Source organism: Streptomyces malaysiensis subsp. samsunensis (genome assembly GCF_024519315.1).
GTDB lineage: Bacteria > Actinomycetota > Actinomycetes > Streptomycetales > Streptomycetaceae > Streptomyces > Streptomyces malaysiensis.
In genome coordinates this window covers 1-54,253 of record NZ_JANIIC010000053.1, presented here as the reverse complement: position 1 = coordinate 54,253, position 54,253 = coordinate 1, and the positions used below count along the sequence as shown (strand labels likewise).

General features: G+C 72.2%; 59 protein-coding genes (1 of these 59 cut by a window edge). 25 read left to right on the top strand and 34 right to left on the bottom strand.

Annotated features, from left to right (window positions below; translation table 11 throughout):
• Positions 1-1,179, bottom strand: partial view of an ROK family protein gene (locus tag NQU54_RS35330; protein WP_257634585.1) — the 5' portion only. Its footprint begins 42 nt before the window's first position; only the first 1,179 of its 1,221 coding nucleotides appear in the window; the start codon lies at positions 1,177-1,179; its stop codon lies beyond the left edge, outside the window.
• Positions 1,180-1,328: 149 nt separating this feature from the next.
• Between NQU54_RS35330 and NQU54_RS35325 the strand changes: the two genes are divergently transcribed.
• Positions 1,329-1,769: a hypothetical protein gene (locus tag NQU54_RS35325; RefSeq protein ID WP_257634584.1), complete on the top strand. Its 441-nt coding sequence runs from the start codon at positions 1,329-1,331 to the stop codon at positions 1,767-1,769.
• 115 nt (positions 1,770-1,884) lie between these two features.
• Positions 1,885-2,418: a DEAD/DEAH box helicase family protein gene (locus tag NQU54_RS35320; RefSeq protein WP_257634583.1), complete on the top strand. Its 534-nt coding sequence runs from the start codon at positions 1,885-1,887 to the stop codon at positions 2,416-2,418.
• Positions 2,419-2,471: 53 nt separating this feature from the next.
• Here NQU54_RS35320 and mug read toward each other — a convergent pair whose 3' ends face one another.
• The 3 genes from mug to NQU54_RS35305 all read right to left on the bottom strand — a co-directional run bounded on the left by mug (position 2,472) and on the right by NQU54_RS35305 (position 5,335).
• On the bottom strand, positions 2,472-3,014 hold the full coding sequence (gene mug / locus NQU54_RS35315; RefSeq protein ID WP_257634582.1) for a G/U mismatch-specific DNA glycosylase: 543 nt from the start codon (positions 3,012-3,014) through the stop codon (positions 2,472-2,474).
• 8 nt (positions 3,015-3,022) lie between these two features.
• On the bottom strand, positions 3,023-4,456 hold the full coding sequence (gene purB, locus NQU54_RS35310) for an adenylosuccinate lyase (RefSeq protein ID WP_257634581.1): 1,434 nt from the start codon (positions 4,454-4,456) through the stop codon (positions 3,023-3,025).
• A 108-nt stretch (positions 4,457-4,564) separates the two neighbouring features.
• Positions 4,565-5,335: an SGNH/GDSL hydrolase family protein gene (locus tag NQU54_RS35305; protein ID WP_069867345.1), complete on the bottom strand. Its 771-nt coding sequence runs from the start codon at positions 5,333-5,335 to the stop codon at positions 4,565-4,567.
• 66 nt (positions 5,336-5,401) lie between these two features.
• On the opposite strand from NQU54_RS35305, the gene NQU54_RS35300 reads away from it, so the two are divergent.
• Both NQU54_RS35300 and NQU54_RS35295 read left to right on the top strand, forming a co-directional pair.
• Positions 5,402-5,620 carry a hypothetical protein gene (locus NQU54_RS35300; protein ID WP_257634580.1) on the top strand — a complete coding sequence of 73 codons (219 nt, stop codon included), beginning with the start codon at positions 5,402-5,404 and terminating at the stop codon, positions 5,618-5,620.
• A 118-nt stretch (positions 5,621-5,738) separates the two neighbouring features.
• Positions 5,739-5,993: a hypothetical protein gene (locus NQU54_RS35295; RefSeq protein ID WP_372506150.1), complete on the top strand. Its 255-nt coding sequence runs from the start codon at positions 5,739-5,741 to the stop codon at positions 5,991-5,993.
• A 20-nt stretch (positions 5,994-6,013) separates the two neighbouring features.
• On the opposite strand, the gene NQU54_RS35290 is transcribed toward NQU54_RS35295, so the two are convergent.
• The 9 genes from NQU54_RS35290 to bioB form a co-directional block, all read right to left on the bottom strand.
• A complete protein-coding gene (locus tag NQU54_RS35290) occupies positions 6,014-7,018 on the bottom strand; it encodes a hemolysin family protein (protein WP_069867343.1) in 1,005 nt (334 codons plus the stop codon).
• On the bottom strand, positions 7,015-8,388 hold the full coding sequence (locus NQU54_RS35285) for a hemolysin family protein (protein ID WP_257634579.1): 1,374 nt from the start codon (positions 8,386-8,388) through the stop codon (positions 7,015-7,017). Before NQU54_RS35285 ends, NQU54_RS35290 begins: the two co-directional genes overlap by 4 nt.
• A gap of 126 nt (positions 8,389-8,514) precedes the next feature.
• Positions 8,515-8,940 (bottom strand): GNAT family N-acetyltransferase, encoded by a 426-nt coding sequence (locus NQU54_RS35280; protein ID WP_257634578.1) that lies wholly within the window; start codon positions 8,938-8,940, stop codon positions 8,515-8,517.
• Between the two features lie 51 nt (positions 8,941-8,991).
• Positions 8,992-9,909 (bottom strand): LLM class F420-dependent oxidoreductase, encoded by a 918-nt coding sequence (locus NQU54_RS35275; RefSeq protein ID WP_257634577.1) that lies wholly within the window; start codon positions 9,907-9,909, stop codon positions 8,992-8,994.
• A gap of 105 nt (positions 9,910-10,014) precedes the next feature.
• A complete protein-coding gene (locus NQU54_RS35270; RefSeq protein WP_257634576.1) occupies positions 10,015-10,833 on the bottom strand; it encodes an ABC transporter ATP-binding protein in 819 nt (272 codons plus the stop codon).
• 105 nt (positions 10,834-10,938) lie between these two features.
• Entirely contained in the window at positions 10,939-11,622 is a 684-nt protein-coding gene (locus NQU54_RS35265; RefSeq protein ID WP_257634575.1) for a class I SAM-dependent methyltransferase, read from the bottom strand.
• A 70-nt stretch (positions 11,623-11,692) separates the two neighbouring features.
• Positions 11,693-12,397, bottom strand: a complete 705-nt coding sequence (bioD, locus tag NQU54_RS35260; RefSeq protein ID WP_079259826.1) for a dethiobiotin synthase — start codon at positions 12,395-12,397, stop codon at positions 11,693-11,695.
• Positions 12,398-12,568: 171 nt separating this feature from the next.
• On the bottom strand, positions 12,569-13,885 hold the full coding sequence (locus NQU54_RS35255; RefSeq protein ID WP_257634574.1) for an adenosylmethionine--8-amino-7-oxononanoate transaminase: 1,317 nt from the start codon (positions 13,883-13,885) through the stop codon (positions 12,569-12,571).
• Positions 13,878-15,098 (bottom strand): biotin synthase BioB, encoded by a 1,221-nt coding sequence (bioB, locus tag NQU54_RS35250; RefSeq protein WP_099015721.1) that lies wholly within the window; start codon positions 15,096-15,098, stop codon positions 13,878-13,880. Before bioB ends, NQU54_RS35255 begins: the two co-directional genes overlap by 8 nt.
• Before the next feature lie 169 nt (positions 15,099-15,267).
• On the opposite strand from bioB, the gene NQU54_RS35245 reads away from it, so the two are divergent.
• The gene (locus tag NQU54_RS35245) at positions 15,268-16,473 is read left to right on the top strand and encodes an 8-amino-7-oxononanoate synthase (protein WP_257634573.1); all 1,206 of its coding nucleotides are present in this window, start codon (positions 15,268-15,270) and stop codon (positions 16,471-16,473) included.
• A gap of 66 nt (positions 16,474-16,539) precedes the next feature.
• On the opposite strand, the gene NQU54_RS35240 is transcribed toward NQU54_RS35245, so the two are convergent.
• Together NQU54_RS35240 and NQU54_RS35235 are read right to left on the bottom strand one after the other, a co-directional pair.
• A complete protein-coding gene (locus NQU54_RS35240) occupies positions 16,540-16,767 on the bottom strand; it encodes a DUF397 domain-containing protein (RefSeq protein WP_372506149.1) in 228 nt (75 codons plus the stop codon).
• Between the two features lie 18 nt (positions 16,768-16,785).
• Positions 16,786-17,655, bottom strand: a complete 870-nt coding sequence (locus NQU54_RS35235) for a helix-turn-helix domain-containing protein (protein WP_257634571.1) — start codon at positions 17,653-17,655, stop codon at positions 16,786-16,788.
• Positions 17,656-17,930: 275 nt separating this feature from the next.
• On the opposite strand from NQU54_RS35235, the gene NQU54_RS35230 reads away from it, so the two are divergent.
• Entirely contained in the window at positions 17,931-18,359 is a 429-nt protein-coding gene (locus NQU54_RS35230; RefSeq protein ID WP_257634570.1) for an ATP-binding protein, read from the top strand.
• 64 nt (positions 18,360-18,423) lie between these two features.
• Here the strand turns inward: NQU54_RS35230 and NQU54_RS35225 are convergent, their stop codons facing one another.
• The 5 genes from NQU54_RS35225 to NQU54_RS35205 form a co-directional block, all read right to left on the bottom strand.
• The gene (locus tag NQU54_RS35225; RefSeq protein ID WP_257634569.1) at positions 18,424-19,644 is read right to left on the bottom strand and encodes a nucleotidyl cyclase domain-containing protein; all 1,221 of its coding nucleotides are present in this window, start codon (positions 19,642-19,644) and stop codon (positions 18,424-18,426) included.
• On the bottom strand, positions 19,641-20,039 hold the full coding sequence (locus NQU54_RS35220) for a VOC family protein (RefSeq protein WP_257634568.1): 399 nt from the start codon (positions 20,037-20,039) through the stop codon (positions 19,641-19,643). The genes NQU54_RS35225 and NQU54_RS35220 overlap by 4 nt, the downstream gene beginning before the upstream one ends.
• Before the next feature lie 87 nt (positions 20,040-20,126).
• Positions 20,127-20,600 (bottom strand): C40 family peptidase, encoded by a 474-nt coding sequence (locus tag NQU54_RS35215; RefSeq protein WP_069867329.1) that lies wholly within the window; start codon positions 20,598-20,600, stop codon positions 20,127-20,129.
• Positions 20,601-20,919: 319 nt separating this feature from the next.
• Positions 20,920-21,228, bottom strand: a complete 309-nt coding sequence (locus tag NQU54_RS35210; RefSeq protein WP_069867549.1) for a hypothetical protein — start codon at positions 21,226-21,228, stop codon at positions 20,920-20,922.
• 5 nt (positions 21,229-21,233) lie between these two features.
• Positions 21,234-21,869 carry an ATP-dependent Clp protease proteolytic subunit gene (locus NQU54_RS35205; protein ID WP_257634567.1) on the bottom strand — a complete coding sequence of 212 codons (636 nt, stop codon included), beginning with the start codon at positions 21,867-21,869 and terminating at the stop codon, positions 21,234-21,236.
• Between the two features lie 88 nt (positions 21,870-21,957).
• On the opposite strand from NQU54_RS35205, the gene NQU54_RS35200 reads away from it, so the two are divergent.
• Positions 21,958-22,260 (top strand): type II toxin-antitoxin system Phd/YefM family antitoxin, encoded by a 303-nt coding sequence (locus NQU54_RS35200; protein WP_069867327.1) that lies wholly within the window; start codon positions 21,958-21,960, stop codon positions 22,258-22,260.
• A gap of 48 nt (positions 22,261-22,308) precedes the next feature.
• Here the strand turns inward: NQU54_RS35200 and NQU54_RS35195 are convergent, their stop codons facing one another.
• Positions 22,309-23,262, bottom strand: a complete 954-nt coding sequence (locus NQU54_RS35195) for a M28 family metallopeptidase (RefSeq protein ID WP_257634566.1) — start codon at positions 23,260-23,262, stop codon at positions 22,309-22,311.
• A gap of 345 nt (positions 23,263-23,607) precedes the next feature.
• On the opposite strand from NQU54_RS35195, the gene NQU54_RS35190 reads away from it, so the two are divergent.
• The 7 genes from NQU54_RS35190 to NQU54_RS35160 all read left to right on the top strand — a co-directional run bounded on the left by NQU54_RS35190 (position 23,608) and on the right by NQU54_RS35160 (position 31,407).
• Positions 23,608-23,910: an urease subunit gamma gene (locus tag NQU54_RS35190; protein ID WP_069867325.1), complete on the top strand. Its 303-nt coding sequence runs from the start codon at positions 23,608-23,610 to the stop codon at positions 23,908-23,910.
• Positions 23,911-23,926: 16 nt separating this feature from the next.
• Positions 23,927-24,232 carry an urease subunit beta gene (locus NQU54_RS35185; protein ID WP_167505134.1) on the top strand — a complete coding sequence of 102 codons (306 nt, stop codon included), beginning with the start codon at positions 23,927-23,929 and terminating at the stop codon, positions 24,230-24,232.
• Between the two features lie 177 nt (positions 24,233-24,409).
• Positions 24,410-26,134 (top strand): urease subunit alpha, encoded by a 1,725-nt coding sequence (locus NQU54_RS35180; RefSeq protein WP_257634565.1) that lies wholly within the window; start codon positions 24,410-24,412, stop codon positions 26,132-26,134.
• A gap of 634 nt (positions 26,135-26,768) precedes the next feature.
• Positions 26,769-27,428, top strand: a complete 660-nt coding sequence (locus NQU54_RS35175) for an urease accessory protein UreF (RefSeq protein WP_257634564.1) — start codon at positions 26,769-26,771, stop codon at positions 27,426-27,428.
• Between the two features lie 55 nt (positions 27,429-27,483).
• A complete protein-coding gene (ureG, locus tag NQU54_RS35170; RefSeq protein WP_257634563.1) occupies positions 27,484-28,179 on the top strand; it encodes an urease accessory protein UreG in 696 nt (231 codons plus the stop codon).
• Positions 28,180-28,682: 503 nt separating this feature from the next.
• Entirely contained in the window at positions 28,683-29,633 is a 951-nt protein-coding gene (locus NQU54_RS35165) for an urease accessory protein UreD (protein WP_372506151.1), read from the top strand.
• 127 nt (positions 29,634-29,760) lie between these two features.
• Entirely contained in the window at positions 29,761-31,407 is a 1,647-nt protein-coding gene (locus NQU54_RS35160; RefSeq protein ID WP_257634562.1) for an alpha/beta hydrolase, read from the top strand.
• A 147-nt stretch (positions 31,408-31,554) separates the two neighbouring features.
• Here NQU54_RS35160 and NQU54_RS35155 read toward each other — a convergent pair whose 3' ends face one another.
• A complete protein-coding gene (locus NQU54_RS35155) occupies positions 31,555-32,616 on the bottom strand; it encodes an NAD-dependent epimerase/dehydratase family protein (RefSeq protein ID WP_257634561.1) in 1,062 nt (353 codons plus the stop codon).
• A 267-nt stretch (positions 32,617-32,883) separates the two neighbouring features.
• On the opposite strand from NQU54_RS35155, the gene NQU54_RS35150 reads away from it, so the two are divergent.
• From NQU54_RS35150 to NQU54_RS35130, 5 genes are read left to right on the top strand one after another with little or no spacing between them, the layout of a single operon-like run.
• Positions 32,884-34,476 carry a sensor histidine kinase gene (locus tag NQU54_RS35150; RefSeq protein ID WP_257634560.1) on the top strand — a complete coding sequence of 531 codons (1,593 nt, stop codon included), beginning with the start codon at positions 32,884-32,886 and terminating at the stop codon, positions 34,474-34,476.
• The gene (locus NQU54_RS35145) at positions 34,469-34,888 is read left to right on the top strand and encodes a roadblock/LC7 domain-containing protein (RefSeq protein ID WP_069867319.1); all 420 of its coding nucleotides are present in this window, start codon (positions 34,469-34,471) and stop codon (positions 34,886-34,888) included. Before NQU54_RS35150 ends, NQU54_RS35145 begins: the two co-directional genes overlap by 8 nt.
• Positions 34,885-35,241 (top strand): DUF742 domain-containing protein, encoded by a 357-nt coding sequence (locus tag NQU54_RS35140; protein WP_167505142.1) that lies wholly within the window; start codon positions 34,885-34,887, stop codon positions 35,239-35,241. Before NQU54_RS35145 ends, NQU54_RS35140 begins: the two co-directional genes overlap by 4 nt.
• Positions 35,222-35,845: a GTP-binding protein gene (locus NQU54_RS35135; RefSeq protein WP_257634559.1), complete on the top strand. Its 624-nt coding sequence runs from the start codon at positions 35,222-35,224 to the stop codon at positions 35,843-35,845. Before NQU54_RS35140 ends, NQU54_RS35135 begins: the two co-directional genes overlap by 20 nt.
• Positions 35,842-37,344 carry a cytochrome P450 gene (locus NQU54_RS35130; protein WP_372506146.1) on the top strand — a complete coding sequence of 501 codons (1,503 nt, stop codon included), beginning with the start codon at positions 35,842-35,844 and terminating at the stop codon, positions 37,342-37,344. The genes NQU54_RS35135 and NQU54_RS35130 overlap by 4 nt, the downstream gene beginning before the upstream one ends.
• Positions 37,345-37,441: 97 nt before the next feature.
• On the opposite strand, the gene NQU54_RS35125 is transcribed toward NQU54_RS35130, so the two are convergent.
• From NQU54_RS35125 to NQU54_RS35105, 5 genes are all read right to left on the bottom strand, one after another.
• The gene (locus NQU54_RS35125; RefSeq protein WP_167459964.1) at positions 37,442-37,597 is read right to left on the bottom strand and encodes a hypothetical protein; all 156 of its coding nucleotides are present in this window, start codon (positions 37,595-37,597) and stop codon (positions 37,442-37,444) included.
• A 169-nt stretch (positions 37,598-37,766) separates the two neighbouring features.
• A complete protein-coding gene (locus tag NQU54_RS35120; RefSeq protein ID WP_257634558.1) occupies positions 37,767-38,717 on the bottom strand; it encodes a cytochrome c oxidase assembly protein in 951 nt (316 codons plus the stop codon).
• Between the two features lie 128 nt (positions 38,718-38,845).
• The gene (locus NQU54_RS35115) at positions 38,846-39,871 is read right to left on the bottom strand and encodes a 6-phosphofructokinase (protein WP_257634557.1); all 1,026 of its coding nucleotides are present in this window, start codon (positions 39,869-39,871) and stop codon (positions 38,846-38,848) included.
• A 166-nt stretch (positions 39,872-40,037) separates the two neighbouring features.
• Complete coding sequence (locus NQU54_RS35110) at positions 40,038-40,775, bottom strand: type 1 glutamine amidotransferase (protein WP_257634556.1); 738 nt, start codon at positions 40,773-40,775, stop codon at positions 40,038-40,040.
• A gap of 22 nt (positions 40,776-40,797) precedes the next feature.
• Complete coding sequence (locus tag NQU54_RS35105; RefSeq protein WP_167505146.1) at positions 40,798-42,036, bottom strand: Mur ligase family protein; 1,239 nt, start codon at positions 42,034-42,036, stop codon at positions 40,798-40,800.
• A gap of 188 nt (positions 42,037-42,224) precedes the next feature.
• On the opposite strand from NQU54_RS35105, the gene def reads away from it, so the two are divergent.
• A complete protein-coding gene (def, locus tag NQU54_RS35100; RefSeq protein WP_257634555.1) occupies positions 42,225-42,791 on the top strand; it encodes a peptide deformylase in 567 nt (188 codons plus the stop codon).
• Positions 42,792-42,878: 87 nt separating this feature from the next.
• Here def and NQU54_RS35095 read toward each other — a convergent pair whose 3' ends face one another.
• The gene (locus tag NQU54_RS35095; RefSeq protein ID WP_069867310.1) at positions 42,879-43,535 is read right to left on the bottom strand and encodes a TetR/AcrR family transcriptional regulator; all 657 of its coding nucleotides are present in this window, start codon (positions 43,533-43,535) and stop codon (positions 42,879-42,881) included.
• Between the two features lie 192 nt (positions 43,536-43,727).
• On the opposite strand from NQU54_RS35095, the gene NQU54_RS35090 reads away from it, so the two are divergent.
• Positions 43,728-44,954: an acyl-CoA dehydrogenase family protein gene (locus NQU54_RS35090; RefSeq protein ID WP_257634554.1), complete on the top strand. Its 1,227-nt coding sequence runs from the start codon at positions 43,728-43,730 to the stop codon at positions 44,952-44,954.
• 166 nt (positions 44,955-45,120) lie between these two features.
• Here the strand turns inward: NQU54_RS35090 and uppS are convergent, their stop codons facing one another.
• From uppS to NQU54_RS35065, 5 genes are all read right to left on the bottom strand, one after another.
• A complete protein-coding gene (uppS, locus tag NQU54_RS35085) occupies positions 45,121-45,939 on the bottom strand; it encodes a polyprenyl diphosphate synthase (protein WP_257634553.1) in 819 nt (272 codons plus the stop codon).
• Between the two features lie 104 nt (positions 45,940-46,043).
• Positions 46,044-46,856 (bottom strand): SAM-dependent methyltransferase, encoded by an 813-nt coding sequence (locus tag NQU54_RS35080; protein WP_257634552.1) that lies wholly within the window; start codon positions 46,854-46,856, stop codon positions 46,044-46,046.
• A 66-nt stretch (positions 46,857-46,922) separates the two neighbouring features.
• A complete protein-coding gene (locus NQU54_RS35075; RefSeq protein WP_257634551.1) occupies positions 46,923-47,528 on the bottom strand; it encodes a DEAD/DEAH box helicase family protein in 606 nt (201 codons plus the stop codon).
• 165 nt (positions 47,529-47,693) lie between these two features.
• Positions 47,694-47,933, bottom strand: coding sequence for a DUF397 domain-containing protein (locus NQU54_RS35070; protein ID WP_257634550.1), 240 nt, complete (start codon positions 47,931-47,933; stop codon positions 47,694-47,696).
• A 1-nt stretch (position 47,934) separates the two neighbouring features.
• The gene (locus NQU54_RS35065) at positions 47,935-48,801 is read right to left on the bottom strand and encodes a Sco1979 family transcriptional regulator (protein ID WP_257634549.1); all 867 of its coding nucleotides are present in this window, start codon (positions 48,799-48,801) and stop codon (positions 47,935-47,937) included.
• Positions 48,802-49,079: 278 nt separating this feature from the next.
• Here NQU54_RS35065 and NQU54_RS35060 point away from each other — a divergent pair, with 278 nt between their 5' ends.
• A complete protein-coding gene (locus tag NQU54_RS35060; protein WP_257634548.1) occupies positions 49,080-50,483 on the top strand; it encodes an NsdA family TPR-like regulatory protein in 1,404 nt (467 codons plus the stop codon).
• A 348-nt stretch (positions 50,484-50,831) separates the two neighbouring features.
• Here the strand turns inward: NQU54_RS35060 and NQU54_RS35055 are convergent, their stop codons facing one another.
• Positions 50,832-51,647, bottom strand: a complete 816-nt coding sequence (locus tag NQU54_RS35055) for an SDR family NAD(P)-dependent oxidoreductase (protein ID WP_257634606.1) — start codon at positions 51,645-51,647, stop codon at positions 50,832-50,834.
• 574 nt (positions 51,648-52,221) lie between these two features.
• Here NQU54_RS35055 and NQU54_RS35050 point away from each other — a divergent pair.
• The 3 genes from NQU54_RS35050 (at position 52,222) to NQU54_RS35040 (ending at position 54,109) form a co-directional block, all read left to right on the top strand.
• Positions 52,222-52,647 carry an ATP-binding protein gene (locus NQU54_RS35050; RefSeq protein WP_231981185.1) on the top strand — a complete coding sequence of 142 codons (426 nt, stop codon included), beginning with the start codon at positions 52,222-52,224 and terminating at the stop codon, positions 52,645-52,647.
• Positions 52,644-53,156, top strand: a complete 513-nt coding sequence (locus NQU54_RS35045; RefSeq protein WP_257634547.1) for a hypothetical protein — start codon at positions 52,644-52,646, stop codon at positions 53,154-53,156. Before NQU54_RS35050 ends, NQU54_RS35045 begins: the two co-directional genes overlap by 4 nt.
• A gap of 341 nt (positions 53,157-53,497) precedes the next feature.
• On the top strand, positions 53,498-54,109 hold the full coding sequence (locus NQU54_RS35040; RefSeq protein WP_257634546.1) for a TetR/AcrR family transcriptional regulator: 612 nt from the start codon (positions 53,498-53,500) through the stop codon (positions 54,107-54,109).
• The last annotated feature ends 144 nt before the right edge of the window (positions 54,110-54,253 follow it).

The window sequence follows — 54,253 nt, the reverse complement described above, 5'->3', positions numbered from 1 at the left end:
GAACAGCTCCTGTTCCACATGGTCGAGGGCCAGCCGCAGCGCCCCCGTGGTCACCGCCGCCTCGCCGAGCAGCGAGAGCGTGACCTGCGGGGGCCGCAGACAGTAGCGCGCCAGCTCATCGCGCAGCGGGGCCAGCACCCCGTCAAGCCCGGCGGCCCAGCCGCCGACCACGACGACCTCGGGGTCCAGCGCCAGCACCAGGGCCGCCGTGTCGTGCACCAGCCTGCGGACGAAGCGGTCCACGGCCGCCCGCGCCCGTGCGTCGCCGTCGCGGGCCAGCGAGAAGACATGCGCCACCTGCGCCTCGTCCAGCGGGTTCAGCGGCTCCCCGGTCGTGGAGAGCACTTCCTCCGGGGCGGCCTCCTGCCCCAGCAGATGCAGCGCCCCGATCTCCCCGGCGGCGCCGCCGAAGCCCCGGTGCAGCCGCCCGCCGATCAACGACCCCGCCCCCGGGCTCAACCCGGCCAGGACGAAGACCACATCGTCCGAACCGGCCGCCGCGCCCTTCCAGTGCTCGGCCACCGCGGCCGTGTTCGCGTCGTTCTCCACCAGCACCGGACAGCGGAAGGACCGCCGCAGTCGCTCGCCCAGGGGCAGCCCGGTCCAGCCGGGGAGCGCGGTGCACAGATGCACGGTGCCGTCCGCCTCGACGACCCCGGGGCTGCCCACCCCGACCGCACGCAGCGAGAACCGGGCCACCCCCGCGCGCCGCAGCAGATCCGCGACGCTGCTGCGCAGCCGCTCCAGCCGCTCGTCCGCGGACGCCTTCTCCGACACCTCGCGCACGATCGAGCCGAGCACGTTTCCATCGAGGTCCGACAGGATCGCGGCGACCCGGTGCGCCCCTATCTCGATGCCCAGCAGATGCCCGGCCTCGGCCCGGAACCGGAAGCGGCGCGCGGGGCGGCCCTGGCGGCGCACACCGCCCTCCTCGGCGGGCACCTCGACCACCAGACCGCTGTCGGCCAGCCCGTCGATCACGCCCTCGACGGTGGGCCGGGACAGCCCGGTCACCCGGGTGAGATCGGTGAGGCTCGCGCTCCCGGCGCAGCCGCCCCCGTCGTCCGGGCCACCCCCGGTGGCCGTGCCGGACGCGCCCGCCGCGCGCAGCGCGTGCAGGACCACGGCGGAGTTGATCCGTCGCAGCAGAGACGGATCCCCGCCGGTGAGCCGCCCCAACGTCGGTCTCCCTCCAGGTGCGTATCTGCCGGATCGTATCCGCTGGAAGCGGAGGCGGCGAGTGCCTCCTCCCACCCCGGTCCGGCCGACTGCCACCAACATCATCTGACGGGCGGCCAGATGTCCGACCTACGCGGTTTACTGACCCCATGACCAGTACGGCGGACCATGTGGCCACGATCGATCAGCTGCGCGCGCGGGACTTCCCCGCACAGCGGACCGCCGACGGATGGGTGGCGAGCGGCCCCGGCTTCCATGTCGCCGACCTCCGCGTCAGCGAGGACTTCTGGGACGCCGATCTGAGCCGGGTCGAGGAGGTGCTGGAGGAGTTCGAGGCCGAGCTGGGCGCCCTGGTCCAGGTGCTGACCTTACGGTGGGGCGCCCCCGACGTCCTCGATCTCACCAACTCCCTGGAGCGCTCGGCGATGGGCGAGCCGGTCCCGCCCCCGCTGGACACCCTGTGCGGTTACGTGCCCGAGCTGCGCGTCTGGCGCCTCGACGGCCGCTGGGTCGGTCTGGGCGTGGGCCAGGGCGACCGCGAGCTGCCGTTCCAGCTGCTGGTGGCGATAGGGGAGTTGGGCGCGATATGACGCCCCTCCTCCCATCACTCCCGGCGTGCCTGCCTAGTACTCCAGCCGTAGAGCGCGATCTTGGCTGATCGATATTCGATCGCACGAGACGGAGATGAGCTGCCAGGCTGCTGCCATGGACGATGCCGAGGTGCTGCTCATCGGAGGACGGGCCGGGGTCGGCAAGACCAGTGTGGGGTGGGAGGTTTCGGCGTTGCTGCGGGGCGCGGCGGTTCCTCACGCGGTCATCGACGGTGACTTCATGGGGCAGGTGCATCCGGCTCCGGAGGGAGATCCGCACCGTGCGGAGATCACTGAGAGCAATGTGACCGCGGTGTGGGCGAACTACGCCCGGCGCGGTTACCGGCGTTTGATCTACACGAACACGCTGAGCGTGGTGCCCGAGGCGACCGGGATGTTCGAGCGGGCCATGGGCGGCCGGGTGCGGATCGTGAGGGTTCTGCTCACGGCCACCGACGCCACTACCCGTGCACGGCTGGAGCGCCGGGAACTCGGCTCGGAGCTGGAGAAGGAGTGGGAGAGCAGCACGCGCAAGGCGCGGTTGCTGGATCAGCGGACCCCTGCGGACGCGTTGAGGGTCGCTACGGACGGGCGGGCTGTCGTGGATATCGCGCATGAGGTGGTGGCCGCCACCGGCTGGATCGGGTAAACCCCCTGCCGCCGCGAGCGGCTGCGCACGCCGGATGAGTCCCCGGCGTGCGGCTAGCCGTCCGCCTCGGCGGCGGTGCGCAGGCGGGCGTACTCCTGCGCCATCGTCGTCAGTGTCCAGTGCGCGTTGAGGCCGCTCGGATTGGGCAGGGCCCAGATTCGGGTGTCGCCTATGGTCCTCGTCTGCGGCCCGATCTTCGCCTTCTTGTCGCCGAACGCGACCCGGTAGGCGGTGACCCCCGCCACCGCCAGCCAGCGCGGCCGCAGCCGGAGCACCTTCTCCTCCAGGATCCGGCCGCCCTCCCGGTACTCCTCGTCGCTCAGCTCATCGGCGCGGGCGCTGGCGCGTGCCACCACGTTGGTGATGCCCAGCCCGTAGCGCACCAGCTCCGACTGTTCGGACGGGTGCAGCTGCCGCGGGGTGAAGCCCGAGGCGTGGAGGGTGGGCCAGAAGCGGTTGCCGGGGCGGGCGAAGTGGTGGCCGGTGGCGGCGGTCATCAGGCCGGGGTTGATACCGCAGAAGAGGACCCGCAGACCGTCCGCGACCACATCGGGGACGAGGCGGTCGCGGGCGGCCTCGAGTTCGGCGGGGGTCATCGCCGGCGTCAGAGGATCGAGCCGGGGGTGTAGGCGGCGGCCTCGGGACGCTCTTTGACGATCTCCTCGATCCGGGAGACCACCGCGTTCACCTGGGCCGCGGCCGCGCCCGTGAAGGAGAGCTTGTCGCCCATCAGCGCGTCAAGACCGGCCCGGTCCAGCGGGATCCGCTCATCGGCGGCGAGCGAGTCGAGCAGTTCGTTGCGCTCGGCGCCGCGCTCGCGCATGGCCAGTGCCGCGGCCACCGCGTTCTCCTTGATCGCCTCATGGGCGACCTCGCGGCCCACCCCGGCGCGCACTGCGCCCATGAGCACCTTCGTCGTGGCGAGGAAGGGCAGATAGCGGTCCAGCTCACGGGCGATGACGGCGGGGAACGCGCCGAACTCGTCGAGCACGGTCAGGAAGGTCTCCAACAGCCCGTCGAAGGCGAAGAACGCGTCCGGCAGCGCGACCCGGCGCACCACCGAGCAGGAGACATCGCCCTCGTTCCACTGGTCGCCCGCCAGCTCGCCGGTCATCGAGGCATAGCCGCGCAGGATCACCGCGAGGCCGTTCACACGCTCGCACGAGCGGGTGTTCATCTTGTGCGGCATCGCGGAGGAGCCGACCTGGCCGGGCTTGAAGCCCTCGGTCACCAGCTCGTGTCCGGCCATCAGCCGGATGGTCTTGGCCAGCGAGGACGGGGCCGCGGCCAGCTGCACCAGGGTGGTGACCACGTCGTAGTCGAGCGAGCGCGGATAGACCTGGCCGACGGAGGTGAACTCCCGCGCGAAACCGAGATGGGTGGCGATCCGCCGCTCCAGCTCGGCCAGCTTCTCCGCATCTCCACCGAGCAGATCCAGCATGTCCTGCGCCGTGCCGACGGGGCCCTTGATGCCCCGCAGCGGATAGCGGCCCAGCAGGTTCTCCAGCCGTCCGTACGCCACCAGCAGCTCGTCCGCCGCGGTGGCGAACCGCTTGCCGAGCGTGGTGGCCTGCGCCGCGACATTGTGCGAGCGACCGGCCATCACCAGCTCGGCGTGCTCGGCGGCCAGCTTGCCGAGCCGGGCCAGCACCGCGACCGTACGGTCCCGCACCAGCTCAAGGGAGAGCCGGATCTGGAGCTGCTCCACGTTCTCGGTGAGATCGCGGGAGGTCATGCCCTTGTGGACGTGCTCATGGCCGGCGAGGGCGTTGAACTCCTCGATGCGGGCCTTCACATCGTGCCGGGTGACCTTCTCGCGCTCGGCGATCGAGGCCAGGTCGACGATCTCCAGGACCCGCTCGTAGTCGGCGAGGGCGGCGTCCGGCACCTCGATTCCGAGGTCCTTCTGGGCGCGGAGCACGGCGAGCCACAGCCGCCGCTCCAGCGTCACCTTGTACTCGGGAGACCACAGGACGGCCAGCTCCGTGGAGGCGTAGCGGTTGGCCAGGACGTTCGGAATGCGCGGCTTACCAGTCACGTGCACAGAGTCTACTGGCCGTCCGCGCAGGCCAGACCGGTGGCCGAGGGACCCGGGGAACGGCAAGGCGGACCGTGCGGAAAGGTCCGGGGCGCGGGGCCTTGCGGATCAGCCCTCGTACGGCAGCAGCTCGGCGCGCTTGGGCGGGCGGCCGTCGCCCGAGGAGCGGCCGGTCAGCCGCCTGCCGATCCACGGCCCGAGGTGCTGGCGGGCGAACCGCACATCCGAGGTGCGGCGGGACAGCCACCCGACGGGCACCGCGGGCGGCAGGGGCGCGTTCCAGTCCTCCTCCGGCTCGTACCCCAGCGCCTGCCAGACGGCCTCGGCGACCCGCCGGTGTCCCTCGGCGTTCAGATGCAGCCGGTCCTCGGCCCACATACGGGGGTCCCCGACGGGCTCGGAGGCGTACACGTCCACGACGGTCGCGTCATGCCGCGCGCCCAGCTCGTCGATGAACGAGAACAGCTGCTCTATCCGTGGCAGGAATCGCTCGAACACCGGTCCGCGACGCCCCGGGCTGCGCATCAGCACCAGCCGCTTGCAGGTGGGCGCCAGCCGCTCGGCGGCCTCGCCCAGCAGTTCGCACACCCGGCCCACATCGCACTTCGGCCGCAGTACATCGTTCAGCCCGCCGACCAGGGTCACCAGATCGGCGCCCATGGCCGCCGCCGGGCCCGTCTGCTCCTCGACGATCTGTCCGATGAGCTTGCCGCGGACCGCGAGGTTGGCGTAGCGGAAGCCGGGGTCGCGGGCCGCGAGCCGGCCGGCGAGGAGATCCGCCCAGCCCCGGTAGGTGCCGTCGGGAAGCTCGTCCGACATGCCCTCGGTGAAGGAGTCGCCGATCGCGACAAAGCTGCTGTAGGTGATGTTCGTCTGCATGGCTTGGGCGATCTTATCCCGGTGTGCGGGCTGCGTGGACCGCCCAGCACGAGCATGATGAGCCGCATGGCGATGACCCACATCTACTTCGAGGGCGGAGCGCGGAACGGGACGACCGCCAGCTGGAATGTGGAGCCCGGCGCGGACATCTTCGACGACAACATCTTCCGGCCACCGGAGCTGTACCGGCGGACGAACCGCACCAAGGTCATCGGACGGGTGGAACACGTGGTCTTCCGCTACGACCCCATGGCCGCCCCGCCCGGCCCCGGTCCCCGCCGCTGAGTCCCGCCCGCTGGGCTCGCGCCGACGGGGATCGCCCGGCCGTCCGGCCGGGGCCCCGGTTCGACCGCTTGGACCGCAGCGGGTTCCACGCGGGGCGCGGCGGGGCAGTCTGGTCGGCGTGGATGCCTTCGAATGCGACCGTACGACCATGGCCATCGTCGCCGCCGCGCTCGCCGACGACGGGGAGGGCGCCGCCGCCCTCCTGGAGCCGCTGGAGACGCGCGATGTGTGCCGGGTCGCGGTGCGGCTCGCCGCGATGGCCGCCCATGCGCTGGTGGCGGTGGCGGAGGAGGGTGGCGGCGGACGGGATGAGGCGCTGGCCCACTGGCAGGCGTGCATCATCGCCCATGAGTCCAGACGCACCGAGGAGTGACCGGGCGCGGGCGGGAGCGGTCAGGCGACCAGCTCGCGCAGTACGTCCTCCATGGTCACCAGCCCCTCCAGCCGGCCGTCCGCGGCGATGACGGCCGCGAGGTGGGTGCGGCTGTCGCGCATCGCGCTGAGCACGTCGTCCAGCGGCGTATGGGACCGCACCCGGGGGATCGGCCGCAGCTGATCGGGGCGGAACGGCACATCCCGGGGCCGGGCGTCCAGCGCGTCCTTCACATGCAGATAGCCCATGATCCGCCCGGAGTCGTCGACCACCGGGAACCGTGAGAAGCCGGTCCGCGCCGCCAGCCGCTCCAGCTCATCCGGGGTCACCCCGAGCCGCGCCCTGACCACCCGGTCCATGGGCAGCACCACATCCCGCACCCGCCGTCGGCCCAGCTCCAGGGCGTCCCGTAGCCGCTCGGTGGCGCGGTCGTCCAGCAGTCCGGCCTCGCTGGAGTCCGAGACGATCCGGGCCAGCTCGGCATCGGAGAAGGTCGCCGCGACCTCGCCCTTGGGCTCCACGCGCAACAGCTTCAGCAACCCGTTCGCCAGGGCGTTCACGCCGAAGATCACCGGGCGCAGGGCGCGGGCGAGGGCGACCAGGGGCGGGCCGATCAGCAGCACGGTGCGCACCGGCTCGGCCAGCGCCACGTTCTTCGGCACCATCTCGCCGAAGAGCATGTGCAGATACGTGGCCAGGGACAGCGCGATCACGAACGAGATCGGGTGCACAAGACCCAGCGGCAGGCCCACCAGATGGAAGAAGGGCTCCAGCAGATGCGCGATGGCCGGTTCCGCGACGGCGCCCAGCACCAGCGTGCACAGCGTGATCCCGAGCTGGGCCGCGGCCAGCAGCGCGGAGAGGTGCTCCAGAGCCCACAGCACGGACCGCGCCCGCCGGTCGCCCTGCTGGGCACGCGGTTCGATCTGGCTGCGGCGGACCGAGATCAGGGCGAACTCCGCCCCCACGAAGAAGGCGTTGAGGACCAGCGTCAGCAGGCCGATCAGCAGCTGGAGAACGGTCATCGGCCCGCCGCCCCCTCGGCGCCGTGCACCCCGCCGTCACCGTCGCCCCCTTCGCCGCCCGCACCGGGCAGCGGCGCCCGCAGCCGTACCCGGGCCGCCCGGTGGCTGATCACCTTCCGCACCTCCACGGACCAGCCCGCCGGCTCGACGGTGTCGCCGACGGTCGGGATCCGGCCCAGCTCGGCGGCGATCAGCCCGGCCAGGGTCTCGTACGGGCCCGGGGGCACCCGCAGCCCGATGCGCTTCAGCTGATCGATACGGGCCGCGCCGTCCGCGTCGTACAGCGTATGGCCCTCGGCGTCCCGGCCCATCGGGATCAGATGGGGGGTCTCCTGCGGATCGTGCTCGTCGCGGACCTCGCCGACCACCTCCTCGACGATGTCCTCCAGGGTGACCACCCCGGCCGTGCCGCCGTACTCGTCGATGACCACGGCCATGCTGCGCTGGGCCGAGATCCGGTCCAGCAGCCGGTCCACGGTGAGCGGCTCCGGGACGAACACCGCTTCGCGCATCACATCGGACACCGGGCGGCGGGGCCGCTCCTCGGCGGGGACCGCCAGGACGTCCTTGATGTGGACGAGGCCGGCGACGCTGTCCAAGCTGCCCTCGTAGACGGGGAAGCGGGACAGCCCGGTGGCGCGGGTCGCGTTGGCGACGTCCTCGGCGGTGGCCCGTACGTCCAGCGCCACCACCCGCACCCTCGGGGTCATCACGTTCTGCGCGGTGAGCTCGGCGAGGTTGAGGGTGCGGACGAACAGTTCGGCGGTGTCCTTCGCCAGCGCGCCCTCCTTGGCGGAGTGGCGGGCGAGGGCGATCAGCTCCTGCGGACCGCGCGCGGAGGCCAGCTCCTCGGCGGGCTCCAGGCCCATCCGGCGCACGGTGCGGTTGGCGGTGTTGTTGAGATGGCTGATCAGCGGGCGGAAGACGGAGCTGAAGACGCGCTGCGGGGTGGCGACGGCCTTGGCGACCGGCAGCGGCCGGGAGATCGCCCAGTTCTTGGGCACCAGCTCGCCGACGACCATCAGCACGACCGTCGACAGGAAGGTGCCGAGCACCAGCGCGGCCGAATGGACGGCCGAGGGGGGTACGCCGATGGCGGTGAGCGGCCCGGCCAGCAGGGCCGCGACGGACGGCTCGGCGAGCATGCCCACGACCAGGTTGGTGACGGTGATGCCGAGCTGGGCGCCGGAGAGCTGGTAGGTGAGGCTCCGTACGGCCTTCAGCGCCCCGGCCGCACCGCGCTCCCCGCGCCCGGCCGCCAGCTCCAGCTCGCTGCGCTCGACCGTGGTCAGCGAGAACTCCGCGGCGACGAAGGCGCCACAGGCCACCGCCAGCAGGAGCGCCACGGCCAGGAGGAGGACTTCGATCATCGGTTCACCTCCGTCCCATGCTAAAAGGCCCCGCGCGGCCGCGCCCGGGACGGCCGCGGACGTCAGGAGCGCGGCCCGGGGACGGCTGCGTGCGTCGGGGGCGCGGCCCCGGGACCCTCGCGGGCGTCAGGGTCGCAGCGGCTTGACCCAGCGGCTCCACTGCGGCTGGCGCGCATAGCCCGCCGCGCCCCACGCACGGTGGGCGGGCTCGTTCTCGTTGAGTACCATCGCGTCCCCGCGCCGTCCGCCCAGGGCCGTGAACCGCTCCTCGGCCGCCGCCAGAAGGGCCGTCGCCACGCCCCGGCGGCGGTGTCCGGGGTGGACGGCCAGCCGGTACAGATGGCAGCGCCAGCCGTCGAAACCGGCGATCACGGTTCCGGCCAGTTCCCCGTCCCGCTCGGCCAGCAGCAGCGACTCCGGGTCGCGGTCGAGCAGCCGGGCCACCCCGTCCTGGTCGTCGCTGATGCTGGTGCCCTCCGCCGCCTCCTCCCAGAAGGCGAGCACGGTGTCGAGGTCGGCGGGGGCCGCGGTCCGTATCCGAAGGTCGTCCATTGCCGCATCCCATCATCGGGCGGACCGCGGCGTCGATGGAATTCCGCCGGGTCAGCTGCCGTGCAGCTCCTCGATCACCGGGCCGAGCGCCGCCATGTTGTGCTCCAGCACGGTGATGTACGAGAAGCCGAACCGCTCGCGGTGGGCCCGCAGCTGCTCCGCCATCTCCTTGGCGTCGCCCAGCAGCAGCGCGGGGTGCTCCAGCAGCTCGTCCTCGGTGAGGTCCGGTGCGTAGGCGGCCAGCTCACGCACCTTGGCGCGCCGGTCGTCGGTGGGCCCGACCATCTGGATGAGGTAGTTCAGCTCGATGGCCTCCCCGGCCCCATCGGCCGCCTGCGCCTTCCCCGCTTCGGCGGCGAAGCCGCGGAAGGCGGCGGTCCGGCCCTCCAGCGCCTCGGGGCTGATCAGCTGGAGGGCGCCCTGCGGTTTGCCCGGAGCCTGCACCGCCCCGGTGAAGGCCGCGATGTCGGCGTGGCGCGCGGCCAGCCGCAGCATCCGGTCGCCGTTGCCGCCGAGCAGCAGCGGTGGGCGCGGCGACTGAACGGGCCGCGGCCGGTGCTCGGAATCGGTCAGCAGACGCTCCAACTCGGTCACGGTATGTGTCAGATGGTCCACCCGCTCCCGTGGTGAACCGAAGGGCAGCCCGGCGCTGTCATGCTCGGCCTTGACATAGCCGGCGCCCAGGCCGAGCTCCAGCCGGCCGTCGGTGAGCGCGTCGCAGGTGGCCACCTCCCGGGCGAGCAGTGCGGGGTTCCAGAAGCCGGCGTTGAGCACGAAGGTGCCCAGCCGGGGGCGCTCGGTCACCTCGGCGGCGGTGACCAGCGCCGGGAACGGCGCGGGGTTGCCGAGGTGGTCGGGGACCAGCAGTACGTCATAGCCGAGCTGCTCGGCGTGGCGGCACTTCTCGCGCCATGCCCCGGCCGATTCAAGGGTGAGCAGATTGACTCCGAAACGGAACGGCCTTGCCATGAGCCCTCCTTGATCGCGGATACCGCGAACGTATCGGAGTTCGGCCCCGTTCGGGGCCGTTCAGCGCTCCGCCGGAAGGGCACCAAGCTGTCGTAGGGCTCCGGCTCAGTTCAGCGGCTCGGGGGCCGGGTCGGTCCCCGGCGGCGTGGCGGCGGCCGCGAAGATATGCATCCGCTCCAGCACCGCCTCGGCCGTGGGCCGCTCCATCCGGTCCACGATCCGGCCGTCGGCGAGGAAGAGCACCAGATCGGAGTGGGCTGCGGCGCTCGGGTCGTGGGTGACCATGACGACCGTCTGGCCCAGTTCGTCGACGGCCTCCCGCAGGAAGCGCAGCACCTCCAGGCCCGCGCGGGAGTCCAGGTTGCCGGTGGGCTCGTCCGCGAAGATCAGCTCGGGGCGGGAGACGAGCGCCCGGGCACACGCCACCCGCTGCTGCTGCCCGCCGGACAGCTGGGCGGGCCGGTGCCGCAGCCGGTCCCGCAGCCCGAGGGTGTCGATGACCCGGTCCAGCCACTCCGGATCGGGCCTATGGCCCGCGATGTCCATGGGCAGGGTGATGTTCTCGGCCGCGTTGAGCGTGGGCAGCAGATTGAACGACTGGAACATAAAGCCGATCCGGTCACGGCGGATCCGGGTCAGCTCCTTGTCGCCCAGACCGGTGATCTCGGTGTCGCCCAGCCAGGCCCGGCCCGACGAGACCGTGTCGAGGCCCGCCAGACAGTGCATCAGAGTGGACTTGCCGGATCCGGACGGGCCCATCACGGCGGTGAACCTGCCCCGTTCGATCTCCACGTCCACCGCGTCCAGCGCGAGCACGGCGGTCTCACCGCTGCCGTACGCCTTGGTCAGGGACCGGGCCCGGGCCGCCGCACGGGCGCCGCCGTCCGCGAATCCGTCCGTCTTCGTCGCCGTCGGTGTGGACACGATGCCTCCCCGTATCGGAACGTCGTGCCCTCGATGGTAGGGACCCGGCCGCCGGAGCGCCCTCCCACGGACGCGGGCGGATGGGAACCCGATGCCGGAATCCGGTTACGGACCGGACGGCGATGACGGGCGGCGGGCCGCGCCCAGCACACAGGGGGACGTCGGCAGCGTCAGGCCCCGGTCGGGGACGCGCAGCCGGCGGTGGCCGAGCGGCTCGAAGCCCGCGGCCGCGATCTCCGCGCGCACGTCGCGCGCCGTATGGCAGCCGCCGAACAACAGCGGCCACACCGTGCGGTCCAGCGCCCGCTGGGTCGTCGCCAGGACCCGGCCCTCGGCGCGGCCGTGCTCGAGGAAGCGCAGCTCACCGCCGGGCCGCAGCACCCGCAGCAGCTCGGCGAGCGCGCGCCGCACATCGCGCACCGAGCACAGCACCAGACAGGCCACCGCCGCGTCGAACCCCTCGCTCTTGACCGGCAGCGCCTCGGCGACGCCCGGCACCACGTCCACCGGCACCCCGGCGCGCAGCCCCGCCCGGGTGGCCAGCCGCCGCAGATGGCGCTCGGGTTCGATGGCGACGACCTCGGAGACGGTTTCGGGGTAGTGGGGGAAGTTCAGCCCGCTGCCCGCGCCGATCTCGAGGACCCGGCCGGAGAGCCCGGCCAGCAGCTCACCGCGGAGCTCGCCCACCCCGGCCCGCTCATCGGCGAGCGGGCCCATTCTGGCGTAACAGCGGGCGAAGAGCGGGTGGTGGACGGCGTCACGCGGCGCCGTGCGACGGCGTACGGGCATGGGAACTCCCCCTTGTCCCGGATACGGACGATGGACCGGTACCGGGATTCTGCCCAGACGGGGGGTGCCGCTACGCGGCCTGCCGCGCCGCCTCCCAGGTGCCGTCCAGCCGGGGCGCCAGCCAATCGGGTGCCTGGGCGCGGAAGTCGGCCGGCGGAAGGGCCGGGGCGCCCTCGGGGACGGCGCCCAGCAGCGGGACGCCGGACGATTCCGGCAGATCGGCCACATTGCAGCGGGAGGCGAGATCCGCGGCGGCGGGCCAGCTGCCGATGACGACGCCGGGGCACTCCAGCCCGCGGGCGCGCAGCGCCTCGGTGGTCAGCGTGGTCACGTTGAGCGTGCCGAGGCCCGCGTGGGCCACGACCAGGACGGGCGCGCCGAGCAGCCGGGCCGCGTCGGCGAGCGTCGCCCCCGTCTCGTCGAACCGTACGAGCAGCCCGCCCGCGCCCTCGACCAGCACCAGATCGTGCTCGGTGGCCAGCTTCTCGGCCGCCTCCGCCACCTCGTGCGGCCGCACCGGCGGCCGTCCGGCGCGGCGGGCGGCCGTGGCGGGGGCCAGCGGTTCGGGGTAGCGGGCGAGTTCGAGCAGGGTCACCGACCCGGCGAGCCGGGCCACCTCCGCGGCGTCACCCGGTTCGCCCTCCGCGACACCGGTCTGGGCGGGTTTGAGCATCGCCACCGAGCGGCCGCGTGCGAGCGCCGCGGCGGCGACGGCCGCCGTGCTGACGGTCTTTCCGATTTCGGTGCCCGTACCGGTGACGACCAGTATTGCCATCTTCGTTTCCGTTGCCTTTCGCTTTCGTTCGTGCCCCCGGGCTGCTCCGGACCGGCCTCGGACTGCCCCGGTCCGCCCTCGAACGGCCCCGGATCGTCCCGGTCCGCCCCGGTCTCGCCCCGGCGTGCGGTCGGTCCGAGGGAAGGACCGACCGCGAGCGGGGCGGGCGGGTCAGACGGCCGCGGCCGCGGCCGCCCGTACCGCCGCGCAGATCCGGGCCAGATCGTGGTCGCCGGTGATGTACGGCGGCATGGTGTACAGCAGATCGCGGAACGGGCGCAGCCACACGCCCTCGCGCACCGCGGCCCGTGTCGCCGCCGCCATCGCCGCGTCGTCCAGCGGACGCTCCAGCTGGACGACGCCGATCGCGCCGAGCACCCGTACCTCCCGGACGCCCGGCATGGTGGCCGCCTCCGCGAGACCGTCCCGCAGCCCGGTCTCGATCCGCTTGACCTCCTGCCGCCAGTCGTAGGAGAGCAGCAGATCGATCGAGGCGCCCGCGACGGCCGTCGCCAGCGGATTGCCCATGAAGGTCGGGCCGTGGGCGAGCACCGGCACCTCGCCGCGCGAGATGCCCTCCGCCACCCGCGGGGTGCACAGCGTGGCGGCCAGCGTCAGATAACCCCCGGTCAGCGCCTTGCCCAGACACATCACATCGGGGCACACCCCCGCGTGCTCGGCCGCGAAGAGCGTGCCCGAGCGGCCGAAGCCGGTGGCGATCTCGTCGAACACCAGCAGCACATCGTGCTCGTCGCACGCCTCGCGCAGCACCCGCAGCAGCGCGGGGGAGTGGAAGCGCATCCCGCCCGCGCCCTGGACCACCGGTTCCACGATCACCGCGGCCAGCTCATGGGCGTGACGGCCCACCAGCTCACGGACATGCGCCTCGTACGCCGGGTCGGGCGCCGCGTCGAAACCGGGCGGCGGCGCGTCGGCGAAGATCTGCTCGGGCAGCACACCGGACCACAGCCGGTGCATTCCGCCGTCCGGGTCGCACACCGCCATCGGCTGCCAGGTGTCGCCGTGGTAGCCGCCGCGCCAGGTCAGCAACCGCCGCTTGGCGGGGCGGCCGAGGGAGCGCCAGTACTGGAGGCACATCTTGACCGCGACCTCGACCGACACCGAACCGGAGTCGGCCAGGAACACATGGCGCAGCGGCTCCGGAGTGATCTCCACCAGACGGGTGGCCAGCCGGACGGCGGGCTCATGGGTGAGCCCGCCGAACATCACATGGCTCATCCGGTCCAGCTGACCGCGCGCGGCGTCGTTGAGCGCCGGGTGGTTGTAGCCGTGGATGGCGGACCACCACGACGACATCCCGTCCACCAGCTCGCGGACGCCCTCCACCGGCTCGGCCAGCCGCAGCCGGACCCCGGCCGCCGACTCCACGACCAGCGGGTCCTGGCGGCCGGGCATCGGGCCGTACGGATGCCAGACGTGCTGCCGGTCCAGCGCCCGCAGCTCGGCCGGGGTCAGCGGCTCAGGCATTGGGCGGCAGATCCGTGCCCGCGCCGCGGCGGCGCACCGCGACCAGGTCCGCGTGGGACCGCTCCGACGCCACCGGGCCGGCGCCCGGTGCGGCGGCCGTGGCCTGGGCGGGTACGGCGTCGGCGGGCGCCGCGTCACCGCACGGGCCGCAGCCACCGCCCTCCCCGCCGTGGCCGCCGCAGCCGGCCCCCGCGGCGGCAGCTGCGTCCGCGCGGTGCGCGGGCAGCGTCGTGGTGTCGGCGCCCTCCACCTCGAAGCCCGCGTCGGCGATCATCGCCAGATCGTCCTTGCCCGCCTGGCCCTCGGTGGTCAGATAGTCGCCGAGGAAGATCGAGTTCGCCAGGTGCAGGGCGAGCGGCTGGAGCGAGCGCAGATGGATCTCGCGGCCGCCCGCGAGCCGCACCTCGACGTCCGGGCAGACGAACCGCACCATGGCCAGGATCCGCAGACAGCGCTGCGGGGTGAGGTTCCAGTCCCCGGCCAGCGGGGTGCCCTCGATCGGGATGAGGAAGTTGACCGGCACCGAGTCCGGGTCCAGCTCGCGCAGCGAGAAGACCACGTCCACCAGGTCCGCGTCCGATTCGCCCATGCCCGCGATCAGCCCGGAGCAGGCGGACATCCCCGCCGCCTGGGCCTGCTGCACGGTCGAGACCCGGTCGGCGTAGGTGTGGGTGGTGGTGATGTCGCCGTACGTCGCCTCGGAGGTGTTGAGGTTGTGGTTGTACGCGTTCGCGCCCGCGTCCTTCAGCCGCTCCGCCTGGCCCTGGGACAGCAGCCCCAGACAGGCGCAGATCTCGACGTCCTGGTGCTCCTCCTTGATGGCGGCGATGGTCTGGGAGACCCGCTCCACATCCCGGTCGGTGGGGCCGCGTCCGCTGGCCACCAGGCACACCCGCTTGGCGCCGCCCGCGACCCCGGCGCCCGCCGCGGCCGCCGCCTGCTCCGGCTTGAGCCAGGTGTACTTGAGGATCTCGGACTTCGAGCCCAGCCGCTGCGAGCAGTAGGAGCAGTCCTCGGGGCACAGCCCCGATTTGAGGTTCACCAGATAGTTGAGCTTCACCCGCCGCCCGAACCAGGCGCGGCGCACCTTGCCGGCCGCGGCCACCACATCGAGCACCTCGTCATCGGAGGTCGCCAGGACGGCGAGCGCCTCTTCGCGGGTCGGCGTCTCGCGCCGCAACCCCTTCTCCACCAGCGTGTTCAGCAGGTCCATGGCGACGATCCTTTCCTACCCCACCGCCCGCGGCCAAGGAGAGACCGTACAAGACGCGCTGATCGGGGTGTGTGTATTGCCACACCATGACCGGGCATGGAGGGGGCTACGTTCTATCCGGACCCGACAGTCGGTGCCCAGGACGAGGCCACGGAAGGCGAGGCAGCCGATGCCCCAGGACCGCCCGGACGACGCGTTCGCATGGATCGACGCACAGCGGGAGCGGCGCGACCGGGACGGGCTGGTGCGCCGGCTCAGCCCCCGGCCCGCCGACTCCCCGCTGCTCGATCTGGCGAGCAATGACTATCTGGGGCTGGCCCGGCACCCGGAGGTGACGGCCGCCGCGGCCGGGGCGGCGCACCGCTGGGGCGCCGGGTCGACCGGATCGCGCCTGGTGACCGGCTCGACCGAACTGCACGCCACGCTGGAGCGGGAACTGGCGGACTTCTGCGGATTCGAGGCGGCCCTGGTGTTCTCCTCCGGCTACGTCGCCAATCTGGCCGCCGTCTCCGCGCTCAGCGGCCGGGACGCGCTGGTCGTCTCCGACGCGGGCAATCACGCCTCGCTCATCGACGGCTGCCGGCTCTCCCGCGCCGAGGTCGCCGTCGTTCCGCACTCCGACCCCGAGGCCGTACGCAAGGCGCTGGGCGCGGCCGCGGGCGACGCGGGGGAGGAGACAGGCGGCGGGACCGGAGCGGGCCCGGCGCACCGGCGCGCCCTCGCCGTCAGCGACGCGGTCTTCTCCGTGGACGGTGACGTCGCCCCGCTGGCCGCGTTCGCCACGGCCTGCCGTGCGCACGGCGCGGCGCTGGTGGTGGACGAGGCGCATGGCCTGGGGGTGCTCGGCGAGGGCGGGCGCGGCGCGGTGCACGAGGCCGGGCTCGCGGGCGCGCCGGACGTGGTGGTCACGGCCACCCTCTCCAAGTCGCTGGGCAGCCAGGGCGGGGTGGTGCTGGGGCCCGCCCGGGTCATCGAGCATCTGGTGAACACCGCACGGACGTTCATCTTCGACACCGGGCTCAACCCGGCGGCCGTGGCCGCCGCCCTGGCGAGCCTGCGGCTGCTGCGCCGGGAGCCCGAGCGCGCCGCCCGTGTCCGTACGGTCGCCATGGGGCTGTACGGACGGCTGACCGCCGCCGGGCTGGCCGCGGTGCGGCCGGACGCGTCGGTGGTGTCGGTGCGGGCCCCGTCGCCGGAGCAAGCGGTGCGCTGGGCCGCGGACTGCCGCGCGGCCGGGCTGATGGTGGGGTGCTTCCGTCCGCCGTCCGTCCCGGACGGCATCTCCCGGCTGCGGCTGACCGCGCGCGGGGACCTGACGGAGGAGCAGATCGAGATGGCGGTCGACGTGATCGTGAGGACCGCGCCGACCGCCTGATGGCTCTCTGACGGGAGGGTGAGCGGACCAGCCGCTCACCGGCGGAAGAGTTAGTTCACTGACGGATCAGCTTCCGGTTCCGGTTGAGCGCAAGACGCCGGAGCCGGGGCCGTCGCCCTTGAGTCCCTCGAGGAAGGAGACCCAGGTCGACGGGGTGAACAGCAGGACGGGGCCCGCCGTGTTCTTCGAATCGCGCACGCCGAGCCGGTCGGACCCCAGCAGGGCCGTCTCGACGCAGTTGTTCATTCCGACGCTGTAGCTGCTGCGCAGCCATTCGACGGAGTTGGCGGACATACTGGACATGGTGCCCCCTCAGGCGCCGCCCCCGATTTTGTTGATGAAGGACAACGATTCCTCAGGTGTCAGGGCGCGGGACCGCAGTACTTCGAACGCGGCGCTGTACGCCCGGAGGTCTTCTTTCCGCTCCAGATAGAGGCTACTCGTCAGGTGGTCGAGAACTACCACGTCCAGGTCACTAATGTGCGGAAAAGAGAAAATAATGAAAGGACCTGTCATACCAATCGGCATTCCGATAGAGAATGGCAGTACCTGAAGTCGCACCTGAGGCAATGCGCAAAGTTCGGCCAGATGGCGCAATTGCGTCGTCATCACCCCGGGTCCGCCCACCTCGCGCCGCAGCGCCGCCTCGTCCAGCACCGCGTGCAGCCGCAGCGGCCGCTCGCCGTGCAGCACAGACTGGCGCGCGATCCGCACCTCCACCAGCGAGTCCACCTGAGGCCGCGGCAGATCCGGAAGCGCCGCGAGGGTCACCGCCCGTGCGTAGTCCGGGGTTTGCAACAGACCCGGCACCACCGTGGTCTCCAGCGTGCACGCGTCCGACGCCTCCGCCTCCAGGCTGATGAAGTCCCGGTAGGCGGGCGGCAGCAGATCGCGGTACGCGTACCACCAGCCGCGCCGTGACCCCTCCGGATCCGAGGCGCCGCCCCGGCACAGCGCCTCCAGCAGCGCGCGCAGCTCGGGGTCCGCGACCTCGTAGACCTCCAGCAGCCGTGCCACGTCCGAGGGTTTGGCCCCGCTCCGGCCGGTCTCGATCCGGCTCACCTTCGACTGGTGCCAGCCCAGCCGCCGGGCGACCTCACCACTGGTGAGCCCGGCCAGATCGCGCTGGCGGCGAAGCTCCGCGCCGAGCTTGCGGCGGCGCACCGCCGGGCCGTATCGCATGAGTTCTCCCTCCCGCCTTTCCCCTTGGCGCCGCGTCACCCACAGTGCGTGTCGCACCAGTGGCCCAGTGTGCCTTCCAAATCCGGTTTTCCGTAGCAGAGTTCACCGCTTTGGGCGACGGATATATGCATAACTCGGTGGATCGCCCCCGATGCGGCGGGCATAGGTGGCAGTCTGACGCGTAGAGCCACCGGGGCCGCCCACGACTTCACCGGCTTCGCACCACCTCCGAACGCGTCCGCAGCCGCGCCCCGGCGGGAAAGGGACAGGCCGTCATGGCAGACCATCAGGAAGCATCCGTCACTCTGCCGAGCGCACCGGCGTCGGTTCCCGAGGCACGTGCCTATGTCACGGACGTGCTCGCCGAATGGGGGCTCGGGGCGGGAGCGGAGGCCGCCGACACCGTGCGGCTGATCGTCTCCGAGCTCGCCACCAACGCCGTGGAGCACACCGTGGGCCAGTCGCCCACCTTCACCGTGGACCTACGGCTCGACCGTGAGCAGCGGCTGGAGATCGGGGTCACCGACAGCCATCCCAAATGGCCCAGATGGCTGCCGCTGGCCACCCAGCAGGACAGCGGGCGCGGGATGGTCATCGTGCGCTGTCTGGCCGCGGAGTCGGGCGGCGAGGTGTTCGTCACCCCGACCGCGGACGGCGGCAAGACCGTCTGGATCGCCCTGCCGTGGACCGTGCCGGTCCGCTGAACCGGCCTGGACCCGTACCGGTCCCGCCGAACCGGCCTGGACCCCGCCCGGTCCGCTGGACCGCTCACAGCACGCGCTGGGCCTGTCCCGCCGAGACCCGCGCCTCGGCCAGTTGGCGGATCCGGGTGAAGACCCGCCCGGCGGCCGGGCCGATCAGATAGTGCGGCATGTCGCCGCGCTCGATCACCCCGTACCGGCCCGTGCCCATCAGGTACGAGGAGTAGAGAATCAGCCCGCCCGGGTGGCTCATGTCGACGGTGAGCGCCGAGAAGCCCGGGAACTCGTCCGTCTGATAGACCCGCAGCCCGTCGGCCTCCGCCCCGTAGCGCTCCTTGAAACGGCCGAACCGCTCCAGCGAATCCTTGACCTTCCGCGTCATGTCCTCCTGGTACTGGCGGGAGAGCGTGGCCGCCGCGTCCGAGGACGGGTCCAGCAGATAGCAGCGGTAGGTGCCGCCCCGGCGCAGCAGTCCGAGGACCGCGTCACGGAAGCGGGCCGGACGCTCGGTGGTGACCAGCCGGCTGGAGGTGGTGCGCAGCGCCGTCCCCATGTCGAGAACCTCCTCGGCCGCCGAGTCCAGCAGCCGCGCCTTCTCCTGGGGGCTCGGCCGCTCCGGATACGCGTGCGCCGGGAAGCCGTCCGCGAGCCCCCGGCCGGCCAGCCATGCCTTGGCCGCCCCGCCCGGACCGCCGTCGCCCGCCATCAGATAGACGTCCTTGCCCTCGTGGCTCCCCACATGGGCGAACAGCTCCGCATACGGCCCGGCCGTGCGGTACACATCCTCCGAGACCGCCAGGCAGTCGGGGGGAGTCGCCTTCTCCAGATGCGCGGCCAGATTGATGTCGGGGGAGTGGATGGCGCCGGTCCGGCCCTCGCCGGTGTGCCGTATCGCCCCCTTGTGCAGCGCCATCCGCACATGCAGCTCGCCCTCCACCCCCGCCTGGGCGAACTCGTCCCGCAGATGGCGCAGATCCAGGGTGAGGAAGGTACGGGCCGCCTCCAGCGCGACATCGCGGGCCACGCTCTCGCGGTCGTCGTGGACCGCGAAGAAGCCCCCGTCGCCGCGCCAGCTCCATAAGTCGCTGCGGGCACAGCGGTGCTGGGCCGAGAACTGCCCGATCCGGGCGCGCATCCGCTCACGCAGCAGATCGAAGGCGTGCGCGGCGCGGTCCCTGGGGTTCGAGCGGACGATCGTCGAATACCCGGAGGTGTCGACGAAGAGCAGATACACCTGGTCATAGGTCCGGTCCGCCTCGAAGGGCGCGCCGTGGAAGGGCTCGCTCATGCCGGCACCAGGCCGCGCTCGACGGCGCTGCGCTCCACACAGAACTCATTGCCCTCGATATCAGCCATCACCACCCACCCCAGGCCGTCCTCCGTGCGCCGGTCGTCCACCACGGTCGCGCCCAGCCCGGTCAGCCGCTCCACTTCGGCGTCCCGGGTGCCGGCCGGGGGCTGGATGTCGAGGTGCACCCGGTTCTTGACGGTCTTGGCGTCCGGGACCCGGAGGAAGAGCAGCCCCGGCACCCCGGGCTGCCCCGGGCTGAGCAACGCGTGGTCGGCGTCCGGATCGGCGTCCTCCTCCATGGGGTAGCCCGTCAGCCGGGACCAGAACCGCGCGAGGGCGTAGGGATCACGGGCGTCGAAGGTGATGTGCCGGACCGGGTTGAGATACGCCATGCCAAGCCTCCGGTGGTCGACGGGGCCGGTCCACAGCGGTGTCCCGGCCCCGTCAACCTACCCATGGCCACTGGGGGCTACAGCGGATCAGCGCACATGTCCGTACCAGACCTTCTTGGTCCAGATCCGCTCCAGTCGCACCACCGTGCCGGTCTTGGGGGCGTGCCAGATCCGGCCGCTGCCCGCGTACACACCGACGTGGTACACCCCGCTCCCGGAGTGGAAGAACACCAGGTCCCCGCTCTTGCGGGAGGCGGCCTTGATATGGCGGGTCCCGTTGTACTGCGCGGCCGCGGTGCGCGGCAGCCGCTTCCCGGCCCGCTTGTAGGCGTACTGCGTCAGCCCGGAGCAGTCGAAGCGCTTGGGCCCCGCCGCGCCGTACCTGTACGGTGCGCCCTTCTTCGACGCCGCGATCCGCAGCGCCTTGGCCGCGACGGTCGCGGCCTCGGCCTCCGGTGGATACCCCGGCGTCGCCACGGTGCCTCCCACGGCGGCGACGGTGAGGGCGGAGACGGCGCTCGCTCGGGAGAACATCCTGGGGATTCGTATCTGCGCAGACATCACGCGCCACCCTTCGTGAGCCGACCCCGCCCCGATTCGGTGACGGAGTCCTGTCGTCCCCAGGGATGGTCACGCAGCCGCGACGCCGGTTCCGACTCGAGAGCGCGTGATGTGACGGTGGTCACTGCGGGGCCGTTCGGGTGGTGCCGACCGCCCCGCGCCGCGTCCATGACCTGCCGGAACGGCCGTGCCGAGGAGTGGTGGAGCGGACGGCGGCACGGACCCGGGCCGCCCGCTGGGCGCAAACCGGCCCCGTCCGGCCCGCCGGAATCCCGCTCCGCCGTTCGGGCGACGGCTCCGCGCCCCCGGCCGGGGCGTCTCAGGCCCGCAGCGCCGGGGGCAGTGTGACCCGCTCCGCGCGCCGCTCCCCGTCCAGCACTCGCAGCGCCCGGGCCAGGGTCGCGGTGTGCAGCTCGCTCTCCCCGCGCTCATGCATCAGCGCCAGCGCGTCCCGCAGCGCGGTGGCCTTCGCGACCAGCGCCTGGGCGGCCCGCAGACTGCCGTAGGTGTCACGGCCGCGCGCCGGGTTGATCCGGCCCAGCAGATCGACCGCCTCCAGATAGCCGTCTACGACGCTCCCCTCCGCGCGGGTGAGCGCGGGCAGCGGGGGCAGCTCGGGTGGCAGCACCGCGCTCACCCGGCCCGTCGCGGTGCGCCCGGCCGCTTACGGCTCCGGGTGACCTCGTCCACCAGCCCGTACGCCTTCGCGCCCGCGGCGTCGAAGATCTTGTCGCGGTCGATATCGGCCCGGATCCGCTCGGCGCTCCGGCCGGTGTGCCGCACCAGCATCGCCTCGAGCGTCTCCTGGGTGCGCCGCACCTCATTGGCCTGGATCTCGAGGTCGGAGGTGGTGCCCTCGACCGGCTCGGCGAACGCGGCCTGGTGGATCAGGACCCGCGCGCCCGGCAGCGCCAGGCGTTTGCCCGGGGTGCCGGCGGCCAGCAGCACGGCGGCGGCCGAGGCGGCCTGGCCCAGGCAGACCGTCTCGATGTCGCAGGAGACGAAGTGCATGGTGTCGTAGACCGCCGTCATGGCCCCGAACGAGCCGCCGGGCGAGTTGATGTAGAGCGAGATGTCCTGGTCGGGCGCGGCGTGCTCGAGATGGATCAGCTGCGCGATCACATCGTTGGCCGCGGTGTCGTCGATCGGGGTGCCGAGGAAGACGATGCGCTCGGAGAGCAGCTTGGCGTACGGGTCCATGGTGTGCGTCCCCGAACTGGTGCGTTCGGTGAACTCGGGCAGGACATAGCGCGCGGTCGGTCGTTCCATCGCGTCACCTCTCGGCGTCGTCGTTCGGTCTCGGTGGCGTTGGCTCCATAAAAAATGTACAGGATGTACATCCCGATATGATGGGAGCATGGCTTACGAGATTCCGGTGACGCAAGCCCGTGCAGAGCTCGCGGAGCTGATCAACCGCGTGGTGTACGGCGGCGAGAGGGTGGTCGTCACGCGCCACGGGAAGCCGCTTGTCGCCCTGGTCTCCGCCGCCGACCTGCGGCGTCTGGAGGAGATCGAATCGGGCGAGGAGGAGCAGGTGATCAGCACCGTGTCATCGATGCGCCCCTCGTCGTCCGCTCCGGGCGAACGGCGGCGCTTCGGTATCGCGGCGGAACACAACGGCCCGGACGCCGGGGATCGGCGTCCGGGCCGCGAGGAGTGACGGACGGGTCAGGACCGGCTCAGCGCCGGTCGGGTATCAGGGCGCTCGTCAGGAGCTGAGCGTCCAGATCGCGTTGGCGATGGCGTCGGTGTTCAGGTCCAGCGCCTTGTCGTCGATGTTCGACGTCTTGTCGCAGGCGGAGTGGTAGCACGGGTCGAACGCCTCGCCCGCCTCACCGCCCCAATTGTCGGCCTGCTCCTGGCTCTTGGTGGCCTCGGCGCCGGTGAACAGACCGCCGACCCGCACCCCCGCGTCCTTGAACGGGGCGTGGTCCGAGCGGCCGTCGCCCTCGGTCTCCGGCTCGGTGGTGATGTCCTTCGCGGCGTACCAGTCCGTGAAGACCTTCTCCAGCTCGGGGTCGTCGTCGTAGACGAAGTAGCCCGCGTTGGGGGAGCCGAGCATGTCGAAGTTGAGGTAGGAGTCAATCTTCGACTGGTCATCGGACGCCAGGCTGTCGACGTAGTGCGTCGAGCCGATCATGCCGTCCTCCTCGTCGCCCCACCAGGCGAACCGCAGATGCTTGGTGGGCTGGAGGTCGGCCTTGGCCACGGCGAGCGCGACCTCGAGGATCGCGGCCGAGCCGGAGCCGTTGTCGTTGATGCCGGGGCCGGCCTCGACCGAGTCGAGATGGGCGCCGGTCATCACGACCTTGTCCTCGTCGCCGCCCTTCCAGTCGGCGACGAGGTTGTAGCCCGTCTTGCCGCCGGAGGTGAACTCCTGGACGGAGGTGGTGAATCCGGCCTCGTCCAGCTTGCCCTTGATGAAGTCCAGGGACTTCTGGTAGCCGGGCTCGCCATGGGCGCGGTTGCCGCCGTTGGCGTCCGCGATGGACTGGAGTTCGCCCAGGTCGGCCTTGACGGCCGCGACGTCCACGTCGGGGGCGGCGGCCTGGGAGCTGACGTTTGCCTCGGCGCCGGAGGCGCCGCTCAGCAGGGCCGCGGCGAGCGCGGCACCGGTTGCCGCCGCGAGGGTGCCGCGGCGAAATGACGCTATTCGCTTCACAGTTGGGCTCCGTTGTGATGTGGGGGGTTGGAGCGGAGCAGGTGAATCATGGTGTTGCGGACATGAGAATCGGGGGTATGCGGTGGGGCCGTCAAGTGCGATAGCCGGACGTATGGGTCCGCCGAGCGGATGACGGGTGGCACTCGAAGGGGTTGTGAAGGCGTGATCAAGGCCCGTACGACCGGCTTGACCAGCATCGATCGGGATTGACTGGGGGCGTTTGAGTTAACGCCGATGAAACGCCGTGGAACTAACCTGCGGAAGCCGGGCGCGAGCCGCCCCGGACGGTGCTGAGCGGGTGGTTTCCGGCGGATGGTACGAAGATGATGGGAAGAGGCGGGAAGCATGCGATTGACCCCACATGAGCAGGAACGTCTGCTCATCCATGTGGCCGCCGATGTGGCCGAGAAGCGACGGGCCCGGGGTGTGCTCCTCAACCACCCCGAGGCCACCGCGCTGATCACCGTCCACATCCTGGAGGGGGCGCGTGACGGCCGCGGCGTCGCCGAGCTGATGGCCTCCGGGCGCCAGGTGCTCACCCGCGACGAGGTCATGGAGGGCGTCCCCGAGATGCTCGGTGACGTCCAGGTCGAGGCCACCTTCCCCGACGGCACCAAGCTGGTCACCGTCCATCAGCCGATCGCCTGACGGGGGGGGCGTTTCCATGATCCCCGGAGAGATCCTTTACGCCGATGAACCGGTGGCCCTGAACGAGGGGCGGCCCGTCACCCGGCTCACCGTGCTCAACGCCGCCGACCGGCCCGTCCAGGTCGGCTCCCACTACCACTTCGCCGAGGCCAACCCCGGCCTCGACTTCGACCGCGCCGCCGCCCGCGGCAAGCGGCTGAACATCCCCGCGGGCACCGCCGTGCGCTTCGAACCGGGCATCCCCGTCGAGGTCGCCCTGATCCCGATCGCGGGGGAGCGGATGGTGCCGGGGCTGCGGGGAGAGACGGGAGGGGCGCTGTGAGCGTCGCGCGCGGGGCCGCCGGGTGGTGTGTGGGTGGCGGGGTGCGCTGTCGCCTCGCGGGCGGAGAAGCGAACGAAAGGGGTGCTGTGAGCGTCGCGCGCGGGGCCGCCGGGTGGTGTGTGGGTGGCGGGGTGCGCTGTCGCCTCGCGGGCGGAGAAGCGAACGAAAGGGCGCACTATGACCGTTGAGCTGAACCGCGCGGTGTACGCCGATCTCTTCGGCCCCACCACCGGGGATCGTATACGGCTCGCGGACACCGACCTCTTCATCGAGATCGAGGAGGACCGCAGCGGCGGGCCCGGCCGGGCCGGGGACGAGGCGGTCTTCGGCGGCGGCAAGGTGATCCGCGAATCCATGGGCCAATCCCGCGCCACCCGCGCGGAAGGCACCCCCGACACCGTGATCACCGGCGCCGTCGTGCTCGACCACTGGGGCGTTGTCAAGGCGGATATCGGCCTGCGTGACGGCCGTATCACCGGCATCGGCAAGGCCGGGAACCCCGACACCATGGACGGCGTCCACCCCGACCTCGTCATCGGGCCCGAGACCGAGGTCATCGCGGGCAACGGCAGGATCCTCACCGCGGGCGCCATCGACGCCCATGTCCACTTCATCTCCCCGACCCTCGTCGATCAGGCGCTCGCCTCCGGGATCACCACCCTCGTCGGCGGCGGCACCGGCCCCGCCGAGGGCACCAAGGCGACCACCATCACCCCCGGCCCCTGGCACCTCGCCCGGATGTTCGAGGCGCTGGAAGGGTATCCGGTCAACATCGGGCTGCTCGGCAAGGGCAACACCGTCTCGCACGAGGCGATGTGGTCCCAACTGCGCGGCGGAGCCCTCGGATTCAAGATCCATGAGGACTGGGGGGCCACCCCCGCCGCCATCGACGCCTGCCTCGGCGTCTGTGAGGAGAGCGGCGCCCAGCTCGCCATCCACACCGACACCCTCAATGAGGCGGGCTTCGTCGGCGACACCCTCGCCGCCATCGCCGGGCGCTCCATCCACGCGTACCACACCGAGGGCGCGGGCGGCGGGCACGCACCCGACATCATCACCGTGGTCTCCCAGCCGAATGTGCTGCCCAGCTCCACCAATCCGACCCGCCCGCACACCATCAACACCGTCGAGGAACACCTCGACATGCTGATGGTCTGCCACCACCTCAACCCGGCCGTCCCCGAGGACCTCGCCTTCGCCGAGTCCCGCATCCGGCCCAGCACCATCGCCGCCGAGGATGTGCTGCACGACCTCGGCGCGATCTCGATCATCTCCTCCGACTCCCAGGCCATGGGGCGGATCGGCGAGGTGGTGCTGCGCACCTGGCAGACCGCGCATGTGATGAAGCGGCGGCGCGGCGCCCTCCCCGGTGACGGCCGTGCCGACAACCACCGGGCGCGTCGCTATGTCGCCAAATACACCATCAATCCGGCGGTGGCCCAGGGGCTCGACGGGGAGATCGGCTCGATCGAGACCGGGAAGCTGGCCGATCTGGTGCTGTGGGACCCCGCGTTCTTCGGTGTCAAACCGCAACTGGTGATCAAGGGCGGGCAGATCGCCTACGCGCAGATGGGCGACGCCAACGCCTCGATCCCCACCCCGCAGCCGGTTCTGCCGCGCCCCATGTTCGGCGCGCTCGGCCGCGCGGCGGCCACGGGCTCGGTCAACTTCGTGACCCCGACGGCGCTCGACGACGGGCTGGTGGACCGGCTGGACCTCCGCAAACGGTTCGTCCCGATCCGCGGTACCCGAGGGGTCAGCAAGGCGGATATGCGGGAGAACGACGCCCTGCCGCGGGTCGAGGTCGATCCCGATACGTTCACGGTGACGATCGACGGCGAGCCCGTGGAACCGGCTCCGGCGGCGGAACTTCCCATGGCCCAGCGGTACTTCCTCTTCTGACCGGGCGTCCGTCATGACTGCGAACGAGATGCCGCCCGCGCCTTGGGACGGCGGTGGGTCGGCCGCGGGTGGGTCGTGGGCGGGCTTTCCCCCACCCCGCCCCTCCCCGAAACCACGGGGCTCCGCCCCCTGGACCCCCGCTACCCCGCCACCGGACGCCTCGAACCGTGCCCGCCACCCGACGACGAATGCCCCACCCGCAGGGCGCGCGGCAGGGCCCGGCCTCCCGGCCGCGCAACGGGTGCTCGGGGGAGAGGCCCCGGGCGCGGGTCACGGTGAACTTCCGGGCGGGGGTCGCGGCGAGGCCCCCGGGGTCCGGCGTGAGGTCGCGGGTGGGGGTCGAGGTGAAGCCCCCGGCGGCGGTCGGAGTGAGGTCCCCGGCGCGGGGCGGGGTGAAGTTCCCGGCAGAGGCGGGGGCGCAGCCTTCGGCGGCGGCTGGGATGAGGTTCTGGGTGGTAGCCGGGATGAAGTCTCTGGCGCGGGTCGGGGTGAAGCCCCGGCTGGGGCCGGGGGTGAGGTCCCTGGTGCGGGTCGGGGTGAAGTTCCCGGCGGGGGCGGGGGTGAGGTCCTGGGCAGGGGCCGGGGTGAGGTCCCTGGCGGGGGCCGGGGCGCAGGGGCCAGCGGGGTTGCCGCGTTGCTCATCCTTGCCGATGGCCGGTTTCCCGCCGGAGGCCATGCGCACTCCGGCGGTGCCGAGGCCGCCGTCGCGGCGGGCCGGATCCATGACGCGGCCTCCCTGGAGGCGTTCTGCCGGGGCCGGCTGCACACCGCCGGGCTCACCGCGGCCGGGCTCGCCGCCGCTGCCGCCGCCGGGCTCGACCCGCTCGCGCTGGACGAGGCGGCGGACGCCCGTACCCCCGCCCCCGCGCTGCGCGCCACCGCCCGGCGGCTCGGCCGTCAGCTGATGCGCGCCGCCCGCGCCACCTGGCCGTCGCCCGAGCTGGACGCCCTCGCCGCCGCCCGGCCGCGCGGGGCGCACCAGCCCGTGGTGCTCGGACTCGCCGCGCGCGCCGCCGGGCTGGGGCCCCCGGACGCCGCGTACGCCGCCGGGTACGAGGCGGTGAGCGGGCCCGCGACCGCCGCCGTACGGCTGCTGAGCCTCGACCCCCTCGACGCCACCGCCGTCCTCGCCCGCCTCGCCCCCGAGCTGGACCAGGTCGTGGCGCGGGCCACCGAGGCGGCACGGCGGGCCCTCGACCAGGGCCCCGGCGCGCTGCCCGCCGCCTCCGCGCCACTGCTCGACATCGCCGCCGAACAGCACGCCACCTGGTCCGTACGCCTCTTCGCCTCGTAACCCCGGCGCGAACCGAACCGCATCCCCCCGCACCCGTTGGAACATCGGAGCCGTCATGCACCTCGACCACGCGGACCCCTACCCCCCGCGCCACACCTACGGCGCCCCCGCCCCCCAACGCCCCGACGGCACCCGCAGGGCGCTGCGCATCGGCCTCGGCGGGCCGGTGGGCTCGGGCAAGACCGCGACCGTCGCCGCGCTGTGCCGGGCGCTGCGCGACCAGTTCTCCCTCGCTGTGGTCACCAATGACATCTACACCCGAGAGGACGCCGAGTTCCTGCTGCGCAACGCCGTACTTCCGCCCGAACGCATCACCGCCGTGGAGACCGGCGCCTGCCCGCACACCGCGATCCGCGATGACATCTCCGCCAACCTGGAGGCGGTCGAGGAGCTCGAGGAGTCCGTGGGTCCGCTCGATCTGATCCTGGTCGAGTCCGGCGGGGACAACCTCACCGCGACCTTCTCCAAGGGCCTGGTCGACGCGCAGGTGTTCGTCATCGACGTCGCGGGCGGCGACGACATCCCCCGCAAGGGCGGCCCCGGCGTCACCACCGCCGATCTGCTCGTCGTCAACAAGACCGACCTCGCCCCGTACGTCGGCTCCGACCTGGAGCGCATGGCGCGCGACGCGAAGGCCCAGCGAGGTGAACTCCCCGTCGCCTTCACCTCCCTGGTCGCCGAGGACGGCGTCCGCCCCATCGCCGACTGGGTCCGCACCCGCCTGGCCGCCTGGACAGCGACCCCGGCATGACACCCACCCCAGATGCCATGCCCGGCCCGGACACTGCGCCCGGCTCCGATGCCGTTCCCGGCGCGGAGCTGCCGCGGGCGGGCGGTCCGGCCGTATCCGATGGGGAACAGCCGCACCCCGCGCGGCCGCTGTCCGGGCGCGCCCCGGATGCCGTGCCCGCTCCGGACGTTGCGCTCGGCTCGGATGCTGTGCCTGGCTCGGAGTGGCCGCCGGACGGTTCGGTCGCGCTGGGTGGGATACGGCCGCCCCTCGTGCCTCGGACGTCCGGGCGCGCCCAGGACGTCGTGTCCGGCCCGGAGCTGCCGTCGGCGGGCGGTCCGGCCGTATCCGGTGGGGAACAGCCGCGCCCCGCGCGGCCGCTGTCCGGGCGCGCCCCGGCGCGGGACGCCCCGGCGCGGGATGCCCCGGCGCGGGACGCCCCGGCGCGGGACGCCCCGGCCCCGGGGCGAGGCTCGACCACCTCGGCTGTGGCAGGCCCCTCGGGCGCGGTGGACCCCTCAGCTATGACGGCCACCTCGCCTGCGGTGGCCTCCTCGGGCACGACGGGCACCCCAAGCACTACGCGCACCCCAAGCACTACGCGCACCCCAAGCACTACGCGCACCCCAGGCACGACGGGCGCCCCAAGCAGGACAGGCGCCCCAAGCACGGCAGGCACCCTAGGCACAACGCACACCCCAAGCACCACAAACGCCCCAAACGCAGGCGTTCGGGCCGTTGGGCGGGTTCGGGCTGAGGTGGATGGGCGGGGTGGTATCGCGTTGCCTGTTCTCGTGGGGGACGGGCCGCTTGCGTTGCGTCGTACCCGGAGCGTCGTGGACGGGGAGGCGCGGGTCACCGTGGTCGGAGCCATGAGCGCGCCCCTCGGCGGCGACCGGATCGCGCTGGAGGTGACGGCGGGGCCGGGCACCCGGCTGCGCATCGGCTCGGCCGCGGCGACCATCGCCCTGCCCGGGCGGTCGGCCGGGCCCGCCCACTACGAGATCCGGTTGACCGTCGCCGACGGCGCGACTTTGCGTTGGCTGCCCGAACCCCTGATCTCCGCCCACGGCAGTGATCTGCGCATGACCACCCGTGTCGAACTCGCCCCCACCGCCCGCCTGGTGCTCCGCGAGGAGCAGATCCTGGGCCGTACCGGCGAGTCCCCGGGGCATCTGACCACTCGTCTCACCGTCCACCGCGCCGGGCGCCCGCTGCTCGACCAGGAACTCGCCTACGGCCCCGGCGCCCCCGGCTGGGACGGTGGCGCGGTTCTCGGCGGGCATCGCGCGGTGGGGCAGCTGCTCGTGGTCGGCCCGTCGTACGACACCAGCCCCGTCGCGCGGCCACGGCTGCTCGGCGAGACCGCCGTCCTCACGCCCCTGACCGGCCCCGCCGCCCTCGCCACGGCCGTGGCCCCGGACGCCCTTCAGCTCCGCCGGGCCCTCGACGAGGCGGCCGCCGCCGTGGGTTGATGTTCACGTCTTGATAAAGAAACGGCGGTTTGCCCTGTACTCGGCGGTAAGCCAGACAGAAGAATCCCCCTGACACTCTGTGATCATCGCCGCTCCTGGCGGCGCAACAAAGCAGGGGGATTACTACGTGAGACGCACAGCAATCTTCGGCGTGACCGGCGGTGTGATCGCCGGTGCGCTGATAACCGGTGCGCTGGCCGCCCCCACGGCCGGGGCAGCGGAGCGGACGCCCGGTGGGGCCGCCGAGGCCCGTGGCGTGGCGGTGGCCGCGGCCAAGGCCGCGATGCAGGGCATCGACTGGGCGGACTGCCCGGCCGACTGGGGGCTGGCCAAGCCCATCCAGTGCGGCTATGTCACCGTGCCGCTCGACTACGCCAAGCCGAACGGCCGCACCATCAAGCTCGCGGTGGACCGGATCGCCAACACCGGCACCGCCTCCGAGCGACAGGGGTCGCTGATCTACAACCCGGGCGGGCCCGGCGGCTCCGGGCTCCGTTTCCCGACCCGGGTCACCACCAAGAACCCGCTGTGGACGAAGACTTCGAAGGCGTACGACTTCGTCGGCTTCGACCCGCGCGGGGTGGGCCACTCGGCGGCCATCTCCTGTGTGGATCCCCAGGAGTTCGTCAAGGCCCCGAAGCTTGACCCGGTGCCCGACAGCGAGGCGGACAAGCGTGTCCAGCGCGAGCTGGCGCGGGAGTACGCCGAAGGGTGCGCGGAGCGCAGCGGCTGGATGCTGCCGCATATGACGACGCCCAACACCGCCCGTGACATCGACGTCATCCGGGCCGCGCTCGGCGACAAGAAGCTCAACTACCTGGGCGTGTCGTACGGAACGTACATCGGCGGGGTCTACGCGACGCTCTTCCCGACCCATGTGCGCCGGCTGATCGTGGACAGCGTGGTCAACCCCTCGCGGGAGAAGATCTGGTACCAGGCCAACCTGGACCAGGACGTGGCCTTCGAGACGCGCTGGAACGACTGGAAGGCGTGGGTCGCCAAGAACGACGCCGCCTACCACATCGGCGACACCCCCGCGAAGGTCCAGCAGCAGTGGGAGAAGCTGCGCGCGGCCGCCAAGAAGAGCCCCATCGGCGGGGTCGTGGGCCCGGCCGAGCTGCTCGGGCTCTTCCAGAGCGCTCCGTACTACGACTCCTCGTGGGCCACGGTCGCCCAGGTGTGGAGCGACTACCTCGCCGGCGATGAGAAGGCGCTGGTCGAGGCCGCGGGCCCGGACATGTCCGACACCGCGGGCAACATCGCCTCGGAGAACGGCAACGCCGTCTACACCGCCGTCGAGTGCGCCGACGCCAAGTGGCCGACCAGCTGGTCGAAGTGGGACCGGGACAACACCCGGCTCCACCGCGACTACCCCTTCCTGACCTGGTCCAACGCCTGGATGAACCTGCCGTGCGCCACCTGGGGCGCCAAGCAGCGGACTCCGCTGGAGGTGGGGGCCGCCAAGGGGCTGCCCGAGACGCTGATCGTGCAGAGCACCCGTGACGCCGCGACCCCGTACGAGGGCGCGGTGGAGCTGCACAAGCGGCTGAAGGGGTCGCGCCTGGTCACCGAGAAGGACGCCGGTTCGCACGGGGTCACCGGTCTGGTCAACCCGTGTGTCAACGACCGGGTGGACGCCTACCTGCTCAAGGGCACGGTGGACGCCACGGACGTGACCTGCGCTCCGCACGCCACGCCGGTGCCCGCGAAGTCCGGCGCGGCGGCCGCGAAGGACGCGAAGGCCGCCAAGGAGGCCGCCGTCCTCGTCAAGTAGTTCGGCGAGCGGCGGTATGTGGTGATGGGCCGGGCCCGTGCGTTCCCCGCACGGGCCCGGTGCCGTTTCCCGTACGGGCCCGGCTCTGTTTCTCGTACGGGCCCGGCTCTGTTTCCAGCGCGGCCCGGAGCCGTTCGCCCGAAGGGATCAGGACGCGAGGGGGTGTCCGCCGCTCCGCAGCCACGCGTCCTCGGCCGCGTAGTCGAACAGATCGGTCATCGGGTCGTAGGCGGCGGCCATATCGGGGAAGGCCGTGCGCCAGTCGGGGGCGGCCGCGAGCCGGTCCGCCAGCCAGGCGACCGTCGCCGGCAGCGATTCCGGGTAGCCGGTCACCGGGCGGTAGCCCAACTCCCGTTCGGCGGCGGACATGTCGTAGACGAGGGGGTGGGCCAGGCTCCAGGGGGTGCTGCCGACGTGCGGATGCGGCGGCTCCCCGTCGATCAGCACCAGCTCACCGCGCACCTCGAGCACCGCGTCCACGGCGGCGGAGATATCGGCGACCGTCGGGGCCTGCGGATCGCCCGCGTTGAGCACCCGTGAACCGGGCCGGTGGGCGGCCAGCCGCATCAGCTCCGCGAGGTTGTCGACATGCACCGGGTGGAACCGGCTGCGGCCGCCGTACGCCAGGATCCGCACCGGCCGCCCGTCCAGCGCCCGTTTGACGAAGTACAGCTCACGGGGGGTCCGGCAGTGCGGACCGTGGATCGCCCCGGCGCGCAGCAGGGTGGTCGGCAGCCGGTCCCCGGCGGCCAGCAGCTCCCGCTCCAGCGCCACCTTACGGCCGCCGTAACCGTCGCCCGGCGGGACGGTCCGCTGGGACTCGGGGAGCGGCACCGGATAGCGCGGGGCGCCGTCGGGCCGGTCCTGGGTGCCGAACCCCCGGCCCTGGTCGTCCTCGTACACCGCCCCGGTGGAGACCACCACCGCGGAGCCGATCCGGTCCGCGAGCCCCAGCAACTGCCGTGCGTGCGCCCGGCCGTAGGCGACGCAGTCCAGCACCACATCGCAGCCGTCCCCGATCAGCTCCGCCAGCGCCGCGTCGTCGTCCCGGTCCACGGCCACGCCCACCACCGACGCGGGCCAGCTCTCGTCGCGGCCCCCGCCGCGCGAGGCGGCCCGCACCCGCCATCCGTCCGCGGCGAGCGCGCGTACCGCCGCCCGGCCGATCTGCCCCGTCGCCCCGATCACACATGCGCTGCCAGTGGTCATGCCCGGACGCTACGGGCCGGGGTGCCACGCTGCCCAGACTCCTTCGCCATGAGCAGATTCGCCCAGAGCGCGATCATTCACGGTCGAAGAATGAATGCAGGTGATCGCTTTTTCTCGCTCTTTGAATTCCCAGTGATGCATTTCGAAGAAAGAGGCATATTCGATTCATGCGACGGTGAAACCGCTATGCTCCAGGGCCCATGACGGGCTGGTTCATCATCGCCCGTATTCCGCACCCATTTCTCTTCGCTGTTTTTAAGGATGCCCATGGTTTTCGCCGGCACCTCACCCGGAGGCCGACGGCCCGCCTCCACGCTCGTATGGGTCATCCCTCCCGCCGCGATGGCACTCTGCGCGGCGCTCGCCGTCGCCGTGGTACCCGCCGACGCGCGGGCCGCGGTGATCTGGTGCGGGGTGGTGGCGACGCTCGCGGTGGCCCTGGCGGCGGTCGAGGCGATCCGCCGCGGCCTGCTGATCACCATGCTGCGCACCCGGTTCACCGCCCAGGAGGCCGGGCTGCGGCAGCGCCTGGTGGACCAGGAGAAGGCGATCCGGCGGCTGACCCAGGACGTGCTGCCCCTGGCGGTGGCCCGGCTCCAGCGCGGTGCCGGGGTGGACGAGTCGGTCAAGGACATCGACCATGTGCCCGGTATCGACCCGGACTTCGACGCCGCCCACGGGCAGCTGCTCCGGTGGGTGCTGGAGACCGTACGGACCGAGGAGGACCTGCGGGACGCGGCCCAGCGGGCCTTCGTCAACATCGCCCGCCGGGTGCAGGCCATCGTCCACCAACAGGCCTATGACGTACGGGAGATGGAGGACAAGCACGGCGCCGACCCGGACGTCTTCGAGGATCTGCTCCACCTGGACCACGGCAACGCCCTCATCGGCCGGCTGGCGGACTCCATCGCCGTCCTGGGCGGCTCGCGGCCGGGCCGCCAGTGGCAGAAGGAGGTGCCGCTGTTCAATGTGTGCCGCGGCGCCATGTCCCGCATCCTCGAGTACGAGCGGGTGGATCTGCACTCGGTGGCCGACGTGGCCATCGTCGGCCCCTCGGTGGAGCCGCTGATCCACGCCCTCGCCGAACTGCTCGACAACGCCACCCGCTACTCGCCGCCCAAGACCCGGGTCCATCTGACCGCGATCGAGGTCCAGTCCGGGATCGCCATCGAGATCGAGGACGCCGGGGTGGGCCTGTCGGAGGAGGCGCGCAGGCGCACCGACGCGGTGCTGATCCAGGCGGCCACCGGACTCGACCTCAACGACCTGGGCGAAACGCCGCGGCTCGGCCTGGCCGTGGTGGGCAGGCTCGCCGCGAGGTACCGGTTCCAGGTCTCGCTGCGCCCTTCGGCCTACGGAGGGGTGCGGGCGGTGCTGGTCGTACCGCAGGACATCGTCTGCCCCACCCCCGCACCCGGCGGCATGATCGCCCGCGCGGCCAAACTGCCGCCGCCCAAGCCCGTCAAGCGGGCCACGCCCCTGCCGTCCCCCACCCGCGCCCGCACCGGCCCGGTGCCGCCGGACCGCCCGGGGCCCGGCTTCCGGCAGAACGGCGCCGGACTCCCGCAGCGCCACCGCCGGATGCCCATGGCCACCCCGGTCCCCCCGCCGTTCAGCGTCGACTCCGCACCCCCGGCGGCGCCCGCCGCGCCCCGCGAACCGGCCCGGCGGCCCGTGCAACCCGGGATCTGGCTGGACGCCTTCACCAAGGGGCTCAACGGCGAACCGATCCCGGCGGCGGACGTCGTCGAGGACGCACCGGGCCCGCCGGCCGTCCCGGACCCCCGGAAGGCCCCCGACACCCCGGACACCCCGAGCACCCCGAACGCCCAGAACACGTCGTCGGACAAGGATGAGTAGGCAAGTGACCCCACCGCGGTTCAACATGGACTGGATGCTCCGGGACCTGGCGTCCAGCGTTCCGCAGACCCGCCACGTGGTCCTGCTGTCCTCGGACGGCCTGTGCATGGCCCAGGTCGGTACGGACAAGGACACCGCCGACCGCCTGGCCGCCGCCTGCGCCGGCCTCCAGAGCCTCTCCGGCGCCATCGCCGCCGAATTCCCCGAGGGGGACGGGCGGATGCGGCTGGTCGTCATCGAGGTCGACGGCGGCTTCTTCTATCTGATGGCGGCCGGCACCAGTTCCTATCTGGCGGTGCTCGCCGAGGACAGCGTGGACGCCGGGCTGATGGGCCAGTGCATGAGAGACCTGGTCGCCCGGCTCGGGGAGCACCTCAGCAGCCCGCCCCGGGTCGACGGACGGGTGACATGAGCGAATCCGGCAGGGCGTGGGACGAGGGCGGGCCCGACCGGCTCTACACCGTCAACCGCGGCCGCGCCCCGGAGGAACCCCGGCCCGTCGAGCTCGTCAGCCTGATCGTGGCGCGCGCCGAGCCGGAGCCGGGGATGGCGCCCGAGGCCGCCGCAGTGCTGAGGATGTGCCGGTTCCCGCTCTCGGTGGCCGAGATCTCCGCGTATCTGGCCCTGCCCGTCTCCACCGTCGGCTTACTCCTCGCGGAGCTGCTGGGGGACGGCCGGGTGGAGGCCAGGGCGCCGGTCCCGGCCGCCGTGCTGCCCGACCCCGAACTGCTCCAGGCGGTGATGCATGGACTACAGAACCTCTGAGGAGATCGTCGGACCGCGCGGCGAGGACACCCTCCCGGCCTCCGCGTCCGCCGCCGTCAAGGTGGTGATCGTCGGAGGGTTCGGGGTCGGCAAGACCACCATGGTCGGCTCGGTGAGCGAGATCCGCCCGCTGACCACCGAGGAGACCATGACCCAGGCCGGGGTCGGGGTGGACGACATCGCGGGGATCGAGCGCAAGACCGAGACCACCGTCGCGATGGACTTCGGCCGGATCAGCCTCAACGAACAGCTGGTGCTGTATCTGTTCGGCACCCCCGGCCAGGAGCGGTTCTGGTTCCTGTGGAACGGCCTCTTCGAGGGCGCCCTCGGCGCCGTGGTCCTGATCGACACCCGCCGTCTGGAGGTCAGCTTCGACGCGGTCGGACGGCTCGAGGAGCGCGGTGTGCCCTTCGTGGTCGCGGTCAACGCGTTCCCCGAGGCGCCCGTCCACCCCATGGCGGAGCTGCGCGCTGCCATGGACCTGCCCGACTCCGTACCGCTGATCGACTGCGATGCCCGCGACCGGGCCTCCAGCCGTGACACCCTCCTCGCCCTCGTGCGCCATCTGCAATCCCTCCACCCCGTGACACCGGAGACACCGTGACCCCTCATTCCGACGGCCCCGGTCCCGGGCCCGCCGAACCCCCGCCCGTCCGGTGCCCCGTCCACCCCGCGCTCTCCGACAGCGGTCCGGTGGACCTCCTCGGGCCCGAGAACGAGAAGGACCCGATGGGCCTGTACGAGCGGCTGCGCGCCGAGCACGGCCCGGTGGCCCCGATCGTGCTCGACGGTGGCATACCGGCCTGGCTGCTGCTGGGCTACCGCGAGAACCTGGAGGTCTCCCGCACCCCCTCCCGCTTCTCCCGGGACTCCCGCCACTGGCACGCCTGGAAGGACGGCGGGATCGGCGCCGACTCGCCCCTGTTGCCGGTGGTCGGATGGCAGCCCATGTGCACCTTCGCCGACGGTGACGAGCACGAGCGGCTGCGGGCCGCGCTCACCGAGTCCATGGGGCGCTTCGACCGCCGCGGGATCCGCCGCCATGTCACCCGCTTCACCCATCAGCTGGTCAACGACTTCTGCGCCGCCGGGGGCGCCGAGATGGTCACCGCCTTCGCCGAGCAGCTGCCCATGCTCGTCCTCACCCAACTGCTGGGCATGCCCGACGAGTACGGCCCGCGGTTGGTCGAGGCCACCCGGGACCTGATGAAGGGCACCGAGACGGCCCTGCGCAGCGACGCGTACGTCACCGGGGCGCTCAAGGGCCTGGTGGACCGCAAACGCGCCGACCCCGGCGAGGACCTGGCGTCCTGGCTGCTGGCCCACCCCTCCGGCCTCACCGAGGAGGAGGTGGTCCAGCATCTGCGGCTGGTGTTGCTCACCGGCAACGAGACCACCACCAATCTGATGGCCAACACCCTGCGCATGGTCCTCACCGACCCGCGCTTCCGCGCGTCCCTGGCCGGCGGCCAGATGACCCTGCCGGACGCCATCGAGCATGTGCTGTGGAACGAGCCCCCGCTGACCGTCGTCCCCGGCCGCTGGGCCACCGGGGACACCGAACTGGGCGGTCAGCGGATCAAGGCCGGGGACATGCTGCTGCTGGGGCTGGCCGCCGGAAACGTCGATCCGGCCATCCGCCCCGACATCGGCGCGCCCATGTACGGCAACCGGTCCCATCTCGCCTTCAGCGGCGGCCCCCACGAATGCCCGGGGCAGGACATCGGCCGCGCCATCACCGACACCGCCATCGACACCCTGCTGCTGCGCCTGCCCGATCTGCGGCTCGCCGTCGAGGAGTCCGAGCTGTCCTGGCTCTCGTCCTGGATCTCCCGCCATCTGGTGGCGCTGCCGGTGGAGTTCATGCCCCGCCGCCCCGAGCCGGACATTGTGGACGAACCTGCCGCGGGCGTCCTCCCCCCTCGGCCGCGGGCACGTCCGACGCCCGAGCGGGAACCGGCCCCGGCACCGCTCGCGCACGTCATCGAGGGGCCCGGGGCGATGGCCTCCGGACGCGTCCCGTGGTGGACGGCGTTATGGCGGCGGCTGCTGGGCAGGCCCTCGGGATCCGCCCCTTATGGGCGGCGACCGGGCGCTCCGTAAGGGCGGCGACGGCGCGGTGGCGACCGTAAGGGCGACGCCGTCACGGTGGCGGCTCCGTAGGGGGGCGACTTCGCGGGGACGCCGACGGCCTCGCCGCTCAGCCCCGGGCCAGCACGACCCCCACGGTCAGCAGTCCGAGCACGACCCAGCTGAACCAGAGCCAGCCGTTGCTCCCCAGCGCCACGGTGTAGGCCGTCACCAACACCAGGCCCCCCACCGTGGCCACCGTCATCGTCTTCGCGGAACCGGGCATCCCCGACCTCCTCACGGCGGTCCTGACGCCCCTTCGCCAGGACCCGGGCCAACCCAGGGCCCCGGTCCATGGTCTCGTGGTCCGGGGCCCGGCCGCTAGCAGGCGGCCGGGCTTCGGCGGCTCAGGGTCTCAGCGGTTCCGGTCCGGGGCCGGCGGCCGCGGTCCGTCCTCAGTTGCCCCGGGACTGGAGCGAGGCCAGATAGGCGTTGTACGCCGCGAGCTCCTGGTCGCCGTCCCGGTCCGCGGTGCGGTCGATGCGCCGCGCCTGGCGCTCCTCGGACTTGTACCACTGGTGGACCAGCGCCACCAGGACGATCACCGACGGGATCTCGCTGAACGCCCAGGCGATACCGCCCGCCCAGGTCTGGTCCGACAGCGCGTCGATGCCCAGCGAGGCGGGCGGGTGCTGGTACGTCCCGACCATGGGCTCGGTCGCCATCATCAGCGCGATGCCGAAGAACGCGTGGAACGGCATGCCCGCGAACAGCTCCAGCATCCGCATCACATAGCCGGGCCGGTGCGGGCCCGGGTCCACGCCCATGATCGGCCAGAAGAAGACCAGGCCCACCGCGAGGAAGTGGACCATCATCGCGATATGCCCGGTCTTGCTTTCCATCAGGAAGTCGAAGAGCGGGGTGAAGTACAGCGCGTACAGGCTCGCGATGAACAGCGGGATCGTGAACGCCGGGTGGGTGATGACCCGCATATAGCGGCTGTGCAACAGCGCGACCAGCAGCTCCCGGGGCCCCTTGCGGCCGCGCCCGGCCGCCGGGAGGGCCCGTAGGGCCAGGGTGACCGGCGCGCCCATCAGCAGCAGGATCGGCGAGACCATGCTGATGATCATGTGCTGCACCATATGGACGCTGAACATGACCATGCCGTAGTCGTTCAGCTTGGTACACATCGCGACCACGATGGTCAGCACCCCGAGCACGAAGGAGACCACGCGCCCCACCGGCCAGGCGTCGCCGCGCCGCCACAGCCGGATGGCGCCCCAGCCGTAAAGACCGAGCGCCAGCACACAGCCGACCAGGAAGAACGGATCGCCGCCGAACTCCAGCCCGCGCGACAGCGTGAACGGCGGCAGATCCATCATCATGCCGTGCCCGCCGTGATCCATCCGGTGCTCCTCTTTCAGCGCCTCAACCGGCGCCGCTCTCGCGGACCTGGTTGCTCGCCGTAAGGGGTGCGCAAGTGATGGCCGATGGCCGGGCCCGCGAAGTCGGCATTAACCGGCTTGTGTCGGCACTACAGTACGCACTCGGCCTCGGCATACCGTTCGGCGGGGACCGTCTTCAGCCGCTCCACGGCCGCCGAGAGCGGCACCAGGCCGATGTCCGTGCCGCGCAGGGCCGTGATCGTGCCGAATTCACCGCGGTGGACCGCCTCGACCGCATGCCAGCCGAAGCGCGTGGCCAGCACCCTGTCGTACGCCGTCGGGGTGCCACCGCGCTGCACATGGCCCAGGATGACCGCCCGCGCCTCCTTGCCGAGCCGCCGCTCCAGCTCGACCGAGAGGTGGTGGGCGATGCCCGCGAAGCGCTCATGGCCGTAGACGTCCTTGCCGCCGGCCTCGTAGTCCATCGTGCCCTCGCGTGGCTTGGCGCCCTCCGCCACCACCACGATCGCGAACTTCTTGCCCGCCTCGAACCGTTCCCCGACGGTCCTGGCGAGTTCCTCGATGTCGAACGGGCGCTCCGGGACGACGATCGCGTGAGCGCCCGCGGCCATGCCCGAGTGCAGCGCGATCCAGCCGGTGTGCCGCCCCATGACCTCGACGATCAGCACCCGCTGATGGGACTCCGCGGTGGTCTTGAGCCGGTCAAGGGCCTCGGTGGCGACCCCGACCGCGGTGTCGAAGCCGAAGGTCACATCGGTCGAGGCGATGTCGTTGTCGATGGTCTTCGGCACGCCGACGATCGGCAGCCCGGCGTCCGAGAGCAGCCGGGCGGCCTTGAGCGTGCCCTCACCGCCGATGGCGATGACCGCGTCCAGGCCGAGCTCCGCCACATGCCCCTTGGCCCGCTCCACACCGTCCCGCAGATGCTCGGGGCGCACCCGGGTGGAGCCGAGGATGGTGCCGCCGAGGGCCAGGATGCCGCTCACGGCGTCCAGGTCCAGCTTGCGGTAGTCGCACTCCAGCAGGCCCTTCCAGCCGTCCTGGAAGCCGATCACCTCATCGCCGTGATCGACGGTGGCCCGGTGGACGACTGACCTGATGACCGCGTTCAGGCCGGGGCAGTCGCCGCCGGATGTGAGCACACCAATGCGCATGGCACGCATACCTCTGTCTGCGATGGGGGCCGACGGCCGGACCGCGTCGTCCGGCGGGACCCCGCCACCCTACAAGCGGCCGGGCGGCGGGGGCGCGGTGATCGGCCGGATGTCCGCCATGCGGGCACTCTCGGCCTGGGCTGCGCTCGGGCGAGCGGGTGGCGGCTCAGGCGGGCTGGGTGGCCGCCGCGATCCGCTCGTTGCGCAGCGCCTCGTACCACTGGTCGTCGACCGGCGGCAGCGCGTTCACATCGAGGGCCAGCTTCAGCAGGTGGTCCGCGATATGCGGGTTGCGGGCCATCACCGGGCCGTGCATGTACGTCCCGAAGACGGTGTCGTGGTACGCGCCCTCGAAGCCGTCGCCCGAGCCGTTGCCGTTGCCGAACCGGACCCTGGCGAAGGGGCGGGCGGTCGGGCCGAGGTGGGTGACGCCCTGGTGGTTCTCGAAGCCGGTCAGCGGGGGCAGCCCGAGCCGCTCGTCGATGTCGGCCAGCACGTCCCCGACGCACCGGGCGCCCTCGCCGCGGGTGCTGACCACGTCCAGCAGCCCCAGGCCCTGCTGGCGCTGCCCGAGGTCGTTGATGAACTCATGGCCGAGGATCTGGTACCCGGCGCACACCGAGAAGACGATCGCCCCGTTGGACACCGCCCGGTTCAGCCCGCCGTCCCGGATCAGCCGCTCGGCGGCCAGCCGCTGCGGGCGGTCCTCGCCGCCGCCGACCAGGTAGATGTCCCCGGAGGTGGGGATCTGCTGGTCGGAGCGGACGTCCAGCCGGGAGACCTCCAGCCGGCGCTGACGCGCCCGGCGCTCCACCACCAGGACGTTGCCCTGGTCGCCGTACGTGCTCAGCAGGTCGGGGTAGACCCACACCACACGCAGGCCGTTCTGGCTCGTGCTACGCATCTTCGTGCCTCTCGTACGGGGGTCAGTTGCCGACCCGGCGGCGCAGGTCCTGGAACGCGGTGTAGTTGGCGATCACCTCGATGCGGCCGGGCGGCGAGATCCGCACCGCCTCGTCCACATCCGCGCAGACCCGGAAGTCCAGCCCGGCGACCTCCAGGCGCACCGCGAGGTCCAGCTTGCGGTCGCCGATCACGCAGATCGGGTGCCCGGCGAGCCGGGTGTAGTCCACGTCCCACAGCCAGGAGGTGTCGGTGCCGTCGGCGCCGCGCGCGTTCACCGAGAGGATCACCGGGGTGGGCGGCGGGTCGATCAGCGAGAAGGTCTCCAGCCAGCCGGCCGGGTTCTTCGCCAGCAGCAGCCGCATCTGGCGCTCCTGGAAGGTGACCACGTCATAGCGGCCCGCGACGGCCTGGACCTGGTACATCCGCTCCAGCGCGACCTGCGGGGGCACCCCGAAGGTGGCGGCGACGGCGGCCGAGGTGGCCGCGTTGGCCTTGTTGGCACGGCCGGGGAGCTGGAGGTGGATCGGCCAGGCCGCGCCGTGCGGATCGAGGACGTAGTCGCCGTTCAGCGCCCAGCTGGGGATCGGACGGCGGAAACCGCACTCCGCGCAGACCCAGTCGTCGCCCGGGCGCTGGAGCACACCGCCGCAGGACGGGCAGGACCAGGCGTCGTCCTTCCACTCCTGCCCGGCGGCGACCCAGACCACATTCGGGCTGGAGGAGGCGGCCCAGACGATCAGCGGGTCGTCCGCGTTGGCGATCACGACCGCCTTGGAGCCGGTCAGGCCCTCGCGCCACTTCTCGGCGAGCATCCGGGTCTCGGCGGCGCGGTCGAGCTGGTCACGGGAGAGGTTGAGGAGCGCGATCGCCTTGGGTTCGGTGTCGCGCGCCACACCGGCGAGATACTTCTCGTCGACCTCGATCACGCCGTAGCGCGCGTCGGAGCCACCGGCCAGGGCCGAGGTGATACCGGCCGGCATATTGGCGCCCAGTGCGTTGGAGACCACCGGGCCGGCCGCCCGCAGCGCCTCGGCGATCAGCCGGGTGGTCGTGGTCTTGCCGTTGGTCGCCGACACCAGGATGACGTCCAGGTGCTGCGCCAGCCTGCCCAGCAGATCGGGGTCGAGCCGCAGGGCCACCTTGCCGCCGATCACCGATCCACTGCCGCGGCCCGCGGCCCGCGACACCGCCGCCGCGGCCTTGCCCGCCGTCACGGCCAGCTTGGCCCGCGGTGACAGCGGCTCCGAGTTGCCTGACATCGTCTTCTCGATCCTCCTCGCATACCGGCGCCGCTTCCTGCCCCCCCGAGGCGCCGGTGGTATGCCCCCTCCGCGCCGCATCGCCAGCCGGGAGGCCACGGTCGGGGAGAAGCCTATCGAGATCCGGCGGCTGTCCCGAATCCCCGTCACCCGCAGGACACTCCCCGGGCCCCGTAGGCTTGGCTGCCATGCGACATGGCGTGATCCCGGGCAGCCGCGGAGCGGTGCGGCCCATGCGGCTCCTCGGCGATCCGGCGCTGCGCGCGCGGTGCGAGGAGGTCACCGCGTTCGACGCCGAGCTGGCCCGGCTGATCGAGGACATGTACGCCACGATGTACGCGGCGCACGGGGTGGGGCTCGCCGCCAATCAGATCGGTGTGGGACTGCGGGTCTTCGTCTTCGACTGCCCGGACGACGAGGACCACCGTCATCTGGGGCATGTGGTCAACCCCCGGCTGGCCGCGGCCGACGGGGTGACGGTGCGCGGGCCGGAGGGCTGTCTGTCGCTGCCGGGCATCGAGGCGGGCACCCCGCGCTACGACCGTGCGGTGATCGAGGGCATGACGATGGCCGGGAAGCCGGTGCGGATCGAGGGCACGGGCTTCTTCGCGCGCTGTCTCCAGCACGAGTACGACCACCTGGACGGCGGGCTGTTCATCGACCGGCTCACCGGGCTGCGGCGGCGCAGGGCGCTGCGGGCGGTCCGCCGCGCCCCCTGGGGGGCGTCCGGCGGCGCCGAGGCGATGGGGGCGTAGCGGCGTCCACCGGGTGTCGGCGGGTGTCTCCCGTGGGCTTCGGCTCTTGGCCCCGGGGTCTGGGCTCCGCCTCTGGAGCCCGGGGTCTCAGAAGCCCGGTGCGCCGACCCGGTCGTCCGCCAGGGACAGCCGTCCCCACAGCAGATCGGTGAGATGGTGCACCAACTGGCCGCGTGCGCACGGGCGGTCGCGCAGCCACCAGTCACCGGCCCCGTGCATCATGCCGACGATCCCGTGGCCCCAGACCCGGGCCACCTCGTCGCCGCCGGGGCCCAGCTCCAGCCGTTCGGCGATCACCGTGGCGAGCTCCTCGCCGAGCCGGCGCAGCAGTGGGGCGGAGTGCTGGCCGACGTCGAAGCCCTGCTCCGGCTCCGGCTGGCCGTTGTCGGCCGGGTGCATCAGGAAGCGGTACACCTGGGGCCGCGCCTCGATCGCCGCCAGATAGGTGTCCAGCGTGGCCTCCACGCGCTGCCTGCGGTTCTCGGCGGGCGCGTCCAGGGCCGCGCGCAGCGAGGCGAGCAGGGCGTCGGTGTGGCGCTTGGCGAGCGCGCGGTACAGGCCGCCCTTGTCGCCGAAGTGACGGTAGAGAATGGGCTTGGTGATGCCCGCTTCGGCCGCGATGGCGTTCATCGAGGCTTCGGGCCCGTCGCGCAGCACCACCCGGTCCGCGGCCTCCAGCAACTCCTTGCGCCTGCGCCGGGCGGTCTGCCGCTGGTCGTCCCGCTGGCTGGTCCCGGTCTGCATAAGGTGCCTCCCCGCCCCCGATGTCGTACTCGCGCCTTCGCGCCTCCGCGTTTCCCGGCGCGATCGCGCTCCGCGCTCTGCGCAACGTAACACCCGCGGGGGAGCGGGGTCCGTGTGGCCGGGAGAGTTGACATCGCCTACTCGGCGGTAACAGACTGCCGTTACCGCAGGTAATAAGCACGTGGAGGGGTCATGGCGGAGTTCTCGTTCGAGCTGGACGACGATCAGAAGGCGGTGCGCGACTGGATCCACGGCTTCGCCGCGGACGTCATCCGCCCGGCCGCCGCCGAATGGGACGAGCGCGAGGAGACCCCCTGGCCGATTATCCAGGAGGCCGCCAAGATCGGCCTGTACTCCCTGGACTTCTACGCCCAGCAGTACTTCGACCCCACCGGCCTCGGCATCCCCATGACCATGGAGGAGCTGTTCTGGGGCGACGCGGGCATCGCGCTGTCCATCGTGGGCACCGGCCTCGCCGCCGTCGGCGTCCTCGCCAACGGCACCGAGGAGCAGATCGGCACCTGGATCCCGCAGATGTACGGCGACGCGGCCGATGTGAAGGTCGCCGCCTTCTGCTCCTCCGAGCCCGACGCGGGCTCCGACGTCGGCTCGATGCGCACCCGCGCCGTCTACGACGAGGCCAAGGACGAATGGGTCCTGGACGGCACCAAGACCTGGGCCACCAACGGCGGTATCGCAGGCGTCCATGTGGTGGTCGCGGTCGTCGACCCCGAACTCGGCTCCAAGGGCCACGCGTCGTTCATCATCCCGCCGGGCACCCCCGGTCTCTCCCAGGGCCAGAAGTTCAAGAAGCACGGCATCCGCGCCTCGCACACCGCCGAGGTGGTCCTCGACAACGTACGGGTGCCCGGCAGCTGTCTGCTCGGGGGCAAGGAGAAGCTGGACGAACGGCTCGCGCGCGCCCGGGAGCGGGCCAAGTCGGGCGGTGAGCGGCTGAAGAACGCCGCCATGGCCACCTTCGAGGCGTCCCGCCCGGCCGTCGGCGCCATGGCGGTCGGCACCGCTCGCGCCGCGTACGAGGTCGCGCTCGACTACGCCAAGACCCGGGAGCAGTTCGGCCGTCCCATCATCGACAACCAGGGCGTCGCCTTCCAGCTCGCCGATATGCGCACGCGGATCGACGCCGCGCGCCTGATGGTGTGGCGCGCGTCATGGATGGCGGTGAACGGCAGGCCCTTCGAGTCGGCCGAGGGCTCCATGTCCAAGCTGTTCGCCAGCGAGACCGCCAAGCAGGTCACCGCCCAGGCGGTGCAGATCCTCGGCGGCAACGGCTTCACCCGTGAGTACCCGGTCGAGCGGATGCACCGCGACGCCGCGATCTACACCATCTTCGAGGGCACCAGCGAGATCCAGCGCCTGGTCATCGCCCGCACCCTCTCCGGCGTCCAGATCCGCTGAGCGCTCCGCTGGAAGTGTCGCGATGCGTCGTCGGCCGACTGCGGCACCGTCGTGGCTGGTCGCGCCCACGCGGCGGAGCCGCACATCGACACAGTCCCGCGCCCCTTCGGGGCGCTGCCCGAACCGTAGCGGACTTCCGCTGACCTGCTTAGGAGCGGCGGGCGCGTCAGACGGGGCCGACGCCCGCGCCGAAGCGCCGTTTACGGGTGGCAAACGCGGCCAGCAGCGCGCGGAGCTCCTCACCGGTGAAGTCGGGCCACAAGGTGTCCACGAAGAAGAGCTCCGCGTAGGCCGCCCGCCAGAGCATGAAGTTGGAGATGCGCTGCTCCCCGGAGGTGCGCACCAGCATGTCGATGTCCGGCAGATCGGCATGCGGCAGATGGCGGGTGAACAGGGCCTCGTCGATGAGCCCGGGGTCCAGCGCGCCGTCCACCGAGGCGCGGGCCAGGGAGGTGGCGACGCGGGCGATCTCCTCCCGGCCGCCGTGGTTGAAGCAGAAGGCCAGCGTCATGGCGCGGTTGTGGCACGTCTCGTCCTCCGCGCGGCGCAGCGCGGCCAGGGTGGCCCGGGGGAGCCGGGCCTCCGAGCCCAGCCAGCGCAGCCGCACCCCCCGCTCGCCGTAGCCCCGGAAGACGTCCGCCAGCTGGGCGGTGAGCCGCATCAGGGCGGCCACCTCACCGCGCGGGCGGTTCCAGTTCTCGGTGGAGAAGAAGAACAGCGACAGATGTTCGATGCCCTCCTCCAGGGCCGTGTCCACCACCCGCGGCAGCGCCAGCACCCCCGCCTGATGGCCGCGGGTGCGGGAGAGACCGCGCAGGGCGGCCCAGCGGCCGTTGCCGTCCATGATGATGGCCAGGTGCCGCGGCCGCCCCGGCGTCCCGTCCTGGGGGCCGCGGCGCTGTCGTACGACGGCGGGCGCCGCGGCCACCGACGCCCGCAGCAGCCGCTTGACGGAGGGCACTCTCCAGGCCCCGACCTCGAACACCCGCGCGTCCCTCCGCCTCGCTTCCCGGCGCCGTGTCTGACGACGCGACGGGGGCGGGGGTTACCTCCCCGGTGGCCGAACCATTCGTTTGGTCGTCACCGCCGTCACGGCTTGCGCGCCACGCCCCCGTGGACATCGGTGGTCTCGATGTCCGTCTCGGAGGGGGCCGGACGCCACAGCGGACACGACACGATACCGGGCTCGATCAGCTCCAGACCCTCGTAGAAGCGGCTGACCTGCTCCACACTGCGCAGCACGTACGGAACGGCGCCGGTGTCGTCGTAGCCCTGCTGCGCCTGCTTGAGCGCCTGGTCGGTGTCGGTGCTGTCGTAGTGCACGAAGTAGCTGCCGGACGGCAGCGCGGCCTGGAGCCGCCGCACGATCGACACCGCCTCGTCGTAGTTCTGGATGTGGCCGAGGATGCCCATCAGCATCAGGGCGATGGGCCGGTCGAAGTCGAGCGTCTTCGCCGCGGCCTCCAGGATCCGCTCGGGCTCGTGCAGATCGGCGTCGATGTAGTCGGTGACCCCCTCGCGGGTGCTGGTGAGCAGCGCCTGGGCGTGCCGGAGCACCAGGGGGTCGTTGTCCACGTAGACGATGCGGGCCTCGGGCGCCACCCGCTGGGCGACCTGGTGGGTGTTGTCGTAGGTGGGCAGCCCGGTGCCGATGTCCAGGAACTGCCGGATCCCGCATTCGCCCGCCACATGGGTGACGGAGCGGATGAGGTAGGCGCGCGAGGCGCGGGCCATGGTCTCGATGTTCGGGGCGACCTCGCGGTACTCGTCACCGGCGATCCGGTCGACCTCGTAGTTGTCCTTGCCCCCCATCCAGTAGTTCCAGATCCGGGCCGAATGCGGCACCGTGGTGTCGATCTTGGTCGGGGGCTGCTGGTCCGGGGTGGACGAGCGGTCTGTCATAGCGCCTGTCTCCTGCCGTGCGTATGCGGTTCGCGGGGCACCGACTCGGCTCCGGTGCCGGGTGGTTCAGCGATGCTGGGCACAGTGCGGCACGGGGGAGCGGATACGCGGAAGGGGCCGGGCGAACGAGGCCACCGGGGGCTCGGGCGCGGCCTCGTCGCGGCCCGGACCGGGATCCGGGCCGCCGCCGGGGGCCGGCTGCTCCTCGACGGTGAGGACCGGGGCGTGCTCGGCGAGGGTGGAGAAGGCGTGGTCATAGCCGGTCACCGCGGCGTCGATCTCCGCGAGGTCCGCCGCCGAGGCGCCGCGCGCGGCCAGCCGGACCTCCAGCACCTGAACCGGGGCCGTCACATGGACGAAGGCGCCGTCGCGCTCGGCCACCGCCTCGGCGAAGTCGAACGCCTGGATCCAGGTCACCCGGGAGTGGCCGCGGCGCAGCGGTCCGTAGACGAGCTCGCCGACCAGCCCGGCGTCCACCGCGAGCGCACCGTCGAGCTGGAGGAGTTCGCGGTACGGCCGCACCGGGTCCAGATGGGGGAGGTCGGGGGAGGCGCGGGTGACCGTGTAGCCGTGCCGGCGGGCGAGTCCGGTCAGCAGCGCGTCCCTGCCGACTCCGTCGCAGCCCTCGACGATCAGTGTGCGGTGCTGTGCCACCGCATGGTCGAGGTTCATTCCGGCATCCCGTCGGTCCCATGGCTCTGCAAGGGGGGACGACACCGCCGCCCGCCACGGCATATTCAGTGTGCGTGGCGGGACGGCGGGGACGGGAGTGCGATGCGGGGTTGTGCGGTTGTGCGGGCGTAGTGGTTTTCGGGGGACCGGCCGTGTGCGGCCGCTTTACGCGATGAGGAAGTCCGCTTTGCCGGCCTTCGCCGCGTCCAGGAAGGACGCCATCTCCGCGCGGGTGTATATCAGCGCGGGCCCGGCCGGATCGGTGGACTGGCGCAGGGCGACCCGGCCGTCCGGCAGTCGCTTGGCCTCGACGCAGGTGCCGCCGTTGGACCCGCTCCAGGGCTTCTCCCAGCCCTCCGTGCCCAGGTCCGTGGCCGGCATTCCGCTGTAGACGGGCTCGTGCATCTCAGTTCTCCTTACGCAGTTCGGCCAGGATGGTGCTGGAGTCGCCGATCGGCTCGGCCTGGACCGCCATCCGGTCCAGGACCTCGAGATAGGCGACGACTTCGGCCGGCTTGTCCACATAGACCGCGCCGGTGAGGCTCTCGGTGTAGACGACGTCCGGCAGTTCGGAGAATCCGAAGCGGAAGTAGTGGAAGGGGCCGAAGGCCCCGGGGTGCGGCCCCGCCGCGAACCGCATGATCTGGAGCCTGACCTTGGGAATCTCCAAGGTGCCGATCAGGTGGTCGATCTGGTCGCGCATCACCCGCGAGCCGCCCACCGGGCGGTGCAGCACCGTCTCGTCGAGGATGGCCCAGATGGTCGGCGCGTCCGGCTTGGTGAGCAGGCTCTGGCGCTGTACACGCAGCGCGATCCGGCGCTCCAGCTCCTCCTCGGTGTCATGGGGGAAGCCCATGCGTAGCACCGCTTGAGCGTAGTCCTCCGTCTGGAGCAGACCGGGGACGTAGTGGGGCTCGTACGCGCGAATGACGGTGGCCTCACTTTCGAGGCTTACGTAAGCACTGAACCAGTCCGGAAGCACATCGCGGAACTGATGCCACCAGCCCGGCTGGTTCGCCTCACGCGCCAGGGCGAGGAAATCCTCCATCTCCGGGCCGCGGACGCCGTAGTTCCGCAGCAACTCCTTCAGATAAGGAATCTTGAGGCCGACTTCCGCCTTTTCCATCCTGCGCACGGTCAACGGGGTGACCTCGATGGCTTTCGCGGCTTCCTCGAACGACACCTTCGCCCGCTCGCGCAGACGCCGCAGTCGCTTGCCGAGAACTCTGCGCAAAACAGTGGGGGCGGCGCCGGCCGGCCGTGCCTCGCTCACGTCCCGCCTCCCGTAGGAATGGCTGTCATATGCCTGCACAGTGTGCCACGCGATGGATGACACTGACAGAGCGAGCGGATCGCTCTGAAATTATCAGAACGAAGGTTGCGGGGTGATGGCCTCACCACGCATAGTGAGCACGTGACCCATCTCACCCTCTATGGCGAGGGCTCCCAACCACCTTTGTCCACAACGTCGTTGACGCCCCGGGCCGACCGGTCGGCATCGATCGACGGGGATCCCGCAGACCGCCGTGGCTACACACAGGGACGGTCACGGTGACGCATCACGCACAGCTGGTAACCGGGCGCCAAGGCGCCGCGGCCAACGCCGCGTTGGCCGCCGCCCTGAAGGAATCCGGGTGCTCCTACGCCTCATTGGCCCTGCGCGTCAATGAACTGGGCCGTAGGCAGGGACGCGAGTCGAACTACGACAAGGCGTCCGTCACCCGCTGGCTGCAAGGCGGACAGCCGCGCGGCACCACGCCGGAGCTGATCGCCGCCGTGCTCTCCCACCGGCTCGGCAGGCCCGTGGCCCCCGCCGAGCTGGGGTTCATCTCCGACCGACAGCGCCCGGTCGTCGCCCGGGCGCTGGCCTACCGGGAGGACGTAAGCGAAACCTTGCACACGCTCGCCGAACTCGGCTCCACCGACATATCCCGCCGCAGCCTGCTGGGTGCGGTGCCCTTCGTCGCCGGCGCGCTGGTGACCCCGCAGCGCGAATGGCTGCTGTGGCTGGTCGAGAACCAGGACACCGCCCGGCTCGCACCCGCGGCCGAAGGCGGCCGCGTCGAACAGGTCCACGCGGCGATCAACATGTTCGACGAGATGGACAATCGCTTCGGCGGCGGCCAGGTCCGCGCCAGCATCGTGCTCTATCTGTCGACCGAGGTCGTCCCCATGCTCCAGCAGCGCGGCGCGCCTCCGCAGGAGCGGCGCCAGCTGTTCACCGCCGCGGCCAAGCTGGCCGCGATGGCCGGCTGGAGCAGCTATGACAACGCCGAATACGGCTTGGCCCAGCGCTATATGACCCAGGCGCTGCGGCTGTGCGCCGAGGGCGGCGACCGGGTCCTGGGCGGTCAGATCCTGGCCGGCCTGTCCCATCTGGCGACCAACCTGGGCCAGCCCGAGGCGGGGGTCGAGTTGGCCCGGGTCGGTGTCGCCACGGCCAAGCACGCCGGAAGCCCGCTGGGCCTGATGCGGTTGCACGCCATGGCCGCCCGTGGCTACGCCGCACTGGACCAGCCCCGGGAGGTGTCCAAGTCGCTGCGCGCGGCCGACGCCCAGCTGGAGAAGAGCCAGGGCCCCGAGCAGGAGTCGCCCTGGGTGCGCTTCCTGGACCACCACTATCTGGCGGCGGAGGCGGCGCTGTGCTTCCGCGACCTCGGCAACGCCTCCGACGCCGAGGCCGCCGCCGCCGAATCCGTGCGCGCCAACGCCGATCGGCGTCGGCGCCAGGCCATCAGCAGATCCGTGCTGGCCACGGCGCATCTCCAGCAGAACCGGCTGGACGAGGCCATCGGCACCGCGAGCGAGGCGCTGGACACGCTCAGCGGGGTGCACAGCGAGCGCTCGATCCAGGCGCTGCGCGACTTCCGCACCCGGCTGCGGCCGCACCGCGGGGAGCCCATGGTCCGGGAGTTCGAGCAGCGCTCCCGGACCGTGCTCGGCGTGGCCGCCTGAGGCTCCGGGCCCCGGGGCTCCGCCCCGCCCGGTGCCCCGGGCCTGTCGTCACATTCCTGTCTGCCCCGCGGCGTCTGGCACGCTCCCCCCACTGCCTCAAGGGCGTGGGAGGTGCCCCCTCTCGCCGCGCCGGGCGAAAGCCCAAGTACGTCCAGTACGAGGACTTCCGCCCGGCACGCCGAGAGCACGCTCCCCCAGCTACCGCTGGGAGGTGCCTCCCGACGCCGCGGGGCCGCTCTTCGGGCGACGACGGGAAGATGACGACAGGCCCTCGGCGACTTCCCGGCCGCTCCGCGCGAGCGGCCGGGGAGGTGTCCGGAGCGCCTCCGCTCGGGGGAGCGCCGGGGGTCAATAGCCTCCCGGCGTGGGGGCGTTCTGGGCTCGGTCCACGGGCAGATGCGCACCGGAGACCCCGCTCGAGGCGTCCGACAGCAGAAACGCCACGACCTGGGCGACCTCCCACGGGGTGACCAGTTCACCGCGTGGCAGCTCGGCCATGAACCGGGCGTACGCCTCGGGCTCTTCGGTGCGCATCCGGTCCCACCGCTTCCCGGGGATCAGCATGGACCCCGGGGAGACGGCGTTCACCCGGATCCCGTCCGGGCCCAGCTCACGGGCGAGTGCGGCCGCCAGATGGATCTGGGCCGCCTTGGCCGCCCCGTACTGGGCCTGGGGGCCCGGCTTCCAGCCGGAGATGGAGGCGATCACCACCACGGAGCCGCCGCCCGCGCCGCGCAGATGCGGCACCGCGGCCTTCACCAGCCGTGCCGTATGACCGACGTTCATCTCCCAGGTCAGCGACCAGTCCCGGGCGCTGGCCTCCTCGATGCCGCGGCCGCGGGCGCCACCGGCGCAGGCCACTACGCCGTCAAGACCGCTGAAACGTTCCGCCGCGGCATCGACGAACTCCTCGAGCAGCTCGGGCTCGGTGACATCCAGCGCGCGGGTGAACGGCTCCCCGTGTCCTCCGGCGCTCAGGGACGCCGTGAGCGACCGCAGATCCTCAGGTGTCCGCGCACACGTGGCCAACCGCGCCCCGCCGGCGGCCAGGAGCCGTACGATCTGTTCACCCAGCCCCCGGGAGCCCCCGGTCACCAGGACCCGTTTGCCGTCCACACCGGAGCCTTCCCCCGGGCGGAGCCGCCCCTCGCGGCCGTCGCTCACGCTTGCCACGTCCGGACCGTACAGCCCGAACCACTACGCCCGTACAACCGGACAACCCCCATGCCCTCTCGCCCACCGGCCGGTCCAACCGTTTGTCTACATGAACGGCGACCGATGGCGCTTTGCGCTGCCTTCGAAGGAGGAACCATGCCGGTATCCGGCACTCACCGCGACCGGGCCGTCTCCGTCCGTGGCAGCTGGTCCAGGCGGGTCGGGTGGGGCGTGCGCACCACCTGTCACCAGCTCAGATGTCACGCCGTCGGTCGCCAGAATGCGCTTACCCGCTCACCGGAACATCAATCACTCCATGTGCCCGTATGCCACCCGGGCCCCCAGACCGACGAGGACCGTGAGGACCGACACCGTGAGCCGATCCTTTCCAGGACTGTCGCACCGGCCGGCGTCGGCCGATGAGGAAGGCGAGACGACGGCCATCAGCCGTGGTGTCGCGGTCTCCACGGACCGCCCGCGAACCGCTGCGGTTACCGGGCCGGTCGCCGTGCCGAGAACCGCTCCGGTTACCGGCCCGGCGGCCGCGGCGATCCCCGTCCCTCGCTCCGGAGGGGAGAGTACGGTGATCCCGCTGGACACCCGCCGGCTCTTCCGGGCGGAGTTCCCCGCCCTGCCCGACCGCGCCGCCGCGGTGCGCCGGATGGTCGCCGGGCATCTGCGCGACTGGCGGCTCGGGGCGATGGTGGACCATGTCGTCCTGGCCACCAACGAGTTGTTCGCCAACGCCGTGGAGCACGGCAGCTCCGGCCCCGCCGACACCGTCACCATCACCGTCTCGCTGGAACGCTTCGGCCGTGAGCTGCGCGTGGAAGTGGCCGACGGCTCACCCGTGGTCCCGGTCGCCCGCAAACCGGAGCCGACCGAGGAGTCCGGACGGGGGCTGGCCATCGTCGATGACCTGGCGGCCGACTGGGGCACCGAGCCGCCCGACCCCGGAGCGCGGGGCAAGAAGGTGTGGTTCACCCTGCCGCTGGTGGCCACCTCATGAACGCGGGGGCGCGCGGTGACCGCAGGATGCGGGTCACCGTGGAGACCGACGCGGCCGAATGGCTGCTGGCCGCGAGCGAGGACCCCGGGCGGGTGCGGCTCCAGTGGGCCAGCGGCACCGGCCTCGCCGATCTGCCGGTGGGCCCGGTCTTCGACCTGGTGCGGATGTGCGACGACATCGGCTCCGCGGTGATCCAGGCACTTCAGCGGCGTGACGCGGCGGGACCGGTGATGCTCGCCACCGCCAGCCATGTGCACTCCTTCCTCGTACCGCCCGGATCCGCGGCCGAGTGGAAGGGCTGGCTGGCCGGGACGGCGTACGCCCGCCGTCGCACGGTGGCCGCGGCGGGGCCGGGCCGGGTGCTGCGCTGCCCCAGGCCCGGCTGTGTCCGGCAGGGCCATGTCTGGCTGATCCGGCCCGGCGGCCCCCTCATCGACAGCCGCACCCTGCGCGCCGCCCTGGAGGAGGCCATCGACCGCCCCGGCCTCCCGGACGCGCTGTTCCGCTGACCGCTGTCGGCGGGTCCCGGCCCCCGTGCCACTCCCGTGACGTCGGCATGGGACGCCGTGGGCCCGCGACGTCCGATGCCGGGCACCTCCGGTGGTGGCCGGGGCGCCGTGCCGGCGTCGCGGGCCCATGGGGATCCGCCGGGCTCAGCCGGCGGGCTCCGGGGTGAAGGCGTCCCGGTCATGTCGTGGCCGAGCAACAGCTCCTTGGCCCGCTCGAACACCTTGACGCGGTCGTCCATGACGTACTTCCTTCTCACGGCGAATGGACGGGACGGTACCGTCCCGTCCGTACACCATAGAACGAGACGGTACCGTCCCGTCCATCTGCTAATCTCGGAGCCATGTCGGAGCCCACCCGGCGCCCCCCGAGCGGCGCCGCCACCCTGCGCGCGGACAAGACCGCCGCCATCGCCGAGGCCGTCCTGGACGAGCTCGCCGAGCACGGATACGGCCGGCTGTCGATGGAGGCGGTGGCCAAGCGGGCCGGGGTGGGCAAGAGCGCGCTCTACCGGCGGTGGCCCTCCAAGCAGCGGATGGTCATCGCGGTCGTGTCCGAGCCGACCGTCGCCCTGGCCGATCCGCCCGACACCGGATCCCTGCGCGGCGATGTGCTGGCCGCGCTGCACGCGGTCGCCGACTGGCTGACCCATCCGCGGTTCTCGCGGATCCTGCCGGACCTGATCGCCGAGGCGCAGCGGGACGATGAGCTGCGCCGGGCCCTCGCCCTCCGCATCGGCGAGCCGCGGCGCGCCCGCATGATCGGCGTGCTGGACCGGGCGGTCGAGCGCGGTGAGCTGCCACCGGACCTCGACCGGGAGCTGGCGCTCGATCTGCTCGGCGGGCTGGTCTACTGGCGCGTCTCGGCCCGTGGGGCGGCCCTGGAGCCGGGCTACTTCGAGCGCGCCGCCGATATGGCGCTGCGGGCCCTGGACGCCCGGCCGCGCCGGGCCTGATGGCCTGACGGCCGGGGCGAGGCGGGACCGGCGGCCTCCTCGGCGGGGCGGTTTCCGCGGCGGGTTGCGTTTCCGGCGGGGGCGTTTTCCCGGTGGGGTGCCCCCGCCGCGGGCGGTGGGGGGGGGGAAGGCGGGCGCCGCGGG

What these genes read in the sequence shown, in the direction of transcription:
- NQU54_RS35325 (WP_257634584.1), top strand. Translation starts at nt 1,329, where the DNA reads ATGACCAGTACGGCGGACCATGTGGCCACGATCGATCAGCTGCGCGCG.
- NQU54_RS35320 (WP_257634583.1), top strand. Translation starts at nt 1,885, where the DNA reads ATGGACGATGCCGAGGTGCTGCTCATCGGAGGACGGGCCGGGGTCGGC.
- mug (WP_257634582.1), bottom strand. Translation starts at nt 3,014, where the DNA reads ATGACCCCCGCCGAACTCGAGGCCGCCCGCGACCGCCTCGTCCCCGAT.
- NQU54_RS35305 (WP_069867345.1), bottom strand. Translation starts at nt 5,335, where the DNA reads ATGCAGACGAACATCACCTACAGCAGCTTTGTCGCGATCGGCGACTCC.
- NQU54_RS35300 (WP_257634580.1), top strand. Translation starts at nt 5,402, where the DNA reads ATGGCGATGACCCACATCTACTTCGAGGGCGGAGCGCGGAACGGGACG.
- NQU54_RS35290 (WP_069867343.1), bottom strand. Translation starts at nt 7,018, where the DNA reads ATGACCGTTCTCCAGCTGCTGATCGGCCTGCTGACGCTGGTCCTCAAC.
- NQU54_RS35285 (WP_257634579.1), bottom strand. Translation starts at nt 8,388, where the DNA reads ATGATCGAAGTCCTCCTCCTGGCCGTGGCGCTCCTGCTGGCGGTGGCC.
- NQU54_RS35280 (WP_257634578.1), bottom strand. Translation starts at nt 8,940, where the DNA reads ATGGACGACCTTCGGATACGGACCGCGGCCCCCGCCGACCTCGACACC.
- NQU54_RS35275 (WP_257634577.1), bottom strand. Translation starts at nt 9,909, where the DNA reads ATGGCAAGGCCGTTCCGTTTCGGAGTCAATCTGCTCACCCTTGAATCG.
- NQU54_RS35265 (WP_257634575.1), bottom strand. Translation starts at nt 11,622, where the DNA reads ATGCCCGTACGCCGTCGCACGGCGCCGCGTGACGCCGTCCACCACCCG.
- bioD (WP_079259826.1), bottom strand. Translation starts at nt 12,397, where the DNA reads ATGGCAATACTGGTCGTCACCGGTACGGGCACCGAAATCGGAAAGACC.
- NQU54_RS35255 (WP_257634574.1), bottom strand. Translation starts at nt 13,885, where the DNA reads ATGCCTGAGCCGCTGACCCCGGCCGAGCTGCGGGCGCTGGACCGGCAG.
- bioB (WP_099015721.1), bottom strand. Translation starts at nt 15,098, where the DNA reads ATGGACCTGCTGAACACGCTGGTGGAGAAGGGGTTGCGGCGCGAGACG.
- NQU54_RS35245 (WP_257634573.1), top strand. Translation starts at nt 15,268, where the DNA reads ATGCCCCAGGACCGCCCGGACGACGCGTTCGCATGGATCGACGCACAG.
- NQU54_RS35240 (WP_372506149.1), bottom strand. Translation starts at nt 16,767, where the DNA reads ATGTCCGCCAACTCCGTCGAATGGCTGCGCAGCAGCTACAGCGTCGGA.
- NQU54_RS35235 (WP_257634571.1), bottom strand. Translation starts at nt 17,655, where the DNA reads ATGCGATACGGCCCGGCGGTGCGCCGCCGCAAGCTCGGCGCGGAGCTT.
- NQU54_RS35230 (WP_257634570.1), top strand. Translation starts at nt 17,931, where the DNA reads ATGGCAGACCATCAGGAAGCATCCGTCACTCTGCCGAGCGCACCGGCG.
- NQU54_RS35225 (WP_257634569.1), bottom strand. Translation starts at nt 19,644, where the DNA reads ATGAGCGAGCCCTTCCACGGCGCGCCCTTCGAGGCGGACCGGACCTAT.
- NQU54_RS35220 (WP_257634568.1), bottom strand. Translation starts at nt 20,039, where the DNA reads ATGGCGTATCTCAACCCGGTCCGGCACATCACCTTCGACGCCCGTGAT.
- NQU54_RS35215 (WP_069867329.1), bottom strand. Translation starts at nt 20,600, where the DNA reads ATGTCTGCGCAGATACGAATCCCCAGGATGTTCTCCCGAGCGAGCGCC.
- NQU54_RS35205 (WP_257634567.1), bottom strand. Translation starts at nt 21,869, where the DNA reads ATGGAACGACCGACCGCGCGCTATGTCCTGCCCGAGTTCACCGAACGC.
- NQU54_RS35200 (WP_069867327.1), top strand. Translation starts at nt 21,958, where the DNA reads ATGGCTTACGAGATTCCGGTGACGCAAGCCCGTGCAGAGCTCGCGGAG.
- NQU54_RS35190 (WP_069867325.1), top strand. Translation starts at nt 23,608, where the DNA reads ATGCGATTGACCCCACATGAGCAGGAACGTCTGCTCATCCATGTGGCC.
- NQU54_RS35185 (WP_167505134.1), top strand. Translation starts at nt 23,927, where the DNA reads ATGATCCCCGGAGAGATCCTTTACGCCGATGAACCGGTGGCCCTGAAC.
- NQU54_RS35180 (WP_257634565.1), top strand. Translation starts at nt 24,410, where the DNA reads ATGACCGTTGAGCTGAACCGCGCGGTGTACGCCGATCTCTTCGGCCCC.
- ureG (WP_257634563.1), top strand. Translation starts at nt 27,484, where the DNA reads ATGCACCTCGACCACGCGGACCCCTACCCCCCGCGCCACACCTACGGC.
- NQU54_RS35165 (WP_372506151.1), top strand. Translation starts at nt 28,683, where the DNA reads ATGACGGCCACCTCGCCTGCGGTGGCCTCCTCGGGCACGACGGGCACC.
- NQU54_RS35155 (WP_257634561.1), bottom strand. Translation starts at nt 32,616, where the DNA reads ATGACCACTGGCAGCGCATGTGTGATCGGGGCGACGGGGCAGATCGGC.
- NQU54_RS35150 (WP_257634560.1), top strand. Translation starts at nt 32,884, where the DNA reads ATGGTTTTCGCCGGCACCTCACCCGGAGGCCGACGGCCCGCCTCCACG.
- NQU54_RS35145 (WP_069867319.1), top strand. Translation starts at nt 34,469, where the DNA reads ATGAGTAGGCAAGTGACCCCACCGCGGTTCAACATGGACTGGATGCTC.
- NQU54_RS35140 (WP_167505142.1), top strand. Translation starts at nt 34,885, where the DNA reads ATGAGCGAATCCGGCAGGGCGTGGGACGAGGGCGGGCCCGACCGGCTC.
- NQU54_RS35135 (WP_257634559.1), top strand. Translation starts at nt 35,222, where the DNA reads ATGGACTACAGAACCTCTGAGGAGATCGTCGGACCGCGCGGCGAGGAC.
- NQU54_RS35125 (WP_167459964.1), bottom strand. Translation starts at nt 37,597, where the DNA reads ATGCCCGGTTCCGCGAAGACGATGACGGTGGCCACGGTGGGGGGCCTG.
- NQU54_RS35120 (WP_257634558.1), bottom strand. Translation starts at nt 38,717, where the DNA reads ATGGATCACGGCGGGCACGGCATGATGATGGATCTGCCGCCGTTCACG.
- NQU54_RS35115 (WP_257634557.1), bottom strand. Translation starts at nt 39,871, where the DNA reads ATGCGCATTGGTGTGCTCACATCCGGCGGCGACTGCCCCGGCCTGAAC.
- NQU54_RS35110 (WP_257634556.1), bottom strand. Translation starts at nt 40,775, where the DNA reads ATGCGTAGCACGAGCCAGAACGGCCTGCGTGTGGTGTGGGTCTACCCC.
- NQU54_RS35105 (WP_167505146.1), bottom strand. Translation starts at nt 42,036, where the DNA reads ATGTCAGGCAACTCGGAGCCGCTGTCACCGCGGGCCAAGCTGGCCGTG.
- def (WP_257634555.1), top strand. Translation starts at nt 42,225, where the DNA reads ATGCGACATGGCGTGATCCCGGGCAGCCGCGGAGCGGTGCGGCCCATG.
- NQU54_RS35095 (WP_069867310.1), bottom strand. Translation starts at nt 43,535, where the DNA reads ATGCAGACCGGGACCAGCCAGCGGGACGACCAGCGGCAGACCGCCCGG.
- NQU54_RS35090 (WP_257634554.1), top strand. Translation starts at nt 43,728, where the DNA reads ATGGCGGAGTTCTCGTTCGAGCTGGACGACGATCAGAAGGCGGTGCGC.
- NQU54_RS35080 (WP_257634552.1), bottom strand. Translation starts at nt 46,856, where the DNA reads ATGACAGACCGCTCGTCCACCCCGGACCAGCAGCCCCCGACCAAGATC.
- NQU54_RS35075 (WP_257634551.1), bottom strand. Translation starts at nt 47,528, where the DNA reads ATGAACCTCGACCATGCGGTGGCACAGCACCGCACACTGATCGTCGAG.
- NQU54_RS35070 (WP_257634550.1), bottom strand. Translation starts at nt 47,933, where the DNA reads ATGCACGAGCCCGTCTACAGCGGAATGCCGGCCACGGACCTGGGCACG.
- NQU54_RS35045 (WP_257634547.1), top strand. Translation starts at nt 52,644, where the DNA reads ATGAACGCGGGGGCGCGCGGTGACCGCAGGATGCGGGTCACCGTGGAG.
- NQU54_RS35040 (WP_257634546.1), top strand. Translation starts at nt 53,498, where the DNA reads ATGTCGGAGCCCACCCGGCGCCCCCCGAGCGGCGCCGCCACCCTGCGC.